Raw genomic sequence first — 56,064 nt, 5'->3', positions numbered from 1 at the left:
TCGCCTTCGAAGGCGAATCGGGCGGCGTGAAGGTCACCAAGACGTTTACCCTGCACCGCGGCCGCTATGACATCGACGTGCGCCACGACCTGGCCAACGTCAGCGCCGGCCCCGTGTCGCCCGCCCTGTACCTGCAGCTCGAACGCGACGGCAACGACCCCGCCGACACGTCCAGCTTCTATCACACCTTCACCGGTTTCGCCGTCTACTCGGAACAGGACAAGTTCCAGAAGATCACCTTCAGCGACATCGAAAAGAAGAAGGCCAGCTACATCAAGCAATCGGACAACGGCTGGATCGCCGTGGTTCAGCACTACTTCGCCACCGCCTGGGTGCCCCCGCAGGGCAAGCCGCGCACCAACGAACTGCTGGAAGTGCAGAAGAACCTGTACGCCGCGCGCAGCATCGAGGCCGTGGGCGAGATCGCCCCTGGCGCCGCCACGCGCGTGGATTCGCACCTGTGGGTAGGTCCCCAGGACCAGAAGGCCATGGCCGCCCTGGCCCCCGGCCTGGAACTGGTGGTCGACTATGGCTGGCTGACCATCATCGCCAAGCCGCTGTTCAAGCTGATGACCTGGCTGCATTCCATCCTGGGCAACTGGGGCTGGACGATCGTTGCGCTGACCGTGCTGATCAAGGCCGTGTTCTACCCCCTGGCCGCCGCCAGCTACCGCTCCATGGCCCGCATGAAGCAGGTGGCTCCGCGCCTGCAGGCCCTGAAGGAAAAGTACGGCGACGACAAGCAGAAGCTCAACGCGGCCATGATGGAGATGTACCGCACCGAGAAGATCAACCCGCTGGGCGGCTGCCTGCCCATGGTGGTGCAGATCCCGGTGTTCATCTCGCTGTACTGGGTGCTGTTGGCCAGCGTGGAAATGCGCGGCGCGCCGTGGATCCTGTGGGTGCACGACCTGTCGATCCGCGATCCGTACTTCATTCTGCCCGCCATCATGATGGCCACCATGTTCCTGCAGATCAAACTGAACCCGACGCCCCCGGACCCCGTCCAGGCCAAGGTCATGATGATCATGCCGCTGGTGTTCGGCGGGATGATGTTCTTCTTCCCGGCCGGCCTGGTGCTCTACTGGTGCGTCAACAACACCCTGTCGATCGCCCAGCAGTGGTCCATCACCCGCGCCATGCAGCGCAAGACGGAAGCCGCAGCCAACCGCTGATATCTGCTCCCGCACCAGAAACCGGTCCCTTGCGGACCGGTTTTTTTTCGCCCCGCGGCCGCCTTCCGATGCCGATCCCTGGTTTTCTTGATAGTTATTCTTTATCAAGTTTTATAGATCAATCAACTTCACACAGTAAGGCAAGACCCCTATGATGTGTCGGAGATGGCCCCAGGCCGGCAATGCCGGGCTATCCCAGACACGGCGCGGGCCCTTCTGCGGCCCCGCATTCCAGGCATTTCATAGGGAGTGTGCTATGACCGACAAGAAGACGCATCTGACCACCGCCGCTGGCGCGCCGGTGGCCGACAACAACAACACGCTGACGGCCGGCCCGCGCGGCCCGGCGCTGTTGGAAGACTTCTGGCTGATTGAAAAGCTCGCCCACTTCGACCGCGAACGCATCCCCGAACGCGTGGTGCACGCCAAGGGTTCGGGCGCCTACGGCACCTTTACCGTCACCCACGACATCTCGCGCTACACCCGCGCCAACATCTTTTCCCAAGTCGGCAAGCAGACCCCGCTGTTCCTGCGTTTCTCGACCGTGGCCGGCGAGCGCGGCGCGGCCGACGCCGAGCGCGACGTGCGCGGCTTCGCCATCAAGTTCTACACCGAGGAAGGCAACTGGGATCTGGTCGGCAACAACACGCCGGTCTTCTTCATCCGTGATCCGCTGAAATTCCCGGACTTCATCCACACGCAGAAGCGCGACCCCAAGACCAATCTGCGCAGCGCCACCGCCGCCTGGGACTTCTGGTCGCTCAATCCCGAATCGCTGCACCAGGTCACCACCCTGATGAGCGACCGCGGCATTCCGGCCAACCTGCGCCAGCAGCACGGCTTCGGTTCGCACACGTTCAGTTTCATCAACAAAGACGGCGAGCGCTTCTACGTGAAGTTCCATTTCAAGTCGCAGCAAGGCATCGCCTGTCTGAGCGACGAGGAAGCGGCGCAAGTGGTCGCCCATGACCGCGAAAGCTCGCAGCGCGACCTGTTCGAGAACATCGAAAAGGGCAACTTCCCGAAGTGGACGCTGAAGGTGCAGATCATGCCCGAGGCCGAAGCCGCGACGTACCACATCAACCCCTTCGACCTCACCAAGGTCTGGCCGCACGGCGACTATCCGTTGATCGAAGTCGGCGTGCTGGAGCTGAACAAGAACCCCGAGAACTACTTCGCCGAGGTGGAGCAGGCCGCCTTCACGCCGGCCAACGTGGTCCCCGGCATCGGTTTTTCGCCGGACAAGATGCTGCAAGGCCGCCTGTTCTCCTACGGCGACACGCACCGCTACCGCCTCGGCATCAACCACCACCAGATCCCGGTGAACGCGCCGCGCTGCCCGTTCCACAGCTTCCACCGCGACGGCGCCGGCCGTGTCGACGGCAACGTCGGCGCAACGCTGAACTACGAGCCCAACAGCGCGGGCGAGTGGAAGGAAACCCCATCGGCAGGCGAGCCGCCGCTGGCGCTGGACGGCCAGGCCGCAGCGCGCTGGAACCACCGCGTGGACGATGACTACTACTCCCAGCCGGGCGCCTTGTTCCGCCTGATGACGCCCGCACAGCAGGAGCTGCTGTTCGGCAACATCGGCCGCCACATGGCTGGCGTGCCGGAAGAAATCCAGCGCCGCCAGCTGGAACACTTCCGCAAGGCCGATCCCGCCTACGCCGCCGGCGTGGCCAAGGCGCTGGGACTGAAGCTGTAATCCGCGACGTACACAAGTGCAAGGCGGCCCCTCGGGGCCGCCTTTTTTTGACTGCTGCGCGGCTCTGCGCCGAGGCTATCAGCGCTGCATGCCCCAGCGCCTGACCGTGAAACGCTCCACGGTATCGAACACCAGGTTTTCCACAAGCAGTCCGATGATCACCACCGCCGCCAGCCCCGCGAACACGCGATCTGTGTATAACTCGTTGCGGTTCTGGAAGATGTACCAGCCCAGCCCGCCCTTGCCACTGGAAGCTCCAAATACCAGTTCCGCGGCGATCAATGTGCGCCACGCAAAGGCCCAGCCTATCCTCAGTCCGGCCAGAATGGCGGGCAAGGCGGCAGGCACCAGAATCTGCAACACGTAGCGCAGGCCGCTCAACCCATAGTTGCGGCCCGCCATGCGCAAGGTATCCGATACCCCCAGAAAACCCGCGTACATGTTCAGCGCCAGCGCCCACAGCACCGAGTGGATCAGCACGAACACCAGGCTGCCTTCGCCCAGGCCGAACCACAGCAACGCCAGTGGCAGCAGCGCGATCGCGGGCAGGGGATTGAACATGGCGGTCAAAGTGGACAGCAGATCGCGCCCGAAACGCGTCGATACCGCCAGCGTGGTCAGCACGAAGGCCAGCAACACACCCGCCGCATATCCCTGCGCCAGCACGCGCAGCGATTGCCCGGCGCGCGCCAGCAGCTCGCCGCCGGCGATGCCCTGCACAAAGGCGACCGCCGTTTGCGATGCGCTGGGCAGCAGCAGGTCGTTATCGGTATAGCGCGCCGCCAGCTCCCAGATGCCGGCCAACAGCGCCAGGATCGCCAGCTTGCGCAGGCTGGCGTGCTGCCACAGGCGTTCATGCCAGGGCAGGGGCGCTTCGGCCGCCTGTGCAGGCAAGGGCGGCAGCTCGTACTCCACTTCGGGACGGATGGGCACGGCGCCTGCATATGCGTTGTTCATGCGGGAGTCCTTCAGGCCGCGGCCCGTTCAGCGGCAAGTTCAGCGGGCGGTTCCCCCGCCGCCACGTCGAACAGCAGATCATGGACGCGCCGGGCCGCGGACTGGAACGCAGCCGAGCCCTGGCTGTGCAGTCCGAAGGCATGAGCGTTCAGCTCCGCGCGCACGCGGCCCGGATGTGGCGACAGCAGCAGCACGCGGCTGCCCAGCACCAATGCCTCTTCGATCGAATGGGTGACGAACAGCAGCGTAAAGCGCACCTCTTCCCACAATGCCAGCAGCTCTTCCTGCATGCGGCGCCGCGTCAATGCGTCCAGCGCCGCGAAAGGCTCGTCCATCAACAGCACGCGCGGCTGCATCGCCAGGGCGCGCGCGATCGCCACGCGCTGCTTCATACCGCCGGACAGCGTATGCGGATAGGCATCGGCAAACGCGGACAGCCCGACCTTGTCCAGGTAGTGCATGGCCCGCTCGTCGGCCTCGCGTCGGCCGAGCTTGCGCGAAGCCACCAGCGGAAACGCCACGTTCTGCCGCAGCGTCTTCCATGGCGGCAGCTGGTCGAATTCCTGGAACACCACGATACGGTCAGGCCCGGGGCCGCGTACGGCGTTGCCATCGACCGCGATGCGGCCTTCGGTCGGTTCAATGAAGCCCGCGATCGCCTTGAGCAGCGTGGACTTGCCGCAACCGGACGCGCCCAGCAGGATGAAACGCTCGGCATCGTGCACGTCGAAACTGACCTGATGCGTGGCGCGCACGCGCCGTTCGCGCGTCTTGTATTCGATCGACACCTTATCCACAGCCAGCAAAGGCGTGGTCTTTTCGGCGTTATCCACAGGGGACGCAGCGCTCAAGCCCATTTCAGCTGCCTTGGGCCGTGAGGGGATCGTCAAAGAAGTAGTCGCGCCAGCTGGCCGGCGCATTCTTGATCGCGCCCACCTTGTGCATGAACTCGGCCAGCGCGTAGGTGTTCTGCGGTTCCAGCTTGAACTGCACGTCGGGGTTCTTGATCACCTTGATCAGGAAATCGCGATCCAGTTTGGCGCCCGTGACGCGCAGATAGGTATCCGCGGCCTGTTCCGGATTGGCGGCGGCGAACTGCGCCGCTTCCTTCAACGCGGCCTGGAACGCCTTGTAGGTCTTGGGATTTTCCTTGCGGAACTTCTCGGTGGCAAACAGCACCGTGGACGAACTGGGCCCGCCCAGCACGTCATAGGAATTGAGCACGATGCGCGCCTTGGGATTCTCGGCCAGCTCCTGCTCCTGGAACGGCGGGTTGCCGAAATGCCCTGTGATTTCGGTGCCGCCCGCGATGATGGCGGCGGCCGCGTCGGGATGCGGCAGAGCGACCGAAATCTTGTCCAGCTTGTTGAACTGCGCGTCCCCCCACAGCTTGGCCGACGCCAGCTGCAGCACGCGCGATTGCACCGACACGCCCACCGCTGGCACCGCGATGCGGTCCTTGTCGGTGAAGTCCGCAATCGTCTTCACGTTGGGATTGTTGCTGACCAGGTAATAGGGAAAATTGCCCAGCGAGGCCACGCCCTTCACATTCTGCTTGCCGCGCGTGCGGTCCCAGATCGTCAACAACGGTCCGACGCCCGCCCCCGCGATATCCACAGCCCCGGACAGCAACGCGTCGTTCACGGCGGCGCCTCCGGACAGCTTGGCCCACTCGACCGAGATATCCACACCGTCGGCCTTGCCGTGCTTCTCGATCAGCTGCTGATCGCGCGCCACGTTCAACAGCAGGTACACGATGCCGTACTGTTCGGCGATGCGGATGCGGCCTTCCGCCATGGCCGGCGTGGGCGAAGCCAGCGCCAGCACGGCAAGTATCAGCGCCAGGCCCGCGCCGGTGGCGGCCTGGACCAAACGATCACGTACAGCGGAGGAAAAACCCATGGCGGACCCTGTGGATAAATGGTTTTGCGCGAAATTTAGGAGAGCAGGACGTCAGAACGGCACGTCGCCTTCAATCGTCGTGCGGTACAGCTTGCGGCGCAGGTGGTCCGGCGTACCGCCGGCCAGATGGATCAACGAACGGTTGTCCCAGAACACCAGATCATGCGGCTGCCATTGGTGGCGGTAGATGTGTTCGGGCCGGATGCTGTGGGCAAACAGCTCGTCCAGGATCTGGCGGCTTTCGTCTTCGGGCAAGCCCTCGATGTGGGTGGTGAAGCCTTCGCTGACGAACAGCGCGCGCCGACCCGTCTCCGGATGCGTGCGCACGACCGGATGCACCACTTCCTGCACCTGCGCCACCTGTTGCGCGCTGAGGTTGGGACGCCACGAGCCTTCCTTCTGCAGCTGGCCGTACTTGGCCAGGTAGGAATGCACGGCGCGCTTGCCTTCGATGGCGTCGCGCAACGCGGCAGGCAGGGTGTCGTACGCCACATGCATGTCGGCGAACAGCGTGTCGCCGCCTTGCGCGGGCAGCTCCTGCGCGTGCAGCAGCGAACCCAGGCTGGGCAGTTCCTTGTACGAGATATCCGAATGCCAGTATTTGCCGGCATCGCCCAGCCCTATAGGCTTGCCGTCTTCGACGATGTTGGAAACGATGAGGATCTCGGGATGCCCAGGCAGATGGAATTGATGCAGCACGTGGATCATCAGGCGTCCAAAACGGCGGCTGAAATCAACGTGCTGCTGCGGCGTGATGCGCTGATCGCGGAACACCAGCAGGTGATGGTCCAGATGGGTGCGATGCACCTGCGTGAAATCGGCCGGGGTCAGCTCGCGCGACAGATCGATGCCGATGATTTCGGCGCCGGTCACGGCGGCCAGCGGGCGGATCGAAAAGGCTTGCGCCGCGGGTTCGGCATACGCCTCGGACCGGCGCAGCGCGTTGCTCTGGGACATGGATCGCTCCTTGCGCGAATGCCGGCCAGGCCGGCTCAGGAACGATCCATTATGAAAACGCGCAACCCCTACGCAAACGAATTATTCGGCCTTTGTTCAAGCCTGCGCGTCATATGGGGGACGGCTGCCATCGCATTCAAGCCTGTGGATAAGTCTTGGGATAAGCCTGGTGGCAAGCCAGGGAAAAGCGGTGGATTGTCGGGGGATATCCCGGTGGATAGGCGGTGAATAGCAAGTGGATAGCCTGTGCACAACTAGGGCACGCCAGGAAAAAAGGCGCGGGCCGCCAAGAACCCGCGCCTTTTAAATCAATAACTTAGGCGAATCAGGGCTTCGGCAAAAACGCCTGCACCAGTTTCACCCAATACGTTGCACCCACCGGCAGCAGGGCGTCGTTGAAGTCGTAATTCGGGTTGTGCAACTGGCACGGCCCCATGCCGTGATAGGTCTCCATGCGGTGGTCGCCATCGCCGTTGCCCAGGAACAGGTAGGTCCCAGGCACCGCTTCCAGGAAGAAGGAAAAGTCCTCCGCCCCCATGAAGGGCGGCATCTCGCGCTGCACGTTTTCAGCGCCGAACGCGTCTTCGGCGACCTGGGCGGCAAAGGCGGTTTCGTTTTCCCAGTTCACCAGAGGGGGATACGCGCGCACGAAATCCAGTTCGCCCGTACCGCCGTAGACCTGCGGCAAGGTCGTCGCGATGCGGCGCATGTCGGCCTCGATCTTGTCCAGGGTCTCCACCGAATACGTGCGCACGGTGCCGCGCAACACGGCTTCACCCGGGATCACGTTGTAGGCGTCGCCCGCATGGATCTGCGTGATCGACAGCACAGCCTGTTCCAGCGGGTTCTTGCTGCGCGAGATCACCGTCTGCAGGGCATGCACCATGTCGGCCGCGACAATGATGGGGTCCACCGATGCATGCGGCTGCGCCGCGTGGCCGCCCACGCCCTTGATGACGATGTCCCAGCGGTTGCTGGATGCCATGGTCGGCCCCGCCCGGAAACCGAACTGGTTGACGGGCATGCCAGGCATGTTGTGGATGCCGAACACCGCGTCGCAAGGGAATTTATCGAACAGGCCGTCCTGCATCATGGCGCGCGCGCCAGCGTTGCCGCCTTCCTCGGCCGGTTGGAAGATGAACACCACCGTGCCATCGAAATCGCGATGTGTGGACAAGTATTGCGCCGCCCCCAGCAGCATCGTGGTGTGTCCGTCGTGGCCACAGCCATGCATGCGTCCGCTGATGGTGGACTTGTGCGCAAAGCGATTGTGCTCGGGCATGGGCAGGGCATCCATGTCGGCGCGCAGGCCGATGGTCTTCTTGCCGCTGCCGCCGCGCAAAACACCCACCACGCCGGTTTTCCCCAGCCCGGTGTGGACTTCCAGGCCCCAGCCGCGCAGACGCTCGGCGACCAGCGCGGACGTGCGCGTTTCCTGGAAGGCGAGCTCAGGATGGGCGTGGATATCCCGTCGCAATGCGGTAAGGTCGCCATGGGCGCGTTCGATTTCGTCTATGGTTTTCATGGCTGTGGATAAGGCGTAAGGGTTGAATTCACATATCGTTCAGATGACAGGCACTGAACTGGCCCGGGGCAATTTCGCGCAGCAGCGGCCGCTCGGCCTTGCAGCGCGGCATCGCATGCGGGCAACGCGGGTGGAAGGCGCAGCCCGTCGGCGGGTCCAGCGGCGACGGCAGTTCGCCCTTGATGGGCTGGTACGTGCGTCGCCCCGGCTGCAGCGTCGGCAGTTCCTTCAGCAAGGCCTGCGTGTACGGATGGTTGGCGCGCTGGAAGACCGTGTCGGTAGGCGCCAGCTCCACCACACGGCCCAGGTACATGATGGCCACGCGGTCCGAGATGTGACTGACCACGCTGAGATTGTGGCTGATGAAAAGATAGGTCAGGTCCAGGTCCGCGCGCAACCGTTCGAACAGATTAAGCACCTGCGCCTGGATCGAAACGTCCAGCGCGGCGACCGCCTCGTCGCAAACGATGACCGAGGGCTTGAGCGCGAGCGCCCGCGCAATGCCTACGCGCTGCCTCTGGCCGCCGGAGAATTGATGGGGATAACGCTGTGCAAAAGCCGGATCCAGCCCCACCTGGCGCATCAGACCGGCCACGTACTCGGCCTTGTCGCGCGCGCGAACCAGGCCGTGCGCCACGGGCGCCTCGCCGATGATCTCGCGTACGCGCATGCGCGGGTTCAGCGAGGCATACGGGTCCTGGAAGATCATCTGCACGCCCAGCTCATAGGCGCGCCGCTCCGGACCCGCCATGGCCTTCACGGCGCGGCCCTTGTAGCTGACTTCGCCCGCGGTCGGCGGCAGAATGCCGGACACGATGCGGCCCAGGGTGGATTTTCCACAGCCGGATTCGCCCACAATACCTATCACTTCGCCCGGCCGCACATCCAGGTCCACGCCCGCCACTGCATGCACGACCTGTGTCTTCAAGCCCGCGCCCAGCAGGTTGGCGATACGGCCGGCCAGGTCCACGGGCTGCACGAAGCGCAACTCGACCTCGCGCAACGACAGGATAGGGACGGCGGGATCTCGTTCTGCGGCATTCATTTGGTATCTGGTCCTCCGGCATGCCAGCAACGCACCCATTGCGCCGGGCGCACCTCCACGGGTTGCGGTTCGACCAGACAGGCGTCGGTGGCGCGCGGGCAGCGCCCGCGAAACGCACAGCCTTGCGGCAGGTTGAGCAGCGACGGCGTCATGCCGGGAATCGGGACCAGCGGCTTGCCGCGGGATTCGGGCGTGGGAATGGAAGCGATCAGGCCATGCGTGTAGGGATGCATGGGATGGCTGATGACGGCCTGCGTGGTACCGGTTTCCACCACTCGTCCCGCATACATGACCGAAACGCGGTCCGCCAGCCCCGCCACCACCGCCAGGTCGTGCGTGATCCAGATCAGGGCGGTGCCGGTCTCGCGGCACAGCTTCTGCACTTCGAACAGGATCTGGCCTTGTATGGTCACATCCAGCGCCGTGGTGGGCTCGTCGGCGATGATCAGGCGCGGCGAATTCAAAAGCGCAATCGCGATCGCCACGCGCTGCCGCATGCCGCCTGACAATTGATGCGGATAGGTGCGCAGGCGCTCCTCGGGCGAGGGAATACCCACCATGGCGAGCGTCTGCAGCGCGCGCTGGCGGGCCTGCTCGCGCGATACCTTGCTGTGCGCCTGCACCGCCTCGATCATCTGCGTATCGACACGCAGCACCGGGTTCAGGGTCATCATCGGATCCTGGAAGATCATCGCGATCTCCTGGCCCCTGAGCTCGCGCCAGCGCGCAGGCGTCGCGCCGCGCAGGTCCTCGCCGTTGAGCCGCAAGGTGCCGTCGACGATGCGGCCCGGCTCGTCCAGCAAACCCATCAGCGAAAAGCCGGTGATGCTCTTGCCCGATCCCGATTCGCCCACCAGCCCCAGGATCTCACCTTCGGCGAGCATCAGGTCCACGCCATCCACCGCCTTCACCACGCCATTACGCGTGTAGAAGTGCGTCTTCAGGCCATGCACCTCGAGTATGGGCGTCGCCAGCGACTTTTCCACAGGTGTCTGCATTGCGCCCGCCCTCAATTCGCGTGGCGCGGGTTGAGCACATCGCGCAGATGGTCACCCACCAGATTGATGGCGATGATGGCCAGCGCCAACGCGATGCCGGGGAAGAAGGAGATCCAATACTGACCGGACAGCAGGTACTCGAAACCGTTATAGATCAGCATGCCCAGCGACGGCTCCGTCACCGGCACGCCCACGCCCAGGAACGACAGCGTGGCCTCCAGCGCAATCGCATGCGCCAGGTCGATGGTGGCGATCACGATCAAGGGCGGCATGCAGTTGGGCAGCACGTGGCGAAACAGCACGCGCCCCCAGGACAGCGACATGCAGCGCGCCGCTTCGACGTATTCCTTGCCGCGCTCGACCAGCGCGGCACCGCGCGCGGCGCGCGCGAAATACGCCCACTGCACCACGATCAGCGCGATGATCACCTTATCCACACCCTTGCCCAGAATCGCCAGCAACATTAGCGCAACCAGGATGGCGGGGAACGACAACTGGATATCCACAACCCGCATCAGCAAAGCATCGATGCGGCCGCCGAAATAGGCTGCGATCAGGCCCACCGTAGCACCGATGCCGAAGGCAGCGAGCACCGACACGCTGGCCACCAGCAGGCTGGTGCGCATGCCATACAGAATGGCCGAGAACAGGTCGCGCGCCAGGCCATCGGTACCCAGCCAATAGCGCATGCTGCCGTCGCCGCTTTCGCTGCCCGGCTTGAGCTTGGAATCCATGATGTCCAGCGTCGCCAGGTCGTAGGGATTCTGCGGCGCGATCCATGGCGCAAGCAGCGCGGCGCCCACGATCAGAACCAGCATGATCAAGCCCAGCATGGCCAGCTTGCTGGCGAAGAAGTCCGACAGGAAGCGGCGCCACGGTGTTTGCTCCTTGGCCTGAACCGGGGGCGCGGCGGCGGTGGCGGGTGTGTTCATCGGCGGCTATCCAAACGTACGCGGGGGTCCAGCACCGTGTAGATGATGTCCACCACCAGATTCAACATGACCAGGAAGAACACGATCAAGAGCAGATACGCCACCACCACCGGACGGTCCAGGTTGATGATGGAATCGATCAGCAGCTTGCCCATGCCCGGCCACGAAAACACGGTTTCCGTGACGACCGCGAAGGCCATCACCTGGCCGAATTCCAGGCCTGCCACCGTCACCACGGGAATCAGGATGTTCTTGAGCAGATGCACGCCCAGCACGCGCTTTTCGGACAGGCCCTTGGCGCGCGCGAACTTGATGTAATCCATGGGCAGGGCTTCACGCGTGGCGGCGCGCGTCACGCGGATGATCATCGCGCACTTGGCGAAGGCAATCGTGGCCGCGGGCAGCGCCAAACTCAGCCAGCCGTCCAAGGTCAGCACGCTCAACTGCAGCGAGCCAATACTGACGGTCTGGCCGCGCCCGCCCGCCGGCACCCAGCCCAGCATCACCGCGAACACCATGATGAGCATCAGGCCGACCCAGAAGTTGGGCAGCGAGAAACCCAGCACCGAGCCCGTCATGATGGCGCGCGAACCCACGGCCTTGGGCTTGAGCCCCGCCAAGATGCCCAGCGGCACGCCGATCAGCACCGACAGCAGCATGGCCACGCAGGCCAGTTCCACCGTGGCCGGCATGCGCTCGAGGATCAGCCTCATGGCCGGTTCGCCCGTCAGGAAGCTGTTGCCGAAATCGCCGCGCACCGCCTGGCCCATGAAGATCAGGTACTGCCGCCACAGCGGCAGATCCAGGCCCAGCGATGCGCGCACTGCGGCGCGCTGCGCTTCGGTCGCTTCCGGGCTGGCCAGCATCGACACCGGGTCGCCCACCATGTAGATGCCGGCAAAGACCAGCGCCGACATGACCAGCATGACGACGATGGTCTGCAGCAGCCTTCTTACGATCGTTGCAAGCACTAGCGCCTTACTTCTTCAGCGTTGCAAACTGTGCGAGCGTGACTTGGTCTGGGCGGCCTTGATAGCGGATGTCGCTCTTCATTGCCCATACCGACAACTCGAAATGCACAGGGAGCATGGCGTAGTCATCCATGGCGATGTTGCTGGCCTTGGACAAGAGGTCCGCACGCTTGGCATCGTCCATGGTCGACGAGGCTTCCTTCACCAGCGCGTCCATCTTGGGATTGGAGTAGCGGCTGCGGTTGGTGGTGCCCAAGCCCGCTTCGGGATTGCGCGTCACCAGCAGCGAAGTCAGCGCGTTGGACATTTCGCCGCTGGTCACGGACCAGCCCGCCAGATAGGCAGAGAACGCATAGCTGTCGCGGTTCTTGAAGAACACCGGGGGCGCCATCGCGTCCACGCTGGTCTTCACGCCGATGCGGGTCCACATCGACGCAATCGCTTGCGCCACCTTCGAATCATTGACGTAGCGGCCCGACGGCGAACCCAGCGTGATGGAGAACCCGTTAGGATAGCCGGCTTCCTTCAGCAAGGCCTTGGCCTTTTCCACGTCGGCCTTGGGAGCCTTGGAATGCTCCTTGCTGGAACCGAACATGGGGTAGGGCAACAGATTGCCCGCGGGCAACGCCACCCCGCCCATCACGCGCTCGACCAGCGCATCGCGGTTGATGGCGAGCGACAACGCCTCGCGCACGCGCTTGTCCTTCATGGGGTTCTTTTCGGTGCCTTGCACGCCTGGCGAGGGCTCGGCGAACTGGTCCAGCGCCACGTAGACGACACGCACCGACGGCGTTTCCTCTACATAGAGTTTCTTGTCGCCCTTGAGCTTGGGCAGGTCGTCGGTCGGGGGATCCTCGATCATGTCGACGTCGCCGGCAAGCAGCGCCGCCACGCGTGCGGCCGCGTTGCTGATGGGACGGTAGACCACGCGGTCCCATTCTGGCTTCTTGCCCCAATAGTTGTCGTTGCGCGCCAGCACGAATTCGGCGCCGCGCTTCCAGGACACGAACTTGTAGGGACCGGTGCCGATCAGGCCGTCGCCGCTATTGAGTTCCGTCGTCGTCTTGCCTTCTGCCGCAGGACCGGACGCCGCCTTCTTTGACATGATGGGCAACTGCGCCAGGTTGACCAGCAGGTTCGGCGCCACGTCCTTGGTGGTGATGCGCACGGTGCTGGCATCGACCGCTTCGGTCTTCTCGACCGAACCCAGATACAGCGTGAACGGGGAAGGGCTGTTGGGCACCTTGGGTACCCGCGCATACGTAAAGACCACATCTTCCGCGGTGAACGGCGTGCCGTCGGAGAACTTCACATTGGGGCGCAGCTTGAAGGTCCACACCTTGCCGTCCACGGTCCAGGACTCGGCCAGCGCGGGCTGCGGCTTGAGCTGCGCGTCGGTGGCAACCAAGGTATCGAATATGGTCTGGGAGATCTGCGTATTGGGCGTGAGCGCGTGATACTGCGGATCCATCGAGGAAGGTTCGGTCTTCAAGGCGATCACCAGATCGCGGGCCATAGCCGAACTGAAGGTGCCGAAGGCCAACATCACCGCGGCTGAGCCGCAGGCCAAGACACGCGAAAACCGAGATGCCATTGTGATCTCCCTGGATTGTTTCGGGTTTTGAACCTCCGGGCCACATTAACCAGCAAACAAGGGACGGCGCAACAGTTATATTCCCTTATTGTTCTCGCCTTGCCTTGCCCGAAATATGTCCGCCTACGCCCCCATCGCCGCCATCGCAACCGCCCCCGGAAGAGGCGGTATCGGCGTCGTCCGCATCTCCGGCACGGACCTGTCCGAACTCGTGCGCCGCCTGTTCCAGCGCGAACTCACACCGCGCCATGCGCACTACCTGCCGTTCAAATCCGGTACGGGCGAATTGCTGGACGAAGGCATCGCCATCTATTTCCGCGCGCCGCATTCCTATACCGGCGAAGACGTGCTGGAACTGCAAGGGCACGGTGGCCCCGCCGTGCTGCGCCGCGTGCTGGAAAGCTGTCTGGCCGCCGGCCGCGACCTCGGCATCCGGCTGGCCGAGCCGGGCGAGTTCACGCGCCGCGCCTTCCTCAACGACCGCATGGACCTGGCTCAGGCCGAAGCCGTAGCCGATTTGATCGAGGCCTCGTCGGTGGCCGCCGCGCGCGGCGCCATGGCGTCGCTGTCGGGCGACTTTTCCGCGCGCGTGAACGACCTGTCGGACCGCATCATCCATTTGCGCATGCTGGTCGAAGCGACGCTGGATTTCCCCGAAGAGGAAATCGACTTCCTCGAAAAGTATCAAGCCCGCCCGACCCTGGAGGCGCTGACCGCGGACCTCGCCAAGCTGATTGCGCAGGCGCGCCAGGGCGTGATTCTGCGCGAAGGCCTGCACGTGGTGCTGGCCGGCCAGCCCAACGTCGGCAAGTCCAGCCTGCTCAATGCGCTGGCCGGCGACGACATCGCCATCGTCACCCCGATCGCAGGCACCACCCGCGACAAGGTGGTGCAGGAAATCCACATCGACGGCGTGCCGCTGCACATCGTCGATACCGCCGGGCTCAGGGAAACCGAGGACACGGTGGAAAGCATAGGCATTGCGCGCACCTGGCAGGAAATCGAGCGTGCCGACGTCATCCTGCATCTGCAGGATGCCACCCAGCCTGGCGACGAGCTGGACGCCCAGATCACGGCGCGCCTGCCGCCGCGCACGCCTGTGCTGAAGGTCTTCAACAAGGTGGATCTGCTAGCCACGCCCTTCGCCGCCGCTCCTCAGGAACTTGGCATCTCGGCCAAGCGCGGCGCGGGCCTCGACGAATTGCGCGCCGAATTGCTGCGCATCGCGGGCTGGAATCCCGGGGGAGAATCTCCGTGGCTCGCGCGCGAACGGCACCTGCACGCCTTGCAAGACGCGGCGGAACACCTGGAGCTTGCCGCTGCGCATGCGGAACAGGACGACCGGGTGCTGGACCTGTTTGCGGAAGAACTGCGGCTGGCGCATGACAGCCTGTCCAGCATCACGGGCAAGTTCACCAGCGACGATCTGCTGGGCGAGATCTTTTCGAGCTTCTGTATCGGAAAATAAGCCTGAGCGGCGGCGTTTTGCAGCGCTGCAGCTCAGGGCTTGCGCGCCGCTTCCACCAGGCATTCCGACAAGCGGTCGAAATGCGACAACGCCGCCTGGCTGAGTTCGACCTGCTTGCGGCGCGCGTCCTCGGTATCGACGAGCAGTACCCAGCCTTTCTCGCGCATCGATTTCAAGCGTGCGTGCAAGGTCGCGGGCGACCCTATGCTGTCCACCGCCATCACATCGCGCACAGACAAGCGGCGTTGTTCCTGCGACGCGCGCGCGATCAGTGTGAGTATGCGTTCTTCCAGGGGATCGAGCGATGGCAGCGCGGGCAGGCCGCGCAGCGCATCGGTCAGGCGCAGAAAGCGCATGTAGATGTCGGCGGGTCTCTTTTTTTCTTTCATGGATAATGGACGCAGCGACTGACAAGCGGCGGAATTCCAAATATGGAGAACATTCTAGATCAGGGTAAGTGGGCTCTGGTGACGATGGCGCTGTTCCTGGGCAGTCTGGTAGTCAATGAATGGGTGTTCACCAACCTTGAGTTTGTGCGGGGCATCAATTGGATCTATCTGCCGGCGGGCGTGCGCCTGATATGCACCTTGCTGTTTGGCCTGCCCGCGGCGCTCGGACTGTTGGCTGGATCGTGGATCGCCTGCTTCTGCTACTACTTTCCGGACGACATGCTCCGCTCTGTCGCGGGGGGCATCATGGCCGCTGCCGCTCCCTACCTGGCGTACCGCTGGGCCCGTTCGGCACTGCGATTGCAGCCCGACCTGGGCAACCTTACCGCCTGGCGCCTACTGATCTGCGCAGTGGTCTATGCGGTAATGAATACGACCATTCACCATCTCTGGTTCTTTCTCCAGGGAGAGAGAGCCGTGCTCGCCGACGGCTTCATCGCGATGCTGACCGGAGACATTGCGGGATCCTTGATCGTGTTGTACACGCTCAAGGTAGTCAGTGCCTTGGGACGCTCGTTGTTGCGCCGACGCGCGGCCTGACTGCCCTAAGGGACCAGCCTCAGGTTTAGCCCGCCACCGCGGCCGGGTTGCCTTCGGATTCGCTGTCTTCCTGTACCGGCGCAGGCGGCGAGGCCGCTTCGGCATTGCCCAAGGCCCGCTGGGCGCGCTCGGCCAGCAGGCGCATTTCCCGCGCTCTTTTGCCATGCAGCACCCGGCCGAATGTGTTGAGGTTGAGCGCCATGGTTCTCAGCTCCGACAACTCACTATCCGACAAGGCGATGCCGCTATCCCTGTGTTGCTCGACCCGGTCCAGCACGCCTGAACAAGCCTCGTGGAACGTTGCATACTCGTTCCACAGATTGTCGGACGCGCTGTTCCCCGGGAAAGACGTACTAGGTGCCATTGACACTCCTTTGCGGGATCACTGAGCCAATTTCTTCGGTGATCGCACATCATCTTCGGGGTATAAACGCGAACTATTAGTTATAAATTCTATAACCAATTGGAAAAACAATCTTGCGACCTTGCCGCACGTCCTATATTTCTGGAAAATCCGCCCACACCGGGCGGCGCTCTATCCGGAACTCGCATGCACCCCGACATACGCCTCGCCAGCCTTGACGACCTGCCCGACATCGAGCGGATCGTCGCGCAAGCCTACGGCCACTATGTTGCGCGCATCGGCGCAACACCTGGACCGATGCTCGACGATTACGCCATCCGCGTCGCACAAGGCGTGGTCCATGTGCTGCGGGTGCACGGTACCGTGCAAGCTGTGCTGGTCCTGATTCCGGAACCCGACTGCCTGCTGCTGGACAACATCGCGGTGGATCCGCAAGCGCAGGGCAAAGGCTATGGCCGCGACCTGATGCAATTCGCAGAAAATGCAGCGCGCCAGGCCGGGTATACCTGCATCCGGTTGTACACGCAGGAGAAGATGACCGAGAACATCGCGATCTACACGCGGTACGGATACATGGAAACCCATCGCGCGGAAGAAATCGGGCTGAAGCGCGTTTTCATGAAAAAAGCCCTTATATAAGGGCTATTCTTACTTTTTTATTAACACGAGCATTTGCTCATATTAATGAAAATCCATTCACTCATCGCGGTCCTGGGCAACGACGCGCTGCGCGCGCCGATTGCTGGCCAACGATTTCGCATATACCGAATCCGGCCGTATGCGATGCGCAATCACGTAACCCGTGATGCAGGCCAGCATGAGCGGCAGCATGACTTCATAGCTGAGCGTCATCTCGAAAATCATCAGAATGGACATCAATGGCGCATAGGTGGTGGCAGCCAGCAACGCCCCCATGCCCACCACCGCATAGCTCGATACCGCCGACAGATCCCCCGCGGGAAACAAAGCCTGCAGGCCGGTCCCATACAAGGCGCCCAGCGCCGCCCCCACGAACAACGTCGGCGTGAACACGCCGCCTACCGCGCCCGATCCCACGCTGGCCGCGGTGGCCAGCGTCTTCAAAAGCAGGATGGCGGCCACCGCCTGCCAGGCCCACTGCGTATGCAACATGCTGTTGACCACGCTGTAGCCATTGCCCCAGACCTCGGGATTCACCACCGACAAAGCGCCGACGATCAGTCCGCCCAATGCCATGCGCGCCCACAGCGGCGCGGGCACGCGGCCGAACGCGGCGCGCGCCGTGTCCAGGAAACGCAGGAATTGCGGCGCTGCGAGGCCGGCGATCACCCCCAATCCCAGATAGTTGATGACCTCCCAGCCAGACACGAAAGTGAAGGGCGGCATATGGAAAACCGCGTCGTAATGCAGGATCTGGCGCGTCACGATGTTCGCCACGACCGACGATACGACCAGCGGCACCAAGGTGGCCGAAGCGATCGCGCCGTAAACAATCTCGGATATGAACAAGGCGCCGGCGATGGGCGCGTTGTAGGCGGAAGTAATCCCCGCCGTGGCGCCGCAGGCGACCAGAAGGCGCAGATGCCTGGGCGGAAGCACCAGATAGCGGCCGGTCAGGGATGACAACATCGCCGCCAGCTGCACCATGGGACCTTCGCGGCCGATGGAGGCGCCGGAACCGATGGAAAAAATCGACGACAGGCTGCGCGCGACCGTCTGGCGAAAGCCGATGACCCCGCGGCCGATGGAAATCGCCTCCATATAGTCCGCCGCGCCGCGCCTGGGCAGCCATCTGGCCGCCATTTGCAGTATGGCGCCCGCGATGGCGCCACCTATGGCCGGCATCAGGAAGCGTTGCCAGGAACTCAGCCCGCGCGCCAGGGACACCATGCCATGAGGAGTGTCCTCCCCACCCAGCAACATTTGCGTCCAGGCCAGCATTTCCCGGAAGACCACGGTGGCCAGCGCCCCCAATAGGCCCATCAACGCCGCCGCGCAGAGCGTGGCCGGCAAGTTGTCCGCCAACAAACGGCTACGCAGCCAGATTGCCCAGCCCGCTTTCTTGATTCTGATTTCTGTCGCCATGGCGGAATTCTACGGCGGAACCTGCTCACTTTTTGTTCAGTTCCCAGTCAAGAAGAGCTGCACGTCTCCCCTCGAATGCCTCTTTCCGCGAACGCCTTGGAGAGCCTCTAAACGCCGCCAGAAGGCCGAAAAAGCAGGGTGGCAACCCGACGTTTTTCGGGGTAAAAGTGCCGTTTTTGGAACCCGTCCGGCAGAAACGCCCTGTGGATAACTCCTAAGTAGCCGCCTTGTGCACATTTTGTGGAGGCAAGTTGAACAAGCGGGGGTTTCGGACAGGGTCCAAAATCTTGTCCAACTTCAGCTTTTTTCCCACACAGAGTTCTTGCACAGCCAAAAACGGCTGCAAGCTGATGAAAAAAAAGAGGTTTTCAAGGTTAAGGTAGTTATCCACAGGCCTTATTAATCATTAGTCTTTATATAAAGAGAAATAAAGGAAAAGCCAAACATGCTCTCCCATTCCGCCCAGCCATCCCCCCCCGGACTCCGTCCATGCGCATCCTTCTGATAGAAGACGAAGCCGAACTTGCACGCTGGCTTTCAAGAAGCCTGGCCAGGCACGCTGGTTTCGTCGTTGAGTGGGCTGATGACGGGCTGGTCGCCGAAAGAAGGCTGGCGATGGAAGAATTCGACGCGGTCATCCTCGATCTGGGACTACCGGGTATGGATGGCCATACTTTGCTCGCGAAGATTCGCGCGCGGGACGACCGTACGCCGGTCCTGGTCTTGACCGCGCGCGATTCGTTGGCCGAAAAAATCGGGACACTCCACCAGGGAGCAGACGATTTCCTGCCAAAACCGTTTGTTGTGGAAGAGTTGGAAGCGCGGTTGATCGCACTCATCCGACGCAGCCGTGGGAGAGAACACCCGCGCCTTACACTGGGAAACCTGGTTTTCGAGACTTCCGCTCAAAAATTCACGGTCAATGGACAGCCCTTGCAGTTATCCCCACGTGAACACTCGGTTCTGCGGGTACTGATCCAAAAAAGCGGCGAACCCATCAACAAGCAGCAGATCCTGGACCGCATCCTGACCGACGATGCGGACATCAACCTGGAAGCCATCGAGGTGGTGGTGCACCGTTTGCGCAAAAAATTGGCCGACACCGGCGTGCAGATCGTGACCATGCGAGGCATGGGCTACTGCCTGGAGAACCTTGTTGACAACTAGAAGTGCGCAAAAAAAAGGTTTTTTCAGTGCAAAAAAGCGCAATCGCACACTGAAGACCCAGCTCCTCTGGTGGCTGATCCCGACCCTGGTCTTCGTGATGATGGGGGCCCTGTGGCTGTCGAACCACCAGCTGCGCAACCAGGTCGACATTGCCTATGACCGTTCGCTTTCTGGCGCGCTGCGCGCGATCGACCACAACATATCCACAGCCAGCGGTGGATTAGCCATGGAGCAGCCATACCTGATGCTGGAATTTTTCGAGCTGACGGCCAATGGCAGCGTGTTCTACCGGGTCGCCACCGAGGACGGGCTGGCCGAAATCGGCAGTCCGGGACTGCCCATGCCTGCCGAACCGCTGATTTCGGGCGAACCGCGCTTTTTCTACGCCGATTACCAGGGCACGCCAGTGCGGGTTGCGGCGCTGGCACGGCCCATGGATCCACCTCTGTACGCAAATAAAGGGGGACGGGTTATCGTGCAGGTAGCCGAAGGCCTGGATACCCGCCAGGCCTTCCTGCACCAGGTGCTGGTACGCTCGGTGGAGCGGGACCTGGCCGTGATCCTGATCAGCGTTCTGGTGATCATCCTGGGGGTTTTCATGGCCCTGCGCCCCCTGGTCAGGCTGCGTCAGGAGGTTGAAGGGCGTTCCGCGGACGATTTAAGCCCCGTGAGCGCGTCGGACATGCCAGGTGAGGTCCTACCCCTAGTCGCGGCCGTAAACCTCCACATGGCCCGTTTTGCGGCCCAGGCGAGGGTCCAGAGCCAGTTCCTGGACGACGCCTCGCACCAGTTGCGCACTCCGTTGTCGGTTTTGCGGACCCAGACCGCCTACGCCCTGCGCGAAACAGACCCCCAGGAGGTCCGTACAGCCCTTCTGGCGATGCAGGAGGGCCTGGACAGGGCCGTACGCACCACCAACCAAATGCTCGCCCTGGCGCGCGCTAAAGACGCCTCCCTGGCCGAAGGCGGTTTCAGCCCCGAACCGGTGGATCTGGTGGACCTGGCTGACGGGGTCATCCGCAGCCTGCTTCCGACCGCCCGAGCCCGCCAGCTCGACATCGGCCTGGAGGCCGAGATCCGCCCGGTGGCGGTCCAGGGGGCGGACTGGCTGCTGAGGGAAGCGGTCAGCAACCTGGTGGACAACGCCATCCGTTACACCTCGCCTGCGGGGGAGGTCACGGTAAGGGTGCAGATAGACGCCGGGCAGGCCCGGCTGGTGGTCGAGGACAGCGGCCCGGGCATGTCGGCGGAGGACATCGCCCGCGCCTGCATCCGCTTTCGCCGGGGAGCTGCTGGCAAGAACAAGCCCGGAGCCGGCTTGGGGCTGGCCATCGTCGGGACGATTGCCGAGATCCTGGGGGCGCGGCTGGTCCTGGAGAACCGGGTGCCCTTGCCAGGCCTTAGGGCGGCATTGGTGTTTACCCTGGAAAAACAGGAAGATGCTGCGGCGCACCAGGAAAACGCCGGAATTTGAAAGCTTTTGGAAAGCTTCGTTTTTGTACGGTTGCGTCCACTGGGGCCGTTATCACGGAAAGAACCGTCTGAGCAGAGCTTCCAGCCATACCTAGACCTATAAATCTCGGAGACGCAAAAAATGCAGACTAGTCTGAAACTGCGCCTGGCCGCCGTCGCGGCGCTGGGCACGATTACCTTGTCCCTGGGCGCCGCCCACGCGGCCGACGAGCCGCGCCGCCCGGAATGCATCGCGCCCGCCCAGCCGGGCGGCGGTTTCGACCTGACCTGCCGCCTGGCCACCGAAGGCTTGAAGCAAAGCGGCGCGCTCAAGAGCACCATGCGCATCGTCTACATGCCTGGCGGCATCGGCGCCGTGGCCTACAACAACATCGTGGCCCAGCACCCGAACGAACCGGGCACCATCGTGGCCTTTTCCGGCGGTTCGCTCCTGAACCTGGCCCAGGGCAAGTTCGGCAAGTACAACGTCGACGACGTGCGCTGGCTGGCCGCCATCGGCACCGACTACGGCGTGGCCGTGGTCCGCAACGATTCTCCATACACCGACCTGAAGAGCCTGATGGACGCCTTCAAGCAGGATCCGACCAAGATCGTGCTGGGCGCCGGCGGCACCGTGGGCAGCCAGGACTGGATGAAGGCCGCGCTGACCGCCAAGGCGGCGGGCGTGGATTTCAAGAAGATGCGTTTCGTGGCGTTTGAAGGCGGCGGCGAAGCCGTGACGGCCTTGCGCGGCGGCCATATCCAGGCCTACATGGGCGATGCGGCGGAAGCCTTCACCATGTTGGAAGGCGGTGCTCCCATCCGCGTGCTGGCGGTGTTCAACGACCAGCGCCTGCCGGGCAAGCTGGGCACCGTGCCCACTGCCAAGGAGCAAGGCTACGACATCGTCTGGCCGATCATCCGCGGCTTCTACGTCGGCCCGAAGGTATCGGACAGCGACTACCAATTCTGGGTCAACGCCTTCAACAAGGCCACGGCCTCGCCCGAGTTCGACAAGCTGCGCCAGCAGCAGGGCCTGTTCCCCTTCAACAAGACGGGTCCCGAGCTGGACGCCTACGTGAAGAACCAGGTCAAGGTCTACGGCGAACTGGCCGACTCGTTCGGCCTGGTCAAGAAGTAAGCCGCAAGGCTCTCCTCCCTATCGCGTTGTTCTAGCTTCCCCGCCGCCGGCATAGCCGCGGCGGCAGGGGAGCGCTGCGCCGCGCGATGCGACTACAACGGAAAAGTGATCATGAACGATCGAATACTGGGTGTGGCGGCGCTGGCGCTGGCCGCCTTCATGACCGCGGCGGGTTGGGGAATCGAAGCCCCCTTCGCCTATGAACCGGTGGGCCCGCGCGCCTTTCCCTTGCTGCTGGCGCTGATCATCGGCGTGTGCGGCCTGTGGCTGGTCTACAAGGGCGGTCATCAGGTCGAGGCCAATCCGCCCGGCGCCAATGCCCGCATCGCGCTGATGATGGCATTCGCGGTGGCGTATGCCTTCCTGTTCCAGTGGCTGGGTTTCGTGATCGCGACCACTTTGATGACGATATTCGTCGGCCGCCTGTTCGGAGGCGGCTGGATCAAGTGCGCCATCGGCGGCGCCGTCATGAGCGTGCTGTTTTTCTTGCTGTTCGACAAGGTGCTGGACGTGGTCCTGCCTACCGGTTTGCTGGAGACCCTGATATGAGCGGCATTCTTGATCACTTGGCGATAGGCTTCGGCGTCGCCTTTTCGCTGACCAACGTGCTGGTGGCCATGATCGGTTCGTTCATCGGGACCATGGTGGGCGTATTGCCCGGCCTGGGACCGGTCAACGGCGTGGCGATGCTGATCCCGATCGCGTTTGCCATGAACTTGCCGCCCGAGACCGCGCTGATTCTGTTGGCTGCCGTCTATGTGGGCGCCGAGTACGGTGGCCGCATCACCGCCATCCTGTTGAACGTGCCAGGCGAGGCCAGCGCCATCATGACGACGCTGGATGGCTATCCGCTGGCGCGGCAGGGCATGGCCAGCGTTGCGCTGTCGCTCTCCGCCTGGTCTGCGTTCTTCGGCGCCATCGTGTCGGTCGTGGGCATCATCCTGCTCGCGCCGTTGCTGGCCAAGTGGGCGTTGGCCTTTGGTCCTGCCGAGTACTTCGTGTTGATGATTTTCGCGTTCTGCTGCCTGACCAGCCTGCTGGGCAAACAGCCCGTCAAGGGCGTGCTGGCGGCGATGATAGGCCTGTCGATTTCGGTGGTCGGCGTGGACGCGAACTCCGGCGTCTATCGCTACACCTTTGAATCGGTGCATCTGGCCGACGGCATCGAGTTCGTGGTGGTGGTGATTGCGCTGTTCGCGGTCAGCGAGATGCTGGAAATGCTGGAAAAGGTCATGTCCGGCCATAGCGTCGAGGTCAAGCCCAGCGGCCGCAAGCTCTTCAACCTGAAGGAAATGGCGCTCACCTGGTGGAGCGTGGTGCGCAGCTCGCTGGTAGGCTTTGGCGTGGGCGTGTTGCCCGGCGCCGGCGCCAGCGTGGCCGCGGCCGTGGCGTACTCGCAGGAAAAGCGCATCATCGAAGCCAAGGATCCGGACGCAAAGTTCGGCAAGGGCGACATGCGCGGCCTGGTCGCGCCGGAAGCCGCCGCCACGGCATCGGCCATCGGCTCGTTCGTGCCGATGCTGACGCTGGGCGTGCCCGGTTCGGGTACCACTGCCGTGATGATGGGTGCGCTGACGCTCTACAACATCACCCCGGGTCCGGTGCTGTTCGACACCAAGCCCGAGCTGGTGTGGGGCTTGATCGCGTCGCTGTTCGTGGCCAACGTGCTGCTGTTCGTCATGAACGTGCCGCTGGTGCGCTTCTTCGCCAAGGTGCTGTCGGTGCCGGGATGGCTGATGGTGCCTGGCATCTTGTGCATCAGCTACATCGGCGTCTACGCCATCAACGCGGGCACCTTCGATTTGCTGCTGGTGGCGGGCATAGGCGCGCTGGGCTACTTCTTGCGCAAGTTCGGTGTGCCGATGGCCCCGCTGGTACTGGGCGTGGTCTTGGGCAACATGATGGAGCAGAACCTGCGCCGCGCCCTGTCGATGACCGATGGTGATGTCGGCGTGCTGTTCGCCAGCCCGGTGTCGATTGCGATGTGGGTGGGGGCGGCCGCTGTCGTGGTCGTGCCGCAAATCATGCGCCGCATGCGCAAAGCGAAAGAGCTTGCCGCTGGTCCGGCCTGATTCCATGGCGGCGCGGCTGTTGTAAAGGGCAACAGCCGCGCTGCGGGATCTGGTTCGGGAATTGCATAGGGCGCCTTATGGGCGCCCTTTTTTTTCGTGAATCCGCTTTGAATCGGCTCTATCTTTAATGCGAGCTTTTATTCATGTTTTTCAACTGGAACGCTTGTATATAGAGCCAGCGAGAAAATTCAATCCACCATGGAGTATTGAGTAGAGGGCGTCAAACCTGCGCCAGACGCTCCAGGGCCGAATCGAGCGTCGCGTCTTTTTTTGCGAAGCAGAAACGCACGATGCGGTGGTTCGATTCGGCGGCATCGGGCTGGCGATAGAACGCCGATACCGGTATCACCGTGACGCCATGGTTCACCGTCAGATCGCGCGCGAAGTCGGCCTCGTTCTGTTTGGAAATCTGGCTGTAGTCCGCCAGCAGGAAAAATGTGCCCGGGCTGGGCAGGGGGCGGAATCGGGTCTTGGCCAGCCCTTGAGCGAGGCGGTCGCGCTTGGCCTGATAGAAGGCGGGCAGGTCGAGGTAAGGCTTGGGATCGCGCATGAACTCGGCCAGCGCGAACTGCATGGGCGAGGGTACGGTGAACACCATGAATTGATGCACCTTGCGCAATTCGGCGCTGAGCTGACGCGGCGCGCAGCAATAGCCGATCTTCCAGCCGGTGGTGTGATAGGTTTTGCCGAAGGACGAGATCACGAAGGCATGCTCGGCCAGCAAAGGGCGGCGCGCCACGCTGGCATGCGGCTTGCCATCGAACACAATGTGCTCGTAGACCTCGTCGGACACCAGCAGCACGCCCGTGTCGCGCACGATGGCTTCCAGCGCGTCCAGGTCGCCGTCATCCAACACCGCGCCGGTCGGGTTGTGCGGAAAGTTCAGCATCAACAGGCGGGTCTTGGACGTGATGGCATCGCGCACACGCTGCCAATCGATGCGGTAGTAGGGATCAGCCTCGGTGGGCGCGCGCAGCGGCACCGGCACGGCAGTGCCGCCTGCCAGCCGGATCGCCGGCAGATAGGAATCGTAGCAAGGTTCGATGACGACGACTTCGTCGCCGCTACCTACGGCGGCCAGCACGGTTGCCATCAACGCTTCGGTCGCGCCGCTGGTGACGGTGATCTCGGTTTCCGGATCGTAGGCATGGCCATAGAGTTCGCGCGTCTTGGCAGCGATGGCTTCGCGCAAGGGCGCCACGCCTGGCATGTAGGGATACTGGTTGTGGCCGTCGGCCATGGCCTTGGACACGAGGGCGCACAAGGCGGGATCGGGGTCGAAGTCGGGAAAGCCCTGGCCCAGGTTGATGGCTTTGTGGTCGATGGCCAGGCGGCTCATCACGGTGAAGATGGTGGTGCCAACGTCGGGAAGTTTGGATCGGATCATGGTGGACGCGAGAGTGAACGTTGCTAGCAGAGAGAGTTTTCGTAAGTATCCCACTAACTCATAATTCGGTTTTCACATGAGCTTAAGGTGCGGCGGTATCGTGGGTCAGAACATGTTGTGGAGGGTGTTGGGCGGTTTGGCGCTGGCATTGGCTGGCGCATTATTGGCGTTATGGGCGCACATCCCGCTGCCGTGGATGCTGGGCGCGTTGCTGGTGACCGCAGCTACGCGCATTGCGGGTTTGGGCACCGCGTGTCCGAGGCCGGCGCGCAATGCGGGCCAGTGGGTCATCGGTACTTCCTTGGGCCTTTACTTCACGCCGCAGGTGATTGGCCACATAGGCAGCAACGCCGGACCTATCATCGTCGGGATGTTGTTCGCGTTGGGCCTGGCCTTCATGGGCACGGCGATCCTGCGCCGCTACACCGATGTAGATTTCAAGACGGCCTGGTTTTCGTCCGCCATCGGCGGAGCGAGCGAAATGGCGAACCTGGCCGAGCGCCACGGAGCGCGCATAGATCGGGTGGCGACGGCGCATAGCGTGCGCGTGCTGATGGTGGTGGTCGCCGTGCCCTTCATCTTCCAGTGGTGGGGCGTGGCAGGGCTGGATCCCACGATTCCTGGACCCAAAGTGGTCCATGCTTGGGGGCTGGCGGCACTGGTTACGCTGACCTGCGTCGGCGGCGCTGCCTTCATGAAGCTGCGGCTGCCGAATCCCTGGGTGCTGGGCCCGATGTCGGTCGCAATGATCCTGACGGCCAATGGCATCGAGCTGTCGGCCTTGCCAGACTACGTGCCGAAGATTGGCCAGTTGCTGATAGGCTGGTCGCTGGGCGATCGCTATCGGCCGGATTTCTTTCGGGCCGCGCCGCGTTTCATTGGGGCTGTGGCCGGCTTTACGGTGGCTGCGCTGGCGCTTGCGTTTGGTCTGGGTGCCTTGCTGTCGCTATGGTCCGCCGCTCCCATTCCCACGTTGATTCTCGGTACTACGCCGGGTGGCATTGCCGAGATGGCGATCACGGCCAAAGTGCTGCAGCTAGGGGTTCCTGTGGTCACCGCCTTCCACGTTACGCGCATGGTTTTTGTGGTGATTGTGACTGGTCCGATCTACGCATTCATGGCGCGCCGGCAGAGTCGTAAACCCTAGCGGAACGAGACCCAGTATTAAAAATACGACATTGGGGTAAACAACTATATGAGTCTGTAATGCGTGCTGAGTATGCTGATTACGCAGTTGATTCAAGCAGCGCGCGGACTCGTTCTGCAGCTAGGCGGAAAGCGGGAACGCAGCAGCAACGCAGGTACTACTACCGGTCGTTCAGTTCTCACGGCGTCCTTGATTCATTGCATTTCGAGTTAATTACAGGACGCTAGAAAAAATGGCTCAGAAGGGCAAAGTTAAGTGGTTCAACGCTGACAAGGGTTACGGTTTCATCACGCCGGACGTTGGTGGTACCGATGTTTTCGCACACTTTTCCGCTATCCAGGGCCGCGGCTATCGCAGCCTGAACGAAGGCCAGGAAGTCGAATTCGAAGTCAAGGATGGTCCGAAAGGACCTCAAGCGGCCGAAATTCGCCCGCTCTAAATCGGGAAATCCCAATTTCCCGTCCGCCAGGCTCGGCCTGGCTACAACGCCCCAAGACCGGAAGGTCTGGGGCGTTGTTTCATTTGGGGCCTGCGCCTGCGCCTGCTCTGCTTGCTCCACTCGGGTAGTTAGTATTCACTAACATATTCTCTGCCCGTGGATAAGTTTGTGGATAATTATTTTCGGGTATGAGTATTTTCTTGCTCAGCAATGAAGCAATTGCATCTCGGTACCCGGGTTTTGCACAGTTATCCCGTCTTTCTTGGAACGCTGTCGCGGAGTGGCTGCGCTGCTTTGGTTTAGTTGGCTTAGCCGTGATAGCTACGCTTCAACATGGCCTTTCCCTAGGAAATACAGGCATTTAAGGCGATATTGAAGTGAATCTCAGGCGGCATCGGGGCGGCGGCGCCATATTGTTCTGAGGCCGCTCTGGCCCGTTTTTGCTCGGATGGTGGGCGGTTGTTCACAAAGATATCCCCATCCCGGTTATGCACAGAATTACACCCTTTGGTGCCCTGAGGCGGCTTAAGTGCCTGTGGATAGAAATGGGGATAGGGTCCGAAAGATAGGGCGGGGTGAAGATATCCAGAGCTCTGTGCGCGACTTGGGACTGCGTGGGCGGAACCGGATCGAGGGCACTGCGGTCAATACATGGGTGCGTCTGAATTCCCGCTCGGCGAGTTTTCCACAGGGTTTCACATGAAAGGCCGGGTCTCACCCATAAGGATGATGGCGCGGGTTACCGCGGACGGGCAAGATGGTTGTCCGGTCAATGAATCCGTGCGGCGTGGTCGACGGTGTACGCGTAGTGGGAGGCCGCAGGGTTCAAATCTGTGGATAGCTTTGTGAATAATCCGCTTCCACCATTTTGTGCGGTATTTGGACCTGAATACGGCGGTAGAGTTCCTGGCCACATTCAAGGGCGAATGTCGTCATGGTGGGTTTTCGAAAATTCGTTGTGGCAGTGACGACGATCTTATCCACATAGTTTTCCACGGTTTTTTGCGCCACTATTGCATTAGTTTGATCGGTACTTTTCCCAAGCTTGGCAAGCATCCAAAATAGAAATAATCGATTGCTGCCATAGAGAAGACAGTTGGGCATTTGTGCTTTTTCATACTTCTTGGCACTTTGCCGAGCTCGTCAGCCACAGCCGTTTTGCGGCCCGCGACGCACTGGCCTGCAATGACTTATCCCCAGAGTTGTTCCACGTGAAACCGCGAAGGTCGGTAGCTATCGGATCTGCTAGCTGTTGATAACACTGTGCAGTATCCGAGGGGCTCTGCCGCGATTTTTTTCCCCTCGATATGTGACTTCCGAGTTATCCCGAGTTGTCGCCTTGAGCGAAAGATATCGCCTCAGGCCGAGATAGGACGTGTACAACCCGCGCTTTGCTAATAGGCGGAGCCGGGCATTTCAGGTACTAGCCAGTTTTGATGCTGGGATGGATAAGCGCAAATCCGACAGGACGATTTCTTATCAAGGGACTGACGTCGTAGTAGAAGTCGTGCGCATGGATTCCACTACCGATAAGTGGCGCGCTTTCGACACCTGTCAGCGCTTTAGTTTCACGTGAAACACGAAAAAGTGTCTTTGATTTGGGTAAGGGGTAGGGTAGGGGTTGGAAAATTGCTTTCTTTTGAATGAACCTTTGGAAGATTGAAATTTGAGGATTTCGTGAGCCGAATGATTGGTAGGAAGTTGGGTTAGGTTCGTATGACGAGGTTCGAACGTCTGCCTGTATTTCTATCCACGCGGGTCCTGCCCTTGTGTTTCACGTGGAACATTCTCGAGTGTGGAACAGACCTCTTGCCGCTATTCGCCCACTTAACGATGAACGTTTCACGTGAAACGTTCATCGCCAGCGGTGCAGAGAAGCAATGTTTCACGTGAAACATCGGAGGTGTAGGGAATAGGAATGTACGTGTGAGATGCTCAAAAAGCAGGCATGACTCATCCAACCGATGAGCTGTACGATGCCCGGCCGTCGCTGGCCTGTGATGGGAAAGCATGAACTCTTTGTTTGAAGGAGAGGGCGACTGCGGTACCTGGCGCGGCACCGCGCAAAGGGTATCTGTTTCACGTGGAACATTCGCCGGTCCAGCACTTTGATAAGAAATGACCAAGTACTCGAGGCAGTGGGCAGGGTGCATTCATACAGGAACCATGCTGGGAGTTCTGACATGTTTCACGTGGAACATGTCCGCTCATCCTCTACCCCCTTATGGCGAATTTCATCCAATACAGAGGTACATGGATGGGAGAGATTCTGATGCCGACGAATTTGGTGGCACGCCCGGGTAGGAGGTGATCAGCTTCGAAAAGTACGACGTTTCACGTGAAACACAATGGGCAAAGCAGTGGCAAATGCCGACATATTCACCCCTCACGGGCTTCTGAAGTTGCCTTTTGCCGACGGCGCCTCGGCCCTAACCAGGTTCAAGCTGCGCCGAAGCATGTTTCACGTGAAACATGCAATCCCTGCCTCTATAATGAGCACCGAACGCTCTCTTACCTTCCCCCCCATCATGGACTATCCCCGCGAATTCGATGTCATCGTCGTCGGTGGCGGCCACGCCGGCACCGAAGCTGCGCTGGCTGCCGCCCGTGCCGGCGCCCAGACGCTGCTGCTGACGCACAACATCGAAACCCTAGGCCAAATGTCTTGCAATCCCTCCATTGGCGGGATCGGCAAGGGCCACCTTGTCAAAGAAGTCGACGCCCTGGGTGGCGCGATGGCCTTGGCGACGGATGAATCGGGGATTCAATTCCGCATCCTCAATGGATCGAAGGGGCCAGCAGTTCGCGCTACGCGCGCTCAGGCTGATCGGGTGCTGTACCGCAAGGCTATCCGTGGCCGCCTGGAAAGCCAGCCAAACCTCTGGTTGTTCCAACAGGCGGTCGAAGACCTGATGGTGGAGGGCGATCGCGTGGTCGGTGCCGTTACCCAGATCGGTCTGAAGTTCCGCGCCAAGTCCGTGGTGCTGACTGCGGGTACGTTCCTGAATGGCCTGATTCACGTGGGCCTGCAGAACTATTCGGGCGGCCGTGCCGGCGATCCTCCCGCTATCTCCCTGGGGCAGCGCCTGAAGGAACTGGCCTTGCCGCAAGGGCGCTTGAAGACCGGCACGCCGCCGCGCATCGATGGCCGCTCGATCAACTACAGCATCCTGGAAGAGCAGCCTGGCGATCTGAATCCGATTCCCGTGTTTTCCTACATGGGCAGCGTGGCCATGCACCCGCGCCAGCTGCCTTGCTGGATCACGCATACCAACGCCCGTACCCATGACATCATCCGCGGCGGCCTGGACCGCTCGCCGATGTACAGCGGAGTGATCGAGGGGGTGGGGCCGCGTTACTGCCCGTCCATCGAAGACAAGATCCATCGCTTTGCCGACAAGGAGTCGCACCAGGTCTTTCTGGAGCCCGAAGGGTTGGATACGCACGAGGTCTATCCGAACGGCGTGTCGACCAGCCTGCCGTTCGACGTGCAGTTGGCCCTGATCCATTCTTTGCCTGGCCTGGAAAATGCGCACATCCTGCGCCCCGGCTACGCCATCGAGTACGACTACTTCGATCCACGTGGATTGAAGAGCACCCTGGAAACCAAGGCGATCACGGGCCTGTACTTCGCAGGACAGATCAACGGCACGACCGGCTACGAAGAAGCGGCCGCCCAAGGGCTGCTCGCTGGCGTCAACGCCGCGCTGTACGCGCTGGAGCGGGAGCAATGGACTCCGCGCCGCGATGAGGCTTATCTGGGCGTGTTGGTCGACGACCTGGTCACGCGCGGCGTGACTGAGCCGTACCGCATGTTTACGTCCCGGGCCGAATACCGGTTGAGCCTGCGCGAAGACAACGCCGATCTGCGTCTGACCGAAATCGGCCGTCGCCTCGGGATTGTGGATGACGCGCGCTGGGATGCCTTCAATCGCAAGCGCGACGCCGTGTCCGCGGAAGTCGAACGTTTGAAATCCTCTTGGGTGAATCCGCGTATACTTCCCGCCGAAGTTGCGGAACCTCTGCTGGGCAAGGCAATTGAACGTGAGTACTCACTTTCAGACCTGCTGAAACGGCCCAATGTTTCCTATGAAGCGTTGATGGCTGCCCGCAATACCGACGGCTCGCTCCTGGCCGGCCCCGGCGTGGTGGAAGACGAAGTGCTGGCCGAGCAAGTCGAGATCCAGGTCAAGTACGCCGGCTACATCGATCGCCAGCAGGTCGAAGTCCAGAAACAGATCGCGCATGAACAACAGGCCATCCCCGTTGATGTCGACTACGATGCCGTGACCAGCCTGTCGTTCGAAGTGCGCCAGAAGCTCAAGTCGCATCGCCCGGAAACCATCGGCCAGGCCGCGCGTATCTCCGGCGTCACTCCCGCTGCAATTTCATTGCTGCTGATCCATCTGAAGCGCCTGCATTACGGCTCGCGCAAGCAAGCGGCATGAGCGCGTACGCCGATACGGCCGGCGCGGACATGGCCGGCCGCCTGTCTCGCGCATGCGAGCAACTGGGGCTGGACGCCGACGCCGCCACGATGGCCAAGCTGCTGAACTATCTGTCGCAGATGCAGCGCTGGAACCGGACCTATAACCTCACCGCCATCCGCGATCCGCAGCAGATGCTGATCCAGCACCTGTTCGACAGCCTGGCCGCCGTGGGACCGTTCAGCGAGGCGCTGGGCGCTTCGGACACGCCGGCCAAGGTCTACGACGTCGGATCGGGCGGCGGCTTGCCAGGCGTCGTTCTGGCGATCATGCGACCCCATTGGTCTGTGACCTGCGTGGACGCAGTCGAAAAGAAGACGGCATTCGTGCGCCAGATGAGCGGCGTGCTGGCCTTGCCCAATCTGCAGGCCAGCCACGCGCGTATCGAAACCTTGCCGCCCGCCGAGTGCAATGTGGTGACGTCACGCGCCTTTGCTTCCTTGGACGATTTTGCGCAACTCGCAGGTCGCCATGTACGCAACGATGGTACCCTCGTCGCCATGAAGGGCAAGGTCCCCGAGGACGAAATACAGGCGCTGCATGCGCGCGGAGAATGGCAAGTCGATCACATCCAGCCGTTGCGCGTGCCTGAGTTGCAGGCCGAACGCTGCCTGATCTGGATGCGCCGTAGTCAAGGAACCCTATGAAGAACATACCCCCCAGCACCTCCGCCCGCATTTTCTGCATTGCCAACCAGAAGGGCGGTGTGGGCAAGACGACGACCGCCATCAATCTGGCGGCGGGCCTTGCCACGCACAACCAACGTGTGCTGCTGGTGGACCTGGACCCGCAAGGCAATGCCACGATGGGCAGCGGCATCGACAAGAACTCGCTCGAGTCGAACCTGTACCAGGTGCTCATCGGCGAATCCAACATCGAGCAGGCCCGCGTGAAGTCCGAGTCGGGCGGCTACGACGTGTTGCCCGCCAACCGCGAACTATCTGGCGCCGAGATCGACCTGGTGCAGATGGAACAACGCGAGCGCCAGTTGAAGGCCGCGATCGACACGGTCGCCACGCAGTACGACTTCGTGCTGATCGATTGCCCGCCCACGCTGTCGCTGTTGACCTTGAACGGCCTGGCCGCCGCCCATGGCGTCATCATTCCGATGCAGTGCGAGTACTTCGCGCTGGAAGGCCTGTCCGACCTGGTCAACACGATCAAGCGCGTGCACCGGAATATCAACGACGACCTGCGCGTCATCGGATTGCTGCGCGTCATGTTCGATCCGCGCATGACCCTGCAACAGCAGGTCTCCGCGCAGCTCGAGGCACATTTCGGCGACAAGGTTTTCAAGACCGTGGTGCCGCGCAACGTGCGCCTGGCCGAAGCCCCCAGCTACGGCATGCCCGGCGTGGTGTACGACCGCGGCTCGCGTGGTGCGCAAGCCTATATCTCGTTTGGCGCTGAAATGATCGAGCGCGTGAAGAAGGATCTGAAGTAGACCGCAACCATGTCCGCCGTTCCGCTCTTTTCCCAGACCGAAATGCCAGTCTCCGGTACGCCGCGCATCGACGCGCGCGACAGCCTGCGCACGCGTCTGGAAGAGGCCGCGCTGAACGCGACGGCGGTCGGTGCGCAGGTGCTTTTCGATGGCTGGCTGGTGCGGTTCGCGCCTTCGTCGGCCAAGCGCGCACGCAGTATCAATGTGCTGGGGTTATCCACACGTCCGTTGGACGAGCGGCTGGCGTATTGTTCATCGTTGTATGCGCGCCATGGCTTGCCCATGGTGCTGCGCATTACCTCCATCGGTCCCGATTTTTCCCTCGACGCCGAACTGGAGTCCCGCGGTTATACCTTTACCGACGAGACCCGAGTCATGTGCATGCCGCTCGCTCCCAGGCCCAGCGTCCGGGGCGATCTGCTTTTCAATATTGTCGATACCGGACGCTTCGCGGCGGCGGTCGGGGCAATGCGCAACTCGGAATCCGCGCACATCGCCGAACATCGGACGCGCTTGCAAGGACTGGCTGTGGATATCTCGCCGGTGCTGGCAACCGACGCGGCGGGGCAGTGCGTTGCCGCGGGCCTGGCCGTCCGCGACGGCGACTTGCTGGGCCTGTTCGATATCGTCACCGACCCGGGGCAGCGGCGCAAAGGCTACGCCGCCGCCCTGATTGAACACTTGTTGGCAACAGGCGCCGCCGGCGGCGCCACGACAGCCTATTTGCAGGTTGAGCCGGAGAATATAGCCGCGCGCGCCTTGTATGGCCGCTACGGTTTTAAAGACTGTTACGCGTATTGGTACCGCCTGCCCGCCGAGCAGACGGACGCCTGAGCCAGGCTCGGGATACAAAAACAGAAGGAAAGAGGATTTAATTATGGCCACCAAGAAACCCAAGGGATTGGGCCGCGGACTGGACGCCTTGCTCGGCGCCGACGCGCCTGCCATCGAGAACATCGGCAAGGCTGCTGCCGCCGCCAAGCCCGAGGGTCCGCCGTCCACCTTGCCCGTCTCGAAGATGCGCGCCGGCAAGTATCAGCCGCGCACGCGCATGGACGAGGGCGCGTTGGGCGAACTGGCCGAATCGATCCGCACACAAGGCATCATGCAACCCATTCTTGTGCGCGCACTGGGCGAAGCTGCGCCCGGCCACTATGAAATCATTGCCGGCGAACGGCGCTTCCGCGCTGCGCAGATTGCCGGCCTGAAGGAAGTGCCGGTGCTGGTGCGTGAAGTGGCCGACGAGAACGCGGCCGTCATGGCGCTGATTGAAAACATCCAGCGCGAAGACCTGAATCCGCTGGAAGAAGCGCAGGGCGTGCGCCGGCTGCTCGACGAATTCGGCCTGACGCATGAACAGGCCGCGCAAGCGATCGGCCGTTCGCGTTCGGCCACCAGCAACCTGCTGCGCCTCCTGAACCTGGCGGCGGCCGTGCAGACCATGCTGCTGGCGGGCGATGTGGACATGGGCCATGCGCGCGCGCTGCTCGCCGTGGACGCGGCTACGCAGATCCAGCTGGCCAACCAGATCATCGCGCGCCGCCTGTCGGTGCGTGAAGCCGAAAAGCTGGTCGCCAAGACCGCCAAGGAAGCGGAGTCGTCGGCTGCGCCCAAGAAGAAGGCCAACGGCGCATCGCGCGACCTGACCCGCCTGGAAGAGGCGCTATCCGACCATCTGGGTACGCGCGTCGCGCTGAAAGTGGGCGCCAAGGAAAAGGGCCAGATCGTCATCGACTTCCATGGCTGGGAACACCTGAATTCCCTGCTTGAGCGCCAAGGCCTGTCCGGAGTGGTGGATGCCTGAGCGCGCGCTGCCTGTCATCGCAGTATTGGCGACGGGCGGCACGATCGCTGGCGCCCAGGCTGACGCGACCTCCGCCGGCTACAAGGCCGGCTCGTTCTCCGTCAACGACCTGTTGGCTGCCGTGCCGCAACTGGCGGGCATCGCCGAGATCCGTGCCGAACAGGTTGCCAACGTCGGCAGCCAGAACATGACGCACGCCGTCTGGCGCGCGCTGGCCGAGCGCGTGGATGCGCTGAGCCGCGACGCCTCGGTGGCGGGCATCGTCATCACGCACGGTACCGATACGCTGGAAGAAACGGCGTACTTCCTGAGCCTGGTGATACGCCACGACAAGCCCGTGGTGCTGGTGGGCGCCATGCGTCCGGCCACCGCCCTGGGCGCGGAAGGCCCGGCCAATCTGTACAACGCGGTGGCGCTGGCGCGCCATCCCGAGGCGCGCGCCCGCGGGCCGCTCGTCATCATGAACGAAGACGTGCACTACGCCCGCGAGATCCAGAAGATCGCCAGCGCTGGCCTCTGCGCGTTCGCTTCGCCTAATCGCGGCCGCGCCGGCGTCATGCACGGCGGGGTTCCATTCTTCTATTCGCGCAACACCACGACGCACACCGTAGAAAGCGAGTTTTCACTCGCATTGCTGGAAAAGGCCGGTTGGCCGCGCGTGGATGTTGTCTATGCCCATGCCGACCTGCAGGGCGATCTGATCGATTTCCTGGCCGATGCCGCCGACGGCATCGTGCTGGCCGGCGTTGGCGACGGTAACGCCACCGATCTGGCCATTGAAGGCCTGAGCCGCGCCGCGGCCAACGGCGTGGCGGTCGTGCGCTCCAGCCGCACGGGCAGCGGCTTCGTGGCGCGCGACGTCGAACTCGATGACGCGCGCCTGGGGTTTGTTGCCGCGCGCGACCTGAATCCACAGAAAGCCCGCATCCTGCTGATGCTGGGTCTTTCCGTCACGCGCGATCCGGCAGCCCTGCAGGATCTGTTCGACCGCTATTGAGGCGCGGCGGCTGGGCCGCCGCATCGCCCTGCTGCGCCAGCCGCAGGCTGGTCTTGAGCATCTCGTAGACTTGCCGCGTCAGCGGATTGATCAGGTCAGGCCTTATCCACAGGAAGTACGTCACGTCGGGCAAGGGCGGCAATCCTTCCTTTTCTCCCAATACGCGCATTTCGGGCCCCAGCAGTTCCACGCTGCGCGCGGTGACGCCTAAACCGGCGCGCAGCGCCGCCTTGATCCCCACCAGCGTCGGCGCCACGTAGTTGGTGTGCCAGCGCACGCGCGCCTGTTCCAGAGCCGTGAGCGCCAGCCGGCGGAAGATGCTGGGTTCATCGGCCAGTACCAGCGGCACCGGCGCATGCATGTCATGCACGTAGTCGGCCGAGGCCAGCCACACCGTGGGCGAAGTGCGCAGCGCCACGCCCTCGAAGTCCTGGTCGAAGCGCGTGGATATCGTCAGGTCGAGTTCGCCCGCGCGCAGGGCATCCATCAGGAAGGGGCTGCGGTCCGTGCGGATTTCCAGTTTCACGCGCGGCGCCGAACGCGCGATGTGCGTCAGCAGCGTGGGCAGGATCGAATCCGCCACGTCCAGAGGCGCGCCCAGCTTCAGGTCGCCTTCCAGCGGTCCGTCTTGCAAGGCGCGCAGCGCCTCATCGTTGATGGCCAGCATGTGGCGGGCGTACTCCACTAGGCGGCGTCCATGCGAAGAGAGCACCTTGTTGCGGCCTTGTTTCTCGAACAAGGGCTGGCCGATGAGAGATTCCAGCCGCTGCATCTGCTGCGTCACGGCGGACTGCGTCTTGTGCAGCCGGTTGGCGGCTTCCGAGAAAGTGTCGTGCCGGGCGATGGCGGTCAGCGTGCGGAGCAGGTCCAGATCCAGATTGCGCATGGTGCTCTACGAAGTATTAGAGATGCTAATGGAATCTTAAGGCAATTTAAATTGTTCCGCGTGAGGAGGGGGGATACATTCAATGCCATAACTCATGAAAATAGGGAAAACACAAAGTGAGCAACGCACATCCTCATCAGGTCGGCATCACCAGTGCCATCGAAAATATTAAAAAAACTGTAGGAAATAAGGGGCTGAACCGCGACAGCCTGCAAACCGTGCTGGATGAATTGATCGGCCTGGCCGGCCACTCCGACTGGTGGGCCGCCGATCGCTATCCCGCTCCGGAAGACGGCGAACGCCAGGCCCGCTACCTGATCGCCGAAGACGCCGACAAGAGCTACGCGCTTTATCTGAACGTCATGCGTCCCGGCAAGCAGATCGTTCCGCACAACCACACGACCTGGGCCTGTATCGCGGCCGTAGAAGGCGTGGAATACAACTACGTCTACGATCGCAGCGACGACGGCTCCGTGCCCGGCGTGGGCCGGCTAGAAAAGACCGGCACCGTGGTGGTCGGTCCCGGCACGGGCATTGCGCTGATGCCGGACGATATCCACGCCGTGGAAATCCAGGGCGACAGCGTCATCCGCCATCTGCACATGTATGGCCGCGCACTGGAAACGCTGACCGAGCGCCTGGCGTTCGATCTGGCTGCCGGTACCTGCAAAGTCATGCCGATCGGCGTGCAGACGCGCCGCTGATCATGGACAAGCCCTATCGGTCCGCCACGCGCCTGTTGCGCGCCGGCCGCCCTCATCGCGGCTGGGTCAATACGCCCGTCACGCGCGCCAGCACTTACGTCTTCGACAGCGTGCAGGCCTGGCGCGACACGCGCAGCCGCCGCGACCAGGAGCGCCTGCCGTCCTACGGCGCGCGCGGCACCGATAGCACGCATGCGCTTGAAGACGCGTTGGTGGAGCTGGAAGAGGGCTATCGCGCCAAGCTATATCCCACCGGACAGGCCGCAATCGCCACCGTGCTGCTGGCCTACCTGCGCGCCGGGGACCACGTGCTGATCACGGATGCGGTGTACGAGCCCGTGCGCCGCTTCTGCGCGGAACATCTGGCGCGGCTGGGCATCGCGTACACGTACTACCGGCCTGACGGCGCTGGCATCGAAGCGCTCATCCGTCCTGAAACCCGCATGATCTATGCGGAATCGCCGGGCTCGTTGACTTATGAGATGCCGGATCTGCCGGCGCTGGCCGCGTTGGCCCGTGCCCATGATTGCTGGCTGGCTGTGGATAACACCTGGGCCTCCGGATTGCTGCACAAACCCCTTACGCTGGGCGCCGACATCTCCATCCTGGCGGCCACCAAGTATCTGGGCGGGCACGCCGACGTGATGATGGGCGCTGCGATCACCAACGCGCGCGCCTGGAATGCGCTGGAGCGCGCCACCGTGGACCTGGGGCAGACCGTTGGTGCCGATGACGCGTATCTGGTGCTGCGCGGCATGCGCACGCTGCCCTTGCGCATGGCGCAGCACGCCCGCAGCGCCATGCGCGTGGCGGACTTCCTGTTGAGCCGCCCCGAGGTGGCGCGCGTTCTATGTCCGGCCCTGCCCGGCGATCCTTCCCATGCGTTGTGGTTGCGCGATTGCAGCGGCGCGAATGGCCTCTTGACGGTGGAGTTCGCCGCCGCGGCCGGCATCGACGCTGTCGAGCGACTTATCAACAGCCTGCGGCTGTTCGGCATCGGCGCATCGTGGGGCGGCTTCGAAAGCCTGGTGATACCCGTCAATCTGGGCGCGGCGCGGTCCCTGCCGGATCCCGAGCCGCGCGGCGCCATGCTGCGCCTGCATGTGGGCCTGGAGGATCCCGACGACCTCATCGCCGACCTCGATCAAGCGCTATCCCAACTTTCTCCGTCTTCCCTGAATACCATGATGCACCCCACCCAAGACCAGCCCGTCATCGACATTGATCCGCACATGCTCAAGCAATGGCTCCATGATGACGCGGAAATCGCGCTGCTGGACGTGCGTGAGCACGGCCAATATGGCGAGGGACATCTGTTCTACGCCGCGCCCGTGCCCTACAGCCGGCTGGAAGTCGATATCGTGCGCCTGGCGCCGCGGCGCGATGTGCGCATCGCGCTCTACGACGACGGCGGCGCTGATGACACGGCGACGCGTGCCGCACAGGCCCTGGCCGCGCTCGGATACCGCAACGTGCATCGTCTGAGCGGTGGCATTGCGCAATGGCAGCGCGACGGCTATGCCATCTTCGCAGGCGTGAACGTGCCCAGCAAAACCTTCGGTGAACTGGCCGAAGAAGTTTTCCACACCCCCCGCATCGGCGCGCGCGACCTGGCCGAACGCCAGCGCCGCGGCGACGACCTGATCGTGCTGGACGGCAGGCCTTACGCGGAATACCAGAAGATGAGCATCCCGGGCGGCATCTGCTGCCCCAATGGCGAACTGGCGCTGCGCGCCCATACGCTGGCGAGCAATCCGCAGACCACCATTGTGGTGAACTGCGCCGGCCGCACGCGCAGCATCATCGGGGCGCAGACGCTGATCAATCTGGGCGTGCCCAACCCTGTCTACGCGTTGGAGAACGGCACGCAAGGCTGGTACCTCGAGGATCTGCAGCTCGAACATGGCGCACGGCGCCGCTACGACGATGGCGTTGCACCGCAGGACCTGCCCGCGCTGGCACAGCGTTCCTTGCGATTGGCAGAAAGTCATGGCGTGCCGGTGGTCGGAGCGGAAGAGGTGCAAGCCTGGTTGCGCGACCAGACCCGCAGCACCTTCCTGTGCGATGTGCGCAGCGCCGAAGAGTACGCGCAAGGCTCGCTGCCCGGTGCGCAGCACACGCCGGGCGGCCAGTTGATCCAGGCCACCGACCAGTACCTGGCCGTGCGCGGCGCGCGTATCGTCGTGTTCGACGCCGAAGGCGTGCGCGCGCCAGTGGTCGCCAGCTGGCTGCGGCAGATGGGCTGGGACGCCAGCGTGTTGCGCGAAGGCTTGCAGGCGCAGTTGGAGAACCCTGTGGAAAAGACGCTGGCGCCGCAATTGCCCCTGCTGGGCGATGCGCAACTTGCAGCCGCGCTTGCGCAGGGCGCGCAGCTGGTCGATCTTCGTCCCAGCATGCGCTATCGCGCCGGCCATATCGCAGGCGCACGCTGGTCCATCCGCCCGCGCCTGGCCAGTCTGCACCTGGATGCCGCGCGTCCCGTGGTGTTGCTGGCCGAGGACGCGGCCCTGGCCGCCTGGGCAGCACAGGACTTGCGGGCGCTGGGCGTGCAAGACATCCAGGGCAACACCGGCGACCCCTCCAGCTGGGCCGCGCAGGGCATCGCATTGGCGGCCACGCCGGCCGAGCCTGCGAACGCCGACTGCATCGACTATCTGTTTTTCGTGCATGACCGCCACGACGGCAACAAGGCCGCCGCGCGCCAGTACCTGGCCTGGGAGACCAATCTGGTCAAGCAGATCGACGAACGTGAATTGGCGGGCTACCGCTTTCCGGCCCGCTGATCCCGGACCCGCCGCGCCCGCCCGACCCGGCGCCCGCGGCACAGCAGACGCTTCAATCCGAAAAGTACGCCCCGGCCCTTGCGGCCGGGGTGCGGACGGTTCATGCCGAACCGGAATGCAAAGGACGGCCGAGTATGCGGCCGCCAATCACAAGGGGAACTCAGATGAAGCATCATGCATCGCACGTACGCAAGGCCGCAGCCGCGGCGCTGGCCGGTCTGCTGTGGGGGACCGTTGCCCACGCCGAGGCGCCCGCGCCGTTACCCGACTATCCCAAGCAGGCCATCACGGTCGTGTCGCCGTTTCCTCCGGGAGGCGGCAACGATGGTGTCGCGCGCCTGATCGCGCAGGAACTGGGCGCCATCACGGGCCAGAGCGTGGTGGTGGAAAACCGTTCGGGCGCGGGCGGCAACGTCGGCACGGCGCAAGTGGCGCGCGCCAAGCCCGACGGCTATACCCTGGTGATGTCGCAGACCAGCGTCATGGCCGTCAATCCGCGCCTGTACAAGAACGTGGGCTTTGACCCGGTCAAGGACTTCACGCCCATCTCGCAGATCACTTCGGCGCCGCTGGTGCTGGTGGCGCGCAGCGAGAGCCCGTACCGCACGCTGAACGATTATCTGGAAGCCGCGCGCAAGCAGCCCGGCGCGATAACCTACGCGACGCCCGGCAATGGCACCATGAGCCATCTGATGGGGGCGCTGCTATCGCAGAAGGCCGACGTGAAGCTGGTGCACGTGCCTTATCGCGGCGCCGCGCCCGCCATCACCGACCTCATGGGCGGCACCGTGGACATGTTGATAACTTCACCGGCGTCGGCCGAACCCATGGTCGCCGCCGGCAAGCTGCGCATCCTGGCGCTCAGCCACGAGAACAGCATCGGCATCTTCAAGGGGGCGCCCACGCTCAAGCAGGCGGGCATGGAAGGCATTACCGCCGATGATTGGTATGGACTGTTCGCGCCCGCCGGCACGCCGCCCGAGCGCATTGCCTACCTGGCGCAAGCGGTGGGGCAGGCGATGAAATCGCCTGCCGTGATCGCCAAGATCAACAGCGGCGGCAGCTGGGCGGTGGGCAGCCAGCCCGCCGCGTTCAAGACGCGATTGCAGGAAGACACTGTGTATTGGGCCGACATGGTGAAGACTGCGGGCGTGTCGCTGGACTGATGCGCAAGTCGATGATTGCGCTACACCGCCACGATCTTGCCGACCGCGGATTTCAGGGCGGCGTAGGCGGGTGACTTCTGCGCGCTGGTGTTGGTGACCAGATGGTCGATGCGGTCCGCGCTGCAGTACGACACGCGGCTGCACAGGCCGATCTTGCTGAAGTCGGCCAGCAGTACCAGCTGCTTGGCGCTGGCCGCCATCGCGCGCGCCACTTCGGCCTCGCGCAGGTCATAGTTGGTGGCGCCGAATTCGGCGTCCACGCCGACCGGCGACAGCAGCGCCAGATCCGCGCGATAGCGGTGGATCTCGGCGATCGTGATGTCGCCGGCCGTGGCGCACACCGGGCCGCCCACGGAGCCGCCCAGCATGATCAGCTGGTTTGCGCCGTTGCCGGCCGCGCCCACCTTCAAGGCGACGTCAAACGAGTTGGTGATGACGGTCAGGCCCGACAGCTTGGCCAGCTCGTCGGCCAGCACGCTGGTGGTGCTGCCAGCGTCCAGGAACAGGGTCTGTCCGCTGGATACCAGCCCCGCGGCCGCGCGCGCGATGGCGCGCTTGTACTTGACGCGGGTATGCACGCGTTCCGCGATGGGCGGTTCGCTGTGCACCGGCACGGCGCCGCCGTGCACCCGGCGCAATTCGCCCATGGCCTCCAATTCCAGCAGGTCACGCCTGACTGTCTCCCTTGAAACCCCTAGTTCGCCGACGATACGGTCGGTCGATACCTGCTGCAATGAAGACAGCAGGGCGCGGATTCTCTGATACCGCTCTTCTTGCCACATGTCCGATGTTTCCTAATCTATGTCCGGCGCCGCGCGGCTGCGGCGATCAGCGCGCGCAATGCCAGCAGGGAGCCTCCCACGACCAGCATGATAAGGGTTGAATAGGCGGCAGCCTGCGAGACGAACCCCGCTTCGTCCAGGCGCAGGACGGAAACGGGCGCCACGCTCACGGATGGCGTGACCAGGAAGATCACCGCCGACAGCGTCACCATGGACCGCATGAACAGGAAGAAGAACACGCCCAGCACGGTCGGGCCGATCAGCGGCAGCACGGCGTCGCGCAGCACCCGCAGCGTGCCGCCGCCCAGGCAGCTGACAGCCTCCTCCAGCGCTTGCGGCACGGCGCGCATGCCGGTCATCATCGTCAGGAAACCCTGCGTGTGGTAGTGGTAGAAGTTGCACAAGGCAATCAGCGCGGCGCTGCCGTACAGCGCATACAACGGCGTGCCGGGAGCGTTGAAGGCGAAGATGTACGACAAGCCCAGCACCAGGCCGGGAACGCCCACCGGCAGCACCGAGACCAGGTACACCAGCTTGGCCCACGCGCGCGGAATGCGGCACACCCCGAAGCTCAGGAAGAACAGCAGCAGCACGCCGCCGCCTGCCGCCGCCAGCGACAGGTACAGCGACGTCCAGAGTGGTGTGTAGCCGCCGCTGACTGTGATGTCGTAATGCTTCAGCGTCCATTCCATGCGATAGGGCCACAGCCGCATGAAGCTGGCGAAGATCACCGTGGCCACGGTCAGGATGATGGTGCCGCTGGCCAGCAACACGCCGGCGGTGAACGCCGCATCGCGCCCGCGAGCCGGTTGCGGCGTGACCCGCAATCCGCTGGGCGAGGCCGAGCCGAACTGGCGCTGCGAGGCGACGCGTTCGATCTGCACCGAAATCAGCGAGGGCAGCAGCAGCAGGATGCCGACCACCGAGCCCATGCCGAAGTTCATCTGCCCGGATACCTGGCTGTAGATCTCGGTGGCCAGCACCCGGTAGTTGCCGCCGATCACGGCGGCGTTGCCGAAGTCGGTAATGGTGATGACGAACACCACGAAGGCCGCGCTCAGCAAGCCGAACTTGCAGTTGGGCAGGGTGATGTCGAGAAACTGGCGCGAGCCGGACGCGCCCATCACTTCGGCCGCGTCGTAGTAGCGCGCATCCATGTTGCGCAAGGCCGCTTGCAGGATCAGCACGGCCTGGGGCAGGGCGTAGAACACGTTGGAGATCAACAGGCCCCAGAAGCCGTAGATATCTATTTCCCAGCCTGTCCAGCGGTGTACCAGCCCGTTGCGGCCCAGCAGGAAGATGAGCCCCAGGCCCTGCACCAGCGAAGGCGCCAGCAGCGGCAGCACCAGCGCCAGCCGCACGGCGGCCTTGCCGCGCATGCAGCTGCGATCCAGGCCGTAGGCGATGGCAAAGCCCAGCGCGACGCTGACCACCGTGGTGGCGGTGCTCATGACCAGGCTGTTGAGCGTGGCGGTGAGCACGCCGCGCGTGGCGAAGACCTCGGCATAGTTGCCCAGGCCGACCGAGCCGTCCTTCTCGACCAGGCTGCGCCACGCTACAGTCGCCAGCGGATAGAGGAAGAACAGCGCCAGGCCCGCCAGAGGGATGCCGACGCAGCTCCATAGCAGCACACGGTCGGCGGACCAGGGGGCGCGGCCGGTTGGCGCCGCGATGGCCGGGCTGGCGTGGGCGGCGCTCAAGCGGCGGCCCCGGTTTGCGTGGTGCGATCCGTCATACGCTGACCCAGGCGCACTGGCCCGGCTCCATGTCCAGCCGCACGGGGGCGCCGCGCGACAGGCCCGCGGCGCCATGTTGTTCCACCAGCAGTTCGCGTCCCTGCCAGGCGATGCGCAGGCGGGTGAGGTTGCCCATGAACGTCATGTCCTGCACGCGGCCCGGGCCGTGTTCGTCCGCCGCGATGCGCAGGTTCTCGGGCCGCAGGCAGGCCTCGTAGCGCTCGCTGGCGCCCTCGGGCCGCGTCGCCAGCAGTTGGGGCATGGCCTCGCGCACCCAGTCGGTGGGCAGCAGATTGCTCAGGCCCACGAAGTTCGCCACAAAGCGGGTGCGCGGGCGCAGGTACAGATCGGAAGGCGAGCCCACCTGCTCGATGCGGCCGTCGTTCATGCACACGATCTTGTCGGCCAGCGTCAGCGCTTCCTCCTGATCGTGCGTGACCATGACCGTGGGAATTTTCAGGCGCCGCTGCACGTCGTGGATCTCGGCGCGCATGTCGGTGCGTACGCGCGCGTCCAGCGCGGACAGCGGTTCGTCCAGCAGGATCAGCGCCGGATCCACCGCCAGCGCGCGCGCCAGCGCCACGCGCTGCTGCTGGCCGCCGGACAACTGGTGCGGATAGCGCTCCGCATGTTCGGGCAGTTTGATCAGCGTCAGCAGTTCCTTTACGCGCGCGCCGATGCGTTCGCGCGATTCGCCGCGGATGCGCAGGCCGTAACCCACGTTTTGCGCCACGGTCATGTTGGGGAACAGGGAATACGACTGGAACACGATGCCGAAGCCGCGCTTGCGCGCCGGCTGCGCGCTCAAGTCGCGCCCGCCCAGCGTGATGGTGCCGCGGTCAAAGGGCAGCAAGCCCGCCACGATGCGCAGCAGGGTGGTCTTGCCGCAGCCGCTGGGGCCCAGCAGGCAGACGAATTCATGTTCGCCCACGGACAGGTCGATGTCTTGCAGCGCTACCGACGCATCGAACGTCTTGCGGATTCCGCGCAATTCCAGATACATGGCGTCTCCAGGACAGGCTGCGGCCGGCTTTGCGCCGGCCGCGGCACCGTCAACGCTTGATGGTTTCCTGCCAGGTCTTGATGGTGGCGTCCCGCTCCGCGGCCGACTTGGGGAAGTCCACGGGATACAGCACGGCGGTCAGGTCCTTGGGCAGGCCGGCGGCTTCGGCGGCCTTGTTGGGCGTGGCGCCGGGGATGGTCACCAGTTCCTTGTACTTGCTGTACAGGCCGCCGGCCTGCGCCGACAGCGTCCAATCGAGGAAGCGTTTGGCGTCGGTGGGATTCTTGGCCGTTTTCATCAGCCCCGAGGCTTCCAGTTCGTAGCCCACCCATTTGGATGGAATCACCATCTTGATGGGGAATCCTTCCTCGATGGACTGCATGGCGGGGAAGGCGAAGGACACGCCGATGGCGTACTCGCCGGCGCGCGCCATCTTGCAGGGGCGCGAACCGGACGGCGTGTACTGGGCCACATTCTTGTCCAGGTCCTTGAGCAGCGCCCAGCCCTTCTCCTTGCCCATGCCCTGCAGCAGCGCGACGATCTGCAGATAGCCGGTACCCGAGGCGGCAGGGCTGGGGATAACTATTTCGCCCTTGTAGACCGGCTTGGTCAGGTCTTCCCAGGAGGTCGGCATGGGCAGATTCTTGGACTTGAGCCTGTCCGTGTTTACACAGAATGCGGCTACGTAGCCGGTGGCGGCGAACCACTTCTGGTCGGCGCCCTTGTACTGCGCGGGCAGGGCGTCCATGCCCTTGGCCGCATACGGCTCCAGCAGGTTTTGCAGGCGCGGATCCAGCATGTTGCTGACGGCGAAGCCCCAGATCACGTCCTGCTGCGGGTTGGAGGCCTCGGCGATCAGGCGCGCGCCCAGATCACCGGTGGACAGCCGCAGCACGTTGACCTTCACGTCCGGCATGGCGGCTTTGGCGGCTTTCAGATAGGCCGCGATTTCATCTTCTTCGAGGGCGGTGTAGACGGTGATGGCGCCGGCGTGGGCCTGCGTCCAACCTAGGGAAATTACTGCAACCACAAGGCTAAGCTTCTTCATACATTGCATGATGGAACTCCGGTTGGAATACACGGCAACGGTGGCGAGCTACGTAGTTGGACAGCCTTCTGCAACAAATCCGGCAAGTTGCAGTTTTATGTATGTTTGCAAATTTGTGGCAACGTGTCTAGACTGGAAAAACCAGTATTCAAGGGTTTTTTTTGCGTAGGCGCATTCTCCCGCGCCACGCCTGGAGCTCATCGATGCAAACTTCACCGCCGTTATCCGCGCAGCAGCTGGCCGCGTACTCCTCGTTCGCCCAAACGCTGGCGGACCGCGTCCGCCCCTTGTCGCGCAAGTGGTTCCGGCATCCGCTGGACGTGGACACCAAGGCGGACGAAAGCCCGGTCACGCAGGCCGACCGTGAGGTCGAGGCCGCCTTGCGCGAGGCCATCGCCCAGCATTATCCCGAGCACGGCATCTTTGGAGAAGAGTTTGGCGCCTCGCATGCCGAAGCCGAATTCGTGTGGTCGCTGGACCCCATCGACGGCACGCGCGCGTTCATTTCCGGCAACCCGTTGTGGGGCACGCTGCTGGCGCTGCTGCATCGGGGCAAACCTGTGCTCGGCGTAATCGACATACCCATGCTGGACGAGCGCTGGGTCGGCGCGGCCGGCGTGGCCGCGCAACTGAACGGTACCGCCTGCCGCACCAGCGCTTGCGCCGAACTGCGCCAGGCCGTGCTGTACGCCACCTCGCCCGACATCTTTGCCGGCGCCGAGCTGGCCGCCTTCGAGGCGCTGACGCAGGCCGCGCGCATGCGCCGCTACGGCGGCGATTGCTACAGCTACGGCCTCCTGGCCAGCGGACACGTCGACCTGGTGGTCGAGTCCGGCCTGCAGCCGTATGACTATCTGGCGCTGATGCCCGTGATCGAAGGGGCGGGCGGCGTCATTACCGATTGGTCGGGGCAGCCGCTCAGTCTCGAATCGCAGGGCCGCGTCGTCGCGGCCGCCACGCCGCAGCTGCATCGCCAGGCGATGCGGGTGCTGGGGGCGGCCATGACCTGAACGCCGCGCCGCCCGCCCGCAGTCCAACGCAACGCTTCAGTCACAAGGTGAAAGAGCATGCATGCACTAGGGGTAGCAACGGTGGAAGACGCGGAGCGGCTGGTGCAAGCCAGCCAGCTCTCGCACATCAAGGTAGGTTTGTCCGACGTCGATGGCGTCATGCTGGGAAAGTACTTGCGGCGCGACAAATTCCTGGGCGCGCTGCGCTCGGGGCTGGCGTTCTGCGACGTGGTGTTCGGCTGGGACCTGGACGACCAGCTGTACGACAACACCAAGTACACGGGTTGGCACACGGCCTATCCGGATGCCAAGCTCAGGATCATCCCGCAAAGCGGCCGCCGGCTGCCGCTGGAGCAGGGACCGGGCGGCGAAGACATGCTGCTGTTCCTGGCGGAATTCGAAGGCGACGCGGGCGCCATCTGTCCGCGGCGGTTGTTGCACCGGACGCTGGACCGGGCCGCGGGCATGGGCTATGACGTCTATGCCGCGCTGGAGTACGAGTTCTTCATGTTCCGCGAAACGCCGCACTCGGTGCGCGCCAAAAACTACCGCAACATGGAGAACTGGACGCCGGGAAATTTCGGCTACTCGGTGCTGCGCAGCACGGTCGAAGGCGACTTCTACCGCAAGCTCCTGGACATGTGCGAACGCATGGACATGCCCATCGAAGGCCTGCACACCGAGACCGGGCCGGGCGTGCTGGAAGCGGCCCTGGCAGTGGACCTGGCCGCGGCCGCGGGCGACAAGGCCTTTCTCTTCAAGACTTTCACCAAGGCGTTGGCGCAGCAGAACGGGCTGATGGCGACCTTCATGGCGAAATGGTCGCATGATCATCCCGGCCAGAGCGGACACATCCATCTGTCGCTACGCGACCACAAGACCAGCCGTTCGGCCTTTTACGACGAATCCCGGCCGCACGGCATGAGCGCGACGCAAGCTTCCTTCATGGCCGGTGTGCAGCGCTACCTGCCGGAATTCATGGCCATGTATGCGCAGACCATCAACAGCTATTCGCGCCTGGTACCCGGGTACTGGGCGCCGCTGGATGCGACCTGGGGCATGGAAAACCGCACCACTGCGCTGCGGCTGATTCCAGGCAGCGACAAATCGCAGCGCGTCGAGGTGCGCATCGGATCGGCCGACGCCAATCCCTATCTGGCCTTGTCCGCCGCCCTGGCTTCGGGCCTGTATGGCATTGAGCAGGGCCTGGAACCCGAGCCGATGGTGCAGGGCAACGCCTATACGCAGCAGTTCCCGGCACATCTGCGCTTGCCCACCACGCTCTGGGAGGCCGCGCAGCGGCTGCGCGAATCCGAGGCCGCGCGCCATCTGTTTGGCGACGCCTTCGTCGAACATTACGCGGCGACGCGTGAATGGGAAGAACGGCAGTTCCGCCGCCACGTGACCGACTGGGAACTGGCGCGCTACTTCGAAATCATCTGAATCCAAACCACACCGCTTGCGCAGGGCAGACATGACCCAGGAACTCATCACCATCAGTCCCATCGACGGGCGCGAGGTCGTGCGCCGTCCCTACGCCAGCGAGGCGCAGATCGCACAGGCGCTCGCCGACGCCCAAGCCGCGCAGGGCGCGTGGCAGGCACTGGGCGTGCAGGAGCGGGGGCGCATCGTGTCCGAGGCCGTCGACCGCTTCGTCGCCGCGAAGGACGAGATCGCACGCGCCATTACCATCCAGATGGGCCGGCCGCTGCGCTATACGCCCGGAGAGGTGGCGGGCTTCGAGGCCCGCGCGCGCCACATGATCGCGATCGCGGGTGAGGCGCTGGCGCCCATCCAGGTTGCGGAAATGGCGGGATTCACGCGCTTCATCAGCCGTGAACCCATAGGCGTGGCGCTGACCATTGCGCCGTGGAACTATCCCTTGCTGACGGCGGTGAACAGCATCGTGCCCGCGCTGATGGCCGGCAATACCGTCATTCTCAAGCATTCCGACCAGACGCCCCTGTGCGCGGAACTGATCGAACGCGCATTCCGGGAAGCCGGCGCGCCCAAGGGCGTGTTCCAGTACCTGCATGCCAACCATGACATCGTGCGCAGGCTGATCCGCGCGCCGGAGATTGGCTACGTCTCGTTTACCGGTTCGGTGCGCGGCGGGCATGTCGTGGAGGAAAGCGCGGCGGGGAGGTTCATCGGCGTCGGCCTGGAGCTGGGTGGCAACGATCCAGCCTATGTGCGCGAGGACGCGAAGATCGACCATGCGGTCGAGACGTTGGTGGACGGCGCCTTTTTTAATTCAGGCCAATCCTGCTGCGGCATCCAGCGCATCTATGTGGCGCGTGCGCGGTACGACGAGTTCGTCGAGCGCGCGATTGAATTGACCCGCAGCTACGTGCTGGGGAATCCGCTGCACGCCGAAACAACGCTGGGGCCGGTGGTGCGCGCAAAAGCCGCCGCCGAGATCCGCGACATCATCGGGGCTGCGGTTTCCGCCGGCGCCAGAAATATGATTGATAGCTCGTATTTCAAGGAAGCGAGCATAGGCTCGCCTTACGTCGCGCCGGCGCTGCTGACGCAGGTCGATCATCGCATGCGCATCATGAGTGATGAATGCTTCGGTCCCGCTGTCGGCATCATGGCGGTGGACAGCGACGAGGAGGCGATCGGCCTGATGAACGACAGTCCCTACGGCCTGACGGCGGCGGCTTTTACGCAGGACCAGGATGCGGCCCTGCATATAGGCCGCCAGGTGCAGGCGGGTACGTTCTTCATGAACCGTTGCGATTACCTGGATCCCGCGCTGGCTTGGACCGGCGTGAAGAACTCCGGCCGCGGCGTCTCCTTGTCGGTCGTGGGCTACGAGCAGCTCACCCAAGCCAAATCCTTCCATCTGCGCAGCGTCTGACACGACGCCATCAGGAAACCCGCCATGACCGTGCCCAGCGTTAATTGGAACTATCCCACCGCCATCAAGGCCGGCCCCGGCCGCATCAAGGAACTGCCCGAGCTATGCCGCGGCCTGGGCATGAAGCGGCCTCTGCTTGTGACGGATCCCGGGCTTGCTGCCTTGCCGATGGTGACGCAGGCCGTGCGAGCGTGCCGCCAGGAAGGGCTGGAATGCGGCCTGTTCCACGAGATCAAAGGCAATCCCACGGGCCGTAATGTGGACGATGGCGTGCAGGCCTATCGGCAAGGCCGCCATGATGGCGTGATCGCATTCGGCGGCGGCTCCGCGCTGGATGCCGCCAAGGCCATCGCGCTGATGGCCGGGCAGCGGCGGCCATTATGGGATTTCGAGGATGTCGGCGACAACTACCTGCGCGTCGACGTCGCGGGCATGGCCCCGGCGGTGGCCGTGCCGACCACCGCGGGCACGGGTTCCGAAGTAGGGCGCGCTTCCGTCATCACCGACGAGGCCGCCGAGGTCAAGCGCATCATCTTCCACGCGCGCATGCTGCCTGCCGTGGTGATCCTGGACCCCGAGCTCACTGTCGGCCTGCCGCCCAAGATAACGGCGGCGACCGGCATGGACGCGCTGTCGCATAATCTCGAAGCCTACTGTTCGCCTTTCTTCCATCCCATGGCGGCGGGCATCGCGATCGAAGGCATGCGCCTGGTCAAGGAATACTTGCCGCAGGCCGTCGCCAACGGCAGCGATTTGCAGGCGCGGCTGCAGATGCTGGTGGCGTCCAGCATGGGCGCGACGGCGTTCCAGCGCGGGCTGGGCGCCATGCATGCGCTGGCGCATCCGTTGGGCGCGCTGTACGACGCGCATCACGGCATGCTCAACGCAATCCTCATGCCGTACGTGCTGAAAGCCAACGAACACGCGGTGGCGCCGCGGCTGCAGGCCTTGGCGCGCTACCTGGATCTGCCGGAGTCCGGCCCGGGGGCGGTGCTGGACTGGGTGTTGCGTCTGCGCGAGACCGTGGGCATCCCCCACACCCTGGCAGAAATCGGCATCGACGACGCCCAGGCCGAGCGGGTGGGGCGCATGGCGGCCGAGGATCCATCGGCCGGCACCAACCCCGTCAACTACACCCCTGAGCAGTATTCCGATCTTTTTCGTGCAGCAATTCGCGGAAACCTGTAAGCTTCGCCCCCTCTGCGCGGAAACGCTGCGGTGGTTGAAGAAGAATTTTGAATATTTCGTCCCAAGCGTTTGACAGCGGGTTTGAAAGTGTTCATAATCTCGAATTCTCCTGTGGAGGAGTGCCCGAGTGGTTAAAGGGGGCAGACTGTAAATCTGTTGGCCTTGCGCCTACGTTGGTTCGAATCCAACCTCCTCCACCAGAGACCCACACCTAAATCCAGGCGCGGTTTGCCTGGATTTACAATGTGAAGCTCAGAAAGCTGAGCAGCCTTCGCAAAGAAGGTTGTAAGGCTCTCCCGGGCTTCGGATTGAAAAAGGTTTGGGAAAGAGAAGGTGAAAGGGTATGCCGCGGGTGTAGCTCAATGGTAGAGCAGAAGCCTTCCAAGCTTACGACGAGGGTTCGATTCCCTTCACCCGCTCCAAGATTTATTTGCCCATGTGGCTCAGTGGTAGAGCACTCCCTTGGTAAGGGAGAGGTCGCGCGTTCGATCCGCGCCATGGGCACCACTAATTTCTCTCTTCTTCAGTCAGAAGCGCAATCCAGGTCAGGAGTCAGCCATGGCAAAAGGCAAGTTTGAACGTACCAAGCCGCACGTGAACGTGGGTACGATTGGTCACGTTGACCACGGCAAAACGACGTTGACGGCGGCCATCACGACCGTTCTGTCGAACAAGTTCGGCGGCGAAGCCAAGGGCTACGACCAGATCGACGCGACTCCTGAAGAAAAGGCTCGCGGCATCACGATCAACACGGCTCACGTCGAGTACGAAACGGAAGCGCGTCACTACGCGCACGTTGACTGCCCGGGCCACGCTGACTATGTGAAGAACATGATCACGGGCGCCGCGCAAATGGACGGCGCGATCCTGGTCGTGTCGGCCGCTGACGGCCCGATGCCGCAAACCCGCGAACACATCCTGCTGTCGCGCCAGGTTGGCGTGCCGTACATCATCGTCTTCCTGAACAAGGCCGACATGGTTGACGACGCCGAGCTGCTCGAGCTGGTGGAAATGGAAGTCCGCGAACTGCTGTCGAAGTACGACTTCCCGGGCGACGACACCCCGATCGTGAAGGGTTCGGCCAAGCTGGCGCTGGAAGGCGACAAGGGCGAACTGGGCGAACAGGCCATCATGGCTCTGGCCGCTGCGCTGGATTCGTACATCCCGACGCCTGAGCGCGCCGTGGACGGCACGTTCCTGATGCCGGTTGAAGACGTGTTCTCGATCTCGGGTCGCGGCACCGTGGTGACCGGCCGTATCGAACGCGGCGTGATCAAGGTCGGCGAAGAACTCGAAATCGTCGGTATCGTTCCGACGGTCAAGACGACCTGCACGGGCGTGGAAATGTTCCGCAAGCTGCTGGACCAAGGTCAAGCCGGCGACAACGTGGGCATCCTGCTGCGCGGCACCAAGCGTGAAGACGTCCAGCGCGGCCAAGTTCTGGCCAAGCCGGGCTCGATCACCCCGCACACGGACTTCACGTCCGAGGTGTACATCCTGTCCAAGGAAGAAGGCGGCCGTCACACCCCGTTCTTCCAAGGCTATCGTCCCCAGTTCTACTTCCGCACGACGGACGTGACGGGCACGATCGAACTGCCGGCCGACAAGGAAATGGTTCTGCCGGGCGACAACGTGGCCATGACGGTCAAGCTGTTGGCTCCGATCGCCATGGAAGAAGGTCTGCGTTTCGCCATCCGTGAAGGCGGTCGTACCGTCGGCGCCGGCGTCGTCGCCAAGATCCTGAAGTAAGCAATACCCGGATGGGTAGAGTGGACTCTCAAGTCCCTCTATCCATCTTTGCTGTAAAAGTAGTATGATGTATGGTTCCGCAAGTTGTTGCATGTAAGGCGGAAGCAGCTGTGTAGTGCAAGTGTAGTGTTTTAGGGGCATAGCTCAATTGGCAGAGCGTCGGTCTCCAAAACCGAAGGTTGTAGGTTCGATTCCTACTGCCCCTGCCACCGCCAGGATAAACCCGCGGGAGATCATCGCGAGTTACGCATTCACGGCGGCTCGCGTCGCAATATGTCTAATACCAGCGTAGAAACCGTAACCAGTACCGCCGACCGGGTGAAGCTCGGGCTGGCGGTTCTTGTCGTTATTGCTGGCATCGTCGGGTTTTCCGTGCTCAGCGCGCAACCGATGCCTGCACGTATCGGCGTATTCGTCGGCGGCCTTGTGATCGCAGCCGTGATCGCCTGGTTCAGCGAACCCGGCCGCCGCACCCTGAGCTTCGCCAGCGAGTCCTACAACGAAGTCAAGCGTGTCTCGTGGCCCACGCGCAAGGAAACGACCCAGATGACGGGTATCGTTTTCGCGTTTGTGGCGGTCATGGGCCTTTTCATGTGGGTGCTCGACAAGGGCATCGAATGGATTCTTTACGGCCTGTTGTTGGGCTGGAAATAAGGACGGCGAATGAGTAAGCGTTGGTATGTCGTCCATGTGTACTCCGGCATGGAAAAAAGCGTACACAAGGCCCTGAACGAGCGCATCGAGCGCGCGGGCCTGCAAACGTCTTTTGGCCGCATTCTTGTGCCCTCCGAGGAAGTCGTCGAGGTCAAGGGTGGCCAGAAGTCGATCACCGAGCGCCGCATTTTCCCCGGTTATGTCCTGGTTGAAATGGACTTGACCGACGAAACGTGGCACCTGGTCAAGAACACCAACCGCGTCACCGGCTTTTTGGGTGGCTCGGGCAACCGTCCGACCCCGATTTCCGAAAAGGAAGTCGAGAAGATCCTCTCCCAGATGGAAGAGGGCGTCGAGAAACCCCGCCCCAAGATCCTGTTCGAAGTGGGCGAGATGGTTCGGGTCAAGGAAGGTCCGTTTGCAGACTTCAACGGCAACGTCGAAGAAGTCAATTACGAAAAGAGCAAGGTTCGCGTGTCTGTCACCATTTTTGGTCGCGCCACGCCCGTCGAACTCGATTTCAGTCAGGTCGAAAAGACCTAATTTCAACCCCCGGGGAGCTCCCAGGCCTGAACGCCCAGGAGCGATATAACCCGCAAGGAGCAAAGCATGGCGAAGAAGATCGTCGGCTTTATCAAGCTGCAAGTGCCGGCTGGTAAGGCTAACCCCTCCCCCCCGATTGGCCCGGCCCTGGGTCAGCGTGGCCTGAACATCATGGAATTCTGCAAGGCGTTCAACGCCAAGACCCAAGGCATGGAGCCTGGTCTGCCGATTCCGGTGGTGATCACCGCCTTCGCCGACAAGAGCTTCACCTTCATCATGAAGACCCCGCCCGCGACGGTCCTCATCAAGAAGGCCGCCGGCGTGCAAAAGGGTTCGTCCAAGCCGCATACCGACAAGGTCGGCACGCTGACCCGCGCTCAAGCTGAAGAGATCGCCAAGGCCAAGGGCCCCGATCTGACCGCCGCTGATCTGGACGCCGCCGTGCGTACGATCGCTGGCAGCGCCCGCAGCATGGGCATCACGGTTGAGGGGATCTAATCATGGCAAAACTGTCCAAGCGCGCCGCCGCCATTGCGCAGAAGATCGACCGCACCAAGCTGTACCCGGTCGCTGAAGCCCTGACCCTGGTCAAGGAAACCGCCGTCGCCAAGTTCAATGAATCCATTGACGTGGCCGTGCAACTCGGCATCGACCCGAAGAAGTCGGACCAACTGGTTCGCGGCTCGGTCGTTCTGCCCGCCGGCACCGGCAAGTCGGTCCGCGTGGCCGTGTTCGCCCAAGGCGACAAGGCTGAAGCCGCCAAGGCCGCTGGCGCCGACATCGTCGGTCTGGACGACCTGGCTGACCAGATCAAGGCCGGTCAAATGGACTTCGACGTGGTCATCGCCTCGCCCGACACGATGCGTGTCGTGGGTGCCCTGGGTCAGATCCTGGGTCCCCGTGGCCTGATGCCGAACCCGAAGGTCGGCACCGTGACCCCGGACGTCGCTACCGCTGTCAAGAACGCCAAGGCCGGTCAGGTTCAGTACCGCACCGACAAGGCTGGCATTATCCACGCAACGATCGGCCGCGCGTCGTTCGGCGTGGAACAGCTGCAAACCAACCTGGCCGCTCTGGTCGACGCCCTGCAAAAGGCTCGTCCCGCAGCTGCCAAGGGCATTTACCTGCGCAAGCTGGCCGTTTCGTCCACGATGGGCGGCGGTGCGCGCGTGGAAATTGCCTCGCTGTCGGCCAACTAAGCCGATAGCTGTAAACGTACTTTGGGCTGCATCCGGATTCCTCCGGATGTTGCTGTCAAAGACCGCTGGAGCAGGGTGGTTCAAGCAGTACCGGACCCCTCCGCTTAATACCGAAGCCCGTAAGGTTCGGATCCAGCGTAGACGGCGTCCCCAGGAAGATTTCTTTACACGAAGAACTCGACCAGGCGCCGCATTCGGTTGACGCGCAAGGCTCAGGCCCCAGGCGTCTTTTGATGGAGTGTTCAAACCGTGAGTCTCAATCGTCAAGAGAAAGCGGTGGTGATCGAGGAAGTCTCGGCGGAAGTCGCCAAGGCCCAATCGATTGTTATCGCTGAGTACCGTGGTCTGGACGTCGCCTCTGTCACCGTACTGCGCAAAACTGCGCGTGAATCGGGCGTGTATCTGCGTGTTCTGAAGAACTCGCTGGCCCGTCGTGCTGTTGCCGGCACGGCTTTCGAGCCGTTGGCTGAGCAACTGACCGGTCCGCTGATCTATGGCATCAGCGCTGATCCGGTTTCGGCGGCCAAGGTCCTCGCAGGTTTCGCGAAAAGCAACGACAAGCTGGTC

The 56,064-nt window shown here is 63.0% G+C and carries 51 protein-coding genes, 4 tRNA genes and 1 pseudogene (2 of these 56 only partly in view); 36 read left to right on the top strand and 20 right to left on the bottom strand.

Translation table 11 applies throughout. The features are described from left to right. On the top strand, nt 1-1,175 hold the 3' portion of the coding sequence (yidC, locus tag IAG39_RS31440; RefSeq protein ID WP_059376335.1) for a membrane protein insertase YidC. It extends 502 nt beyond the left edge of the window; 1,175 of the gene's 1,677 nt are visible here — the last part of the coding sequence; its start codon lies beyond the left edge, outside the window; the stop codon is at nt 1,173-1,175. Nucleotides 1,176-1,431: 256 nt separating this feature from the next. Then, on the top strand, nt 1,432-2,880 hold the full coding sequence (locus IAG39_RS31435; protein ID WP_059376332.1) for a catalase: 1,449 nt from the start codon (nt 1,432-1,434) through the stop codon (nt 2,878-2,880). Between the two features lie 78 nt (nt 2,881-2,958). On the opposite strand, the gene IAG39_RS31430 is transcribed toward IAG39_RS31435, so the two are convergent. The 10 genes from IAG39_RS31430 to IAG39_RS31385 all read right to left on the bottom strand — a co-directional run bounded on the left by IAG39_RS31430 (nt 2,959) and on the right by IAG39_RS31385 (nt 13,761). Continuing rightward, on the bottom strand, nt 2,959-3,837 hold the full coding sequence (locus IAG39_RS31430; RefSeq protein ID WP_118932736.1) for an ABC transporter permease: 879 nt from the start codon (nt 3,835-3,837) through the stop codon (nt 2,959-2,961). 11 nt (nt 3,838-3,848) lie between these two features. After that, nucleotides 3,849-4,694 (bottom strand): ABC transporter ATP-binding protein, encoded by an 846-nt coding sequence (locus IAG39_RS31425; protein ID WP_118932735.1) that lies wholly within the window; start codon nt 4,692-4,694, stop codon nt 3,849-3,851. A gap of 1 nt (nt 4,695) precedes the next feature. Further along, nucleotides 4,696-5,739: an ABC transporter substrate-binding protein gene (locus IAG39_RS31420; RefSeq protein WP_118932734.1), complete on the bottom strand. Its 1,044-nt coding sequence runs from the start codon at nt 5,737-5,739 to the stop codon at nt 4,696-4,698. 51 nt (nt 5,740-5,790) lie between these two features. Further along, nucleotides 5,791-6,696, bottom strand: a complete 906-nt coding sequence (locus IAG39_RS31415; protein WP_118932733.1) for a TauD/TfdA dioxygenase family protein — start codon at nt 6,694-6,696, stop codon at nt 5,791-5,793. Nucleotides 6,697-7,021: 325 nt separating this feature from the next. Beyond that, nucleotides 7,022-8,221: a M20 aminoacylase family protein gene (locus IAG39_RS31410; RefSeq protein WP_118932732.1), complete on the bottom strand. Its 1,200-nt coding sequence runs from the start codon at nt 8,219-8,221 to the stop codon at nt 7,022-7,024. Nucleotides 8,222-8,249: 28 nt separating this feature from the next. Beyond that, complete coding sequence (locus tag IAG39_RS31405; protein ID WP_059376313.1) at nt 8,250-9,266, bottom strand: ABC transporter ATP-binding protein; 1,017 nt, start codon at nt 9,264-9,266, stop codon at nt 8,250-8,252. Beyond that, a complete protein-coding gene (locus IAG39_RS31400; protein WP_059376308.1) occupies nt 9,263-10,264 on the bottom strand; it encodes an ABC transporter ATP-binding protein in 1,002 nt (333 codons plus the stop codon). Before IAG39_RS31400 ends, IAG39_RS31405 begins: the two co-directional genes overlap by 4 nt. A gap of 11 nt (nt 10,265-10,275) precedes the next feature. Continuing rightward, nucleotides 10,276-11,196 (bottom strand): ABC transporter permease, encoded by a 921-nt coding sequence (locus tag IAG39_RS31395; protein ID WP_118932731.1) that lies wholly within the window; start codon nt 11,194-11,196, stop codon nt 10,276-10,278. After that, nucleotides 11,193-12,167, bottom strand: a complete 975-nt coding sequence (locus IAG39_RS31390; protein WP_059376304.1) for an ABC transporter permease — start codon at nt 12,165-12,167, stop codon at nt 11,193-11,195. Before IAG39_RS31390 ends, IAG39_RS31395 begins: the two co-directional genes overlap by 4 nt. Before the next feature lie 7 nt (nt 12,168-12,174). Next, the gene (locus IAG39_RS31385) at nt 12,175-13,761 is read right to left on the bottom strand and encodes an ABC transporter substrate-binding protein (protein WP_059376302.1); all 1,587 of its coding nucleotides are present in this window, start codon (nt 13,759-13,761) and stop codon (nt 12,175-12,177) included. Between the two features lie 115 nt (nt 13,762-13,876). Between IAG39_RS31385 and mnmE the strand changes: the two genes are divergently transcribed. After that, nucleotides 13,877-15,229, top strand: coding sequence for a tRNA uridine-5-carboxymethylaminomethyl(34) synthesis GTPase MnmE (mnmE, locus tag IAG39_RS31380; protein WP_059376299.1), 1,353 nt, complete (start codon nt 13,877-13,879; stop codon nt 15,227-15,229). 32 nt (nt 15,230-15,261) lie between these two features. Here mnmE and IAG39_RS31375 read toward each other — a convergent pair whose 3' ends face one another. Beyond that, a complete protein-coding gene (locus tag IAG39_RS31375; protein WP_054455821.1) occupies nt 15,262-15,618 on the bottom strand; it encodes a transcriptional regulator in 357 nt (118 codons plus the stop codon). 42 nt (nt 15,619-15,660) lie between these two features. On the opposite strand from IAG39_RS31375, the gene IAG39_RS31370 reads away from it, so the two are divergent. After that, entirely contained in the window at nt 15,661-16,218 is a 558-nt protein-coding gene (locus tag IAG39_RS31370; RefSeq protein ID WP_118932730.1) for a hypothetical protein, read from the top strand. A gap of 25 nt (nt 16,219-16,243) precedes the next feature. Here the strand turns inward: IAG39_RS31370 and IAG39_RS31365 are convergent, their stop codons facing one another. Next, nucleotides 16,244-16,582: a hypothetical protein gene (locus tag IAG39_RS31365; protein ID WP_124260365.1), complete on the bottom strand. Its 339-nt coding sequence runs from the start codon at nt 16,580-16,582 to the stop codon at nt 16,244-16,246. Between the two features lie 186 nt (nt 16,583-16,768). Here IAG39_RS31365 and IAG39_RS31360 point away from each other — a divergent pair, with 186 nt between their 5' ends. Then, a complete protein-coding gene (locus IAG39_RS31360; protein WP_118932729.1) occupies nt 16,769-17,221 on the top strand; it encodes a GNAT family N-acetyltransferase in 453 nt (150 codons plus the stop codon). Nucleotides 17,222-17,278: 57 nt separating this feature from the next. Here the strand turns inward: IAG39_RS31360 and IAG39_RS31355 are convergent, their stop codons facing one another. Next, nucleotides 17,279-18,646: a ClcB-like voltage-gated chloride channel protein gene (locus IAG39_RS31355; protein ID WP_118932728.1), complete on the bottom strand. Its 1,368-nt coding sequence runs from the start codon at nt 18,644-18,646 to the stop codon at nt 17,279-17,281. A gap of 489 nt (nt 18,647-19,135) precedes the next feature. Here IAG39_RS31355 and IAG39_RS31350 point away from each other — a divergent pair, with 489 nt between their 5' ends. The 5 genes from IAG39_RS31350 (at nt 19,136) to IAG39_RS31330 (ending at nt 24,478) form a co-directional block, all read left to right on the top strand. Continuing rightward, complete coding sequence (locus IAG39_RS31350; protein WP_118932727.1) at nt 19,136-19,813, top strand: response regulator; 678 nt, start codon at nt 19,136-19,138, stop codon at nt 19,811-19,813. Nucleotides 19,814-19,910: 97 nt separating this feature from the next. Next, nucleotides 19,911-21,287, top strand: a complete 1,377-nt coding sequence (locus tag IAG39_RS31345) for a sensor histidine kinase (protein WP_059377591.1) — start codon at nt 19,911-19,913, stop codon at nt 21,285-21,287. Nucleotides 21,288-21,407: 120 nt separating this feature from the next. Then, on the top strand, nt 21,408-22,406 hold the full coding sequence (locus tag IAG39_RS31340; protein WP_059376284.1) for a Bug family tripartite tricarboxylate transporter substrate binding protein: 999 nt from the start codon (nt 21,408-21,410) through the stop codon (nt 22,404-22,406). Between the two features lie 111 nt (nt 22,407-22,517). After that, complete coding sequence (locus tag IAG39_RS31335; protein ID WP_059376281.1) at nt 22,518-22,955, top strand: tripartite tricarboxylate transporter TctB family protein; 438 nt, start codon at nt 22,518-22,520, stop codon at nt 22,953-22,955. Continuing rightward, nucleotides 22,952-24,478: a tripartite tricarboxylate transporter permease gene (locus tag IAG39_RS31330; protein ID WP_059376280.1), complete on the top strand. Its 1,527-nt coding sequence runs from the start codon at nt 22,952-22,954 to the stop codon at nt 24,476-24,478. Before IAG39_RS31335 ends, IAG39_RS31330 begins: the two co-directional genes overlap by 4 nt. A 220-nt stretch (nt 24,479-24,698) precedes the next feature. Here IAG39_RS31330 and IAG39_RS31325 read toward each other — a convergent pair whose 3' ends face one another. Continuing rightward, nucleotides 24,699-25,865, bottom strand: a complete 1,167-nt coding sequence (locus tag IAG39_RS31325) for a pyridoxal phosphate-dependent aminotransferase (RefSeq protein ID WP_118932725.1) — start codon at nt 25,863-25,865, stop codon at nt 24,699-24,701. Between the two features lie 76 nt (nt 25,866-25,941). Here IAG39_RS31325 and IAG39_RS31320 point away from each other — a divergent pair, with 76 nt between their 5' ends. Next, a complete protein-coding gene (locus tag IAG39_RS31320) occupies nt 25,942-27,012 on the top strand; it encodes an AbrB family transcriptional regulator (RefSeq protein WP_059376274.1) in 1,071 nt (356 codons plus the stop codon). A gap of 232 nt (nt 27,013-27,244) precedes the next feature. After that, nucleotides 27,245-27,451: a cold-shock protein gene (locus tag IAG39_RS31315; protein WP_006216596.1), complete on the top strand. Its 207-nt coding sequence runs from the start codon at nt 27,245-27,247 to the stop codon at nt 27,449-27,451. An 825-nt stretch (nt 27,452-28,276) separates the two neighbouring features. Here the strand turns inward: IAG39_RS31315 and IAG39_RS31310 are convergent. Then, entirely contained in the window at nt 28,277-28,555 is a 279-nt protein-coding gene (locus tag IAG39_RS31310) for a hypothetical protein (protein ID WP_124260364.1), read from the bottom strand. Nucleotides 28,556-29,979: 1,424 nt separating this feature from the next. Here IAG39_RS31310 and mnmG point away from each other — a divergent pair. The 6 genes from mnmG to IAG39_RS31280 are packed head-to-tail and all read left to right on the top strand — an operon-like array spanning nt 29,980 to nt 36,183. Next, nucleotides 29,980-31,899: a tRNA uridine-5-carboxymethylaminomethyl(34) synthesis enzyme MnmG gene (gene mnmG, locus IAG39_RS31305; RefSeq protein WP_118932724.1), complete on the top strand. Its 1,920-nt coding sequence runs from the start codon at nt 29,980-29,982 to the stop codon at nt 31,897-31,899. Next, nucleotides 31,896-32,585, top strand: coding sequence for a 16S rRNA (guanine(527)-N(7))-methyltransferase RsmG (rsmG, locus tag IAG39_RS31300; RefSeq protein WP_059376266.1), 690 nt, complete (start codon nt 31,896-31,898; stop codon nt 32,583-32,585). Before mnmG ends, rsmG begins: the two co-directional genes overlap by 4 nt. Next, on the top strand, nt 32,582-33,382 hold the full coding sequence (locus tag IAG39_RS31295; RefSeq protein ID WP_059376264.1) for a ParA family protein: 801 nt from the start codon (nt 32,582-32,584) through the stop codon (nt 33,380-33,382). The genes rsmG and IAG39_RS31295 overlap by 4 nt, the downstream gene beginning before the upstream one ends. 9 nt (nt 33,383-33,391) lie before the next feature. After that, nucleotides 33,392-34,216 carry a GNAT family N-acetyltransferase gene (locus tag IAG39_RS31290; RefSeq protein WP_118932723.1) on the top strand — a complete coding sequence of 275 codons (825 nt, stop codon included), beginning with the start codon at nt 33,392-33,394 and terminating at the stop codon, nt 34,214-34,216. A 43-nt stretch (nt 34,217-34,259) separates the two neighbouring features. Continuing rightward, the gene (locus IAG39_RS31285; protein ID WP_059376259.1) at nt 34,260-35,186 is read left to right on the top strand and encodes a ParB/RepB/Spo0J family partition protein; all 927 of its coding nucleotides are present in this window, start codon (nt 34,260-34,262) and stop codon (nt 35,184-35,186) included. Continuing rightward, nucleotides 35,179-36,183 (top strand): asparaginase, encoded by a 1,005-nt coding sequence (locus tag IAG39_RS31280; RefSeq protein ID WP_118932722.1) that lies wholly within the window; start codon nt 35,179-35,181, stop codon nt 36,181-36,183. The genes IAG39_RS31285 and IAG39_RS31280 overlap by 8 nt, the downstream gene beginning before the upstream one ends. On the opposite strand, the gene IAG39_RS31275 is transcribed toward IAG39_RS31280, so the two are convergent. After that, entirely contained in the window at nt 36,137-37,069 is a 933-nt protein-coding gene (locus tag IAG39_RS31275; RefSeq protein WP_118932721.1) for a LysR substrate-binding domain-containing protein, read from the bottom strand. The genes IAG39_RS31280 and IAG39_RS31275 overlap by 47 nt on opposite strands. A gap of 116 nt (nt 37,070-37,185) precedes the next feature. On the opposite strand from IAG39_RS31275, the gene IAG39_RS31270 reads away from it, so the two are divergent. The 4 genes and pseudogenes from IAG39_RS31270 (at nt 37,186) to IAG39_RS31255 (ending at nt 41,722) form a co-directional block, all read left to right on the top strand. Beyond that, a complete protein-coding gene (locus IAG39_RS31270) occupies nt 37,186-37,773 on the top strand; it encodes a cysteine dioxygenase family protein (RefSeq protein ID WP_118932720.1) in 588 nt (195 codons plus the stop codon). Between the two features lie 2 nt (nt 37,774-37,775). Continuing rightward, nucleotides 37,776-38,870: pseudogene (gene metC, locus IAG39_RS31265) on the top strand (cystathionine beta-lyase); the annotation flags it as partial. 87 nt (nt 38,871-38,957) lie between these two features. Further along, the gene (locus IAG39_RS31260) at nt 38,958-40,556 is read left to right on the top strand and encodes a rhodanese-like domain-containing protein (RefSeq protein WP_118932759.1); all 1,599 of its coding nucleotides are present in this window, start codon (nt 38,958-38,960) and stop codon (nt 40,554-40,556) included. Between the two features lie 164 nt (nt 40,557-40,720). Further along, a complete protein-coding gene (locus IAG39_RS31255; protein WP_118932719.1) occupies nt 40,721-41,722 on the top strand; it encodes a Bug family tripartite tricarboxylate transporter substrate binding protein in 1,002 nt (333 codons plus the stop codon). A gap of 20 nt (nt 41,723-41,742) precedes the next feature. On the opposite strand, the gene IAG39_RS31250 is transcribed toward IAG39_RS31255, so the two are convergent. The 4 genes from IAG39_RS31250 to IAG39_RS31235 are packed head-to-tail and all read right to left on the bottom strand — an operon-like array spanning nt 41,743 to nt 46,300. Then, nucleotides 41,743-42,504 carry a DeoR/GlpR family DNA-binding transcription regulator gene (locus IAG39_RS31250; protein WP_059376242.1) on the bottom strand — a complete coding sequence of 254 codons (762 nt, stop codon included), beginning with the start codon at nt 42,502-42,504 and terminating at the stop codon, nt 41,743-41,745. Nucleotides 42,505-42,521: 17 nt separating this feature from the next. Beyond that, entirely contained in the window at nt 42,522-44,204 is a 1,683-nt protein-coding gene (locus tag IAG39_RS31245) for an ABC transporter permease subunit (RefSeq protein WP_059376239.1), read from the bottom strand. Between the two features lie 31 nt (nt 44,205-44,235). Beyond that, the gene (locus IAG39_RS31240; RefSeq protein ID WP_118932718.1) at nt 44,236-45,243 is read right to left on the bottom strand and encodes an ABC transporter ATP-binding protein; all 1,008 of its coding nucleotides are present in this window, start codon (nt 45,241-45,243) and stop codon (nt 44,236-44,238) included. Between the two features lie 49 nt (nt 45,244-45,292). Then, complete coding sequence (locus tag IAG39_RS31235) at nt 45,293-46,300, bottom strand: ABC transporter substrate-binding protein (protein WP_118932717.1); 1,008 nt, start codon at nt 46,298-46,300, stop codon at nt 45,293-45,295. Nucleotides 46,301-46,494: 194 nt separating this feature from the next. On the opposite strand from IAG39_RS31235, the gene hisN reads away from it, so the two are divergent. From hisN to rplJ, 14 genes are all read left to right on the top strand, one after another. Next, nucleotides 46,495-47,301: a histidinol-phosphatase gene (gene hisN / locus IAG39_RS31230; protein ID WP_118932716.1), complete on the top strand. Its 807-nt coding sequence runs from the start codon at nt 46,495-46,497 to the stop codon at nt 47,299-47,301. Nucleotides 47,302-47,358: 57 nt separating this feature from the next. After that, nucleotides 47,359-48,744: a glutamine synthetase family protein gene (locus IAG39_RS31225; protein ID WP_118932715.1), complete on the top strand. Its 1,386-nt coding sequence runs from the start codon at nt 47,359-47,361 to the stop codon at nt 48,742-48,744. 31 nt (nt 48,745-48,775) lie between these two features. Then, nucleotides 48,776-50,164, top strand: a complete 1,389-nt coding sequence (locus IAG39_RS31220) for an aldehyde dehydrogenase family protein (protein ID WP_118932714.1) — start codon at nt 48,776-48,778, stop codon at nt 50,162-50,164. Nucleotides 50,165-50,188: 24 nt separating this feature from the next. Then, on the top strand, nt 50,189-51,352 hold the full coding sequence (locus tag IAG39_RS31215; protein ID WP_118932713.1) for an iron-containing alcohol dehydrogenase: 1,164 nt from the start codon (nt 50,189-50,191) through the stop codon (nt 51,350-51,352). Between the two features lie 113 nt (nt 51,353-51,465). Further along, nucleotides 51,466-51,552, top strand: a tRNA-Tyr gene (locus tag IAG39_RS31210). Nucleotides 51,553-51,700: 148 nt separating this feature from the next. Next, nucleotides 51,701-51,774, top strand: a tRNA-Gly gene (locus IAG39_RS31205). A 10-nt stretch (nt 51,775-51,784) separates the two neighbouring features. Continuing rightward, nucleotides 51,785-51,859: transfer RNA gene (locus IAG39_RS31200), tRNA-Thr, on the top strand. A 51-nt stretch (nt 51,860-51,910) separates the two neighbouring features. After that, nucleotides 51,911-53,101, top strand: a complete 1,191-nt coding sequence (gene tuf / locus IAG39_RS31195) for an elongation factor Tu (RefSeq protein WP_119449751.1) — start codon at nt 51,911-51,913, stop codon at nt 53,099-53,101. 133 nt (nt 53,102-53,234) lie between these two features. Then, a tRNA-Trp gene (locus tag IAG39_RS31190) sits at nt 53,235-53,310 on the top strand. 64 nt (nt 53,311-53,374) lie between these two features. Then, a complete protein-coding gene (gene secE / locus IAG39_RS31185) occupies nt 53,375-53,755 on the top strand; it encodes a preprotein translocase subunit SecE (protein WP_054459362.1) in 381 nt (126 codons plus the stop codon). 9 nt (nt 53,756-53,764) lie between these two features. Further along, nucleotides 53,765-54,298, top strand: a complete 534-nt coding sequence (gene nusG, locus IAG39_RS31180; protein ID WP_006389586.1) for a transcription termination/antitermination protein NusG — start codon at nt 53,765-53,767, stop codon at nt 54,296-54,298. Between the two features lie 66 nt (nt 54,299-54,364). Beyond that, entirely contained in the window at nt 54,365-54,796 is a 432-nt protein-coding gene (rplK, locus tag IAG39_RS31175; protein ID WP_006389587.1) for a 50S ribosomal protein L11, read from the top strand. A 2-nt stretch (nt 54,797-54,798) separates the two neighbouring features. After that, nucleotides 54,799-55,497 carry a 50S ribosomal protein L1 gene (rplA, locus tag IAG39_RS31170; protein ID WP_054459364.1) on the top strand — a complete coding sequence of 233 codons (699 nt, stop codon included), beginning with the start codon at nt 54,799-54,801 and terminating at the stop codon, nt 55,495-55,497. Nucleotides 55,498-55,746: 249 nt separating this feature from the next. After that, nucleotides 55,747-56,064: the 5' portion of a 50S ribosomal protein L10 gene (gene rplJ / locus IAG39_RS31165; RefSeq protein ID WP_013397032.1), read on the top strand. The gene runs 207 nt beyond the window's last position; the window shows 318 of its 525 coding nt (coding positions 1-318); the start codon lies at nt 55,747-55,749; its stop codon lies off the right edge, out of view.

It is taken from the genome of Achromobacter xylosoxidans (assembly GCF_014490035.1).
Taxonomy (GTDB): domain Bacteria; phylum Pseudomonadota; class Gammaproteobacteria; order Burkholderiales; family Burkholderiaceae_B; genus Achromobacter; species Achromobacter bronchisepticus_A.
This window is presented reverse-complemented; position numbering and strand designations above follow the sequence as displayed.

Excerpts from the sequence above, each read along its gene's own strand:
- IAG39_RS31280 (WP_118932722.1), top strand. The coding sequence starts at position 35,179 with ATGCCTGAGCGCGCGCTGCCTGTCATCGCAGTATTGGCGACGGGCGGC.
- IAG39_RS31325 (WP_118932725.1), bottom strand. The coding sequence starts at position 25,865 with ATGATCCGATCCAAACTTCCCGACGTTGGCACCACCATCTTCACCGTG.
- IAG39_RS31405 (WP_059376313.1), bottom strand. The coding sequence starts at position 9,266 with ATGAATGCCGCAGAACGAGATCCCGCCGTCCCTATCCTGTCGTTGCGC.
- IAG39_RS31340 (WP_059376284.1), top strand. The coding sequence starts at position 21,408 with ATGCAGACTAGTCTGAAACTGCGCCTGGCCGCCGTCGCGGCGCTGGGC.
- IAG39_RS31315 (WP_006216596.1), top strand. The coding sequence starts at position 27,245 with ATGGCTCAGAAGGGCAAAGTTAAGTGGTTCAACGCTGACAAGGGTTAC.
- IAG39_RS31360 (WP_118932729.1), top strand. The coding sequence starts at position 16,769 with ATGCACCCCGACATACGCCTCGCCAGCCTTGACGACCTGCCCGACATC.
- IAG39_RS31375 (WP_054455821.1), bottom strand. The coding sequence starts at position 15,618 with ATGAAAGAAAAAAAGAGACCCGCCGACATCTACATGCGCTTTCTGCGC.
- IAG39_RS31310 (WP_124260364.1), bottom strand. The coding sequence starts at position 28,555 with ATGCCCAACTGTCTTCTCTATGGCAGCAATCGATTATTTCTATTTTGG.
- IAG39_RS31330 (WP_059376280.1), top strand. The coding sequence starts at position 22,952 with ATGAGCGGCATTCTTGATCACTTGGCGATAGGCTTCGGCGTCGCCTTT.
- IAG39_RS31365 (WP_124260365.1), bottom strand. The coding sequence starts at position 16,582 with ATGGCACCTAGTACGTCTTTCCCGGGGAACAGCGCGTCCGACAATCTG.
- IAG39_RS31235 (WP_118932717.1), bottom strand. The coding sequence starts at position 46,300 with ATGCAATGTATGAAGAAGCTTAGCCTTGTGGTTGCAGTAATTTCCCTA.
- tuf (WP_119449751.1), top strand. The coding sequence starts at position 51,911 with ATGGCAAAAGGCAAGTTTGAACGTACCAAGCCGCACGTGAACGTGGGT.
- IAG39_RS31260 (WP_118932759.1), top strand. The coding sequence starts at position 38,958 with ATGATGCACCCCACCCAAGACCAGCCCGTCATCGACATTGATCCGCAC.
- secE (WP_054459362.1), top strand. The coding sequence starts at position 53,375 with ATGTCTAATACCAGCGTAGAAACCGTAACCAGTACCGCCGACCGGGTG.
- IAG39_RS31250 (WP_059376242.1), bottom strand. The coding sequence starts at position 42,504 with ATGTGGCAAGAAGAGCGGTATCAGAGAATCCGCGCCCTGCTGTCTTCA.
- IAG39_RS31385 (WP_059376302.1), bottom strand. The coding sequence starts at position 13,761 with ATGGCATCTCGGTTTTCGCGTGTCTTGGCCTGCGGCTCAGCCGCGGTG.
- IAG39_RS31285 (WP_059376259.1), top strand. The coding sequence starts at position 34,260 with ATGGCCACCAAGAAACCCAAGGGATTGGGCCGCGGACTGGACGCCTTG.
- IAG39_RS31225 (WP_118932715.1), top strand. The coding sequence starts at position 47,359 with ATGCATGCACTAGGGGTAGCAACGGTGGAAGACGCGGAGCGGCTGGTG.
- IAG39_RS31220 (WP_118932714.1), top strand. The coding sequence starts at position 48,776 with ATGACCCAGGAACTCATCACCATCAGTCCCATCGACGGGCGCGAGGTC.
- IAG39_RS31290 (WP_118932723.1), top strand. The coding sequence starts at position 33,392 with ATGTCCGCCGTTCCGCTCTTTTCCCAGACCGAAATGCCAGTCTCCGGT.
- rplA (WP_054459364.1), top strand. The coding sequence starts at position 54,799 with ATGGCAAAACTGTCCAAGCGCGCCGCCGCCATTGCGCAGAAGATCGAC.
- IAG39_RS31415 (WP_118932733.1), bottom strand. The coding sequence starts at position 6,696 with ATGTCCCAGAGCAACGCGCTGCGCCGGTCCGAGGCGTATGCCGAACCC.
- IAG39_RS31350 (WP_118932727.1), top strand. The coding sequence starts at position 19,136 with ATGCGCATCCTTCTGATAGAAGACGAAGCCGAACTTGCACGCTGGCTT.
- IAG39_RS31295 (WP_059376264.1), top strand. The coding sequence starts at position 32,582 with ATGAAGAACATACCCCCCAGCACCTCCGCCCGCATTTTCTGCATTGCC.
- mnmG (WP_118932724.1), top strand. The coding sequence starts at position 29,980 with ATGGACTATCCCCGCGAATTCGATGTCATCGTCGTCGGTGGCGGCCAC.
- mnmE (WP_059376299.1), top strand. The coding sequence starts at position 13,877 with ATGTCCGCCTACGCCCCCATCGCCGCCATCGCAACCGCCCCCGGAAGA.
- hisN (WP_118932716.1), top strand. The coding sequence starts at position 46,495 with ATGCAAACTTCACCGCCGTTATCCGCGCAGCAGCTGGCCGCGTACTCC.
- IAG39_RS31420 (WP_118932734.1), bottom strand. The coding sequence starts at position 5,739 with ATGGGTTTTTCCTCCGCTGTACGTGATCGTTTGGTCCAGGCCGCCACC.
- IAG39_RS31255 (WP_118932719.1), top strand. The coding sequence starts at position 40,721 with ATGAAGCATCATGCATCGCACGTACGCAAGGCCGCAGCCGCGGCGCTG.
- IAG39_RS31320 (WP_059376274.1), top strand. The coding sequence starts at position 25,942 with ATGAGCTTAAGGTGCGGCGGTATCGTGGGTCAGAACATGTTGTGGAGG.
- nusG (WP_006389586.1), top strand. The coding sequence starts at position 53,765 with ATGAGTAAGCGTTGGTATGTCGTCCATGTGTACTCCGGCATGGAAAAA.
- IAG39_RS31215 (WP_118932713.1), top strand. The coding sequence starts at position 50,189 with ATGACCGTGCCCAGCGTTAATTGGAACTATCCCACCGCCATCAAGGCC.
- IAG39_RS31395 (WP_118932731.1), bottom strand. The coding sequence starts at position 11,196 with ATGAACACACCCGCCACCGCCGCCGCGCCCCCGGTTCAGGCCAAGGAG.
- IAG39_RS31355 (WP_118932728.1), bottom strand. The coding sequence starts at position 18,646 with ATGGCGACAGAAATCAGAATCAAGAAAGCGGGCTGGGCAATCTGGCTG.
- IAG39_RS31335 (WP_059376281.1), top strand. The coding sequence starts at position 22,518 with ATGAACGATCGAATACTGGGTGTGGCGGCGCTGGCGCTGGCCGCCTTC.
- rplK (WP_006389587.1), top strand. The coding sequence starts at position 54,365 with ATGGCGAAGAAGATCGTCGGCTTTATCAAGCTGCAAGTGCCGGCTGGT.
- IAG39_RS31435 (WP_059376332.1), top strand. The coding sequence starts at position 1,432 with ATGACCGACAAGAAGACGCATCTGACCACCGCCGCTGGCGCGCCGGTG.
- IAG39_RS31345 (WP_059377591.1), top strand. The coding sequence starts at position 19,911 with ATGATGGGGGCCCTGTGGCTGTCGAACCACCAGCTGCGCAACCAGGTC.
- IAG39_RS31400 (WP_059376308.1), bottom strand. The coding sequence starts at position 10,264 with ATGCAGACACCTGTGGAAAAGTCGCTGGCGACGCCCATACTCGAGGTG.
- rsmG (WP_059376266.1), top strand. The coding sequence starts at position 31,896 with ATGAGCGCGTACGCCGATACGGCCGGCGCGGACATGGCCGGCCGCCTG.
- IAG39_RS31240 (WP_118932718.1), bottom strand. The coding sequence starts at position 45,243 with ATGTATCTGGAATTGCGCGGAATCCGCAAGACGTTCGATGCGTCGGTA.
- IAG39_RS31370 (WP_118932730.1), top strand. The coding sequence starts at position 15,661 with ATGGAGAACATTCTAGATCAGGGTAAGTGGGCTCTGGTGACGATGGCG.
- IAG39_RS31275 (WP_118932721.1), bottom strand. The coding sequence starts at position 37,069 with ATGCGCAATCTGGATCTGGACCTGCTCCGCACGCTGACCGCCATCGCC.
- IAG39_RS31425 (WP_118932735.1), bottom strand. The coding sequence starts at position 4,694 with ATGGGCTTGAGCGCTGCGTCCCCTGTGGATAACGCCGAAAAGACCACG.
- IAG39_RS31410 (WP_118932732.1), bottom strand. The coding sequence starts at position 8,221 with ATGAAAACCATAGACGAAATCGAACGCGCCCATGGCGACCTTACCGCA.
- IAG39_RS31430 (WP_118932736.1), bottom strand. The coding sequence starts at position 3,837 with ATGAACAACGCATATGCAGGCGCCGTGCCCATCCGTCCCGAAGTGGAG.